Raw genomic sequence first — 54,320 nt, 5'->3', positions numbered from 1 at the left:
CGGAGAGGTGAAGATCGCCTCGTCGAGCAGATACTCCCAGTAGCCGGCGAATTCCTGCTTCGCCGCGATCTGGCTTGCGACCGAGCGCGTGCGGCCGCCGGCGCCGCCGAGCACTACATTGTCGCCGACCTGGGTCGCCGCCGACGAGCCGATCCGCAGCGGCTCGAGATCGAGCCGGCCGAGCGCCTGCACCAGGCCGAAGCCGGATTCGAAATCGAAGCCGAGCGCGTGGCCCTCGACCGCGCGGCCGTCGCCGAGATGCAGCCACACCGTGGCGGCTTCGGTGATCAGATAGCCGATCGTCAGCACCAGCCCGTCGTCGATCAGGACGCCATTGCCGGCGCGCTCGGTGCCGAGCGTCTCGGCGCTGAAAGCATCCGGCGGAATGATCGAATGCAACCCGACCACACTCATCAGCGCGCGATCGAGATCGTAACGGTAATCCTCGGGGCGAGGCTGAAAGGCCGCGGGCACTTTCCATTCGGTCGCGGAGGGCATCAAGGGATCTCCTGGCGTGCAGGGCGCTGGAACCTCAAGGTAGACCGAGGTTCTGCCGGCAGGGAAGATGGAATGATATACCTTGCAGGGCCGCCTGCACAGCTCATGTGGCGTGCAGACCTGCTCCTCGCAAGATGATTGAACCTATTCGGTTTTTGCCGCACGCGCCGGCATGATGCGGAAGGCGCGGTTGTCCTTGATCCACGCGGCGCGCTCGTCGCGCAGCATGGTGCGGCGAACCTTTCCGGAATCGTCGCGCGGCGCGGTGCCGACGCGCTCGAAACTTTCCGGATGCTTGTAGCGGCTGAGCCGGTCCTTCAGGAAATCGCCCATGCCGTCGGCGATCGCTTGTGCATCGGCGCTGTCGGCGAGCTCGAGGATCGCGTGCACGCGCTGGCCGAATTCCGGATCGGGCAGTCCGACCACGACGCAGGAGCGCACCTCGGGATGCTCGCTGACAGCGGCCTCGACCTCGGCCGGATAGATGTTGGCGCCGCCGCGCAGCACCATGTCGGCGAGCCGGTCGCCGAGATAGAGATAACCCTCTTCGTCGAGCCGGCCGATATCGCCGAGCGACTCCCAGCCATCCGGCCGCCGCTTCGGCGTTGCGCCGAGGTAGTGATAGGTCGAGCCGGCGCCGTCGTTGGGCAGGAAATAGATTTCGCCGGTCTCGCCGGGCGCGACGTCGTTGCCGTCCTCGCCGATGATGCGCAGCTTTGCCGTCTCGCCGATCTTGCCGACCGAGCCCTTGTGCGCCATCCATTCGACGCCCGAGATCACGCAGGCGCCCTGCCGCTCGGTGCCGCCATAGAGCTCCCAGATCCGCTCGGGGCCGAGCCATTCGATCCACTTCTCCTTCAGCCAGGGCGGCATCGGAGCCGCCATGTGAAACACGATCTTCAGACTGGAGACGTCGTAGCGGCTGCGCACCTCCTCGGGCAGCGCCCAGATCCGGTGCATCATGGTCGGCACGAAATTCACCCACTGCACGCGCTCGCGCTCGATCAGCCGCAGCGTCTCCTCGGCGTCGAACTTCACCATGCCGGTGACCCTTCCGCCCCCGAACAGCGCAAAGTGCGAGAGGATGAACGGCGCATTGTGATAGAGCGGCCCTGGATTGAGCAGCGAGGTGTCGCGCGCAATGCCAAGCGTCGCCTCGGCCGTGGTCTCGATCACCGCGGGGTTGTGATCGAGGATCACCTTCGGCCGTCCCGTCGAGCCGCCGCTCGTCATCGCCTTCCAATAGCGCGCGACCGGCGCATCGAGCGGCTCCTCGGAGAATCCATCCGGCACGAAATTCACCGGCAGCGAATTCGGCGCATTCCAGTCGGCCTCGCCGCCGACCACCAGCGACGGTTTTAGAATCTCGAGCACCGCGGCGGCCTCGCCGCGTGGCAGCCGCCATGACAGCGAGGTCGGCGTCGCGCCGCACTTCCACACCGCGAAGGTCGTCTCGAAGAACGCGTTGCTGTTGGGCAGCCCGATCGCGACGAAGTCGCCGGGCTTGACGCCCTTGGCGGCGAAGACGCGCGCCCGTGCGTTGGCGCGGCGCTCGAGCTCGAGCCAGGTCAGCGCATCCGCGCCATGACTGATGGCGATCGCATCCGCAGGCTTGCGTTCGGCATACCAGCGCGGCACGTCGGCGAGGGGGATCAGCATGGGTCGTTTCCGTCGGAAAAGGCGGCTTGAAGCGCTCTTGTTGCAGGGATGTGGTCAACGCCACGGCCGCCACTTCACCAAGAGTGCAGTCCCCGTGTCAAGCCGGCGCATGTGGCCGGTATCCCGCTGATGGAATTGCAGAATCCCTGTTCGCTAAAAGCCGGGTCAAGATTCCGGTAAAGTTCAAGCGATCGCGCTAAGCCGGACTTTACGGGGGGCCGGCATTGTGACCGCTGCGGTTCTGTGCCGGGCGCGTCGATCGACGTGCGCGGTGTGCAATGTCTTTCAATGACCAATGGCTTCAAGGACGGCGACGATGGCGAGCAATGGAGCACGGATCAAGGTCAGTCGCGAGCCGCGGCGCCAGCTCAACAATCGTGCGGCCTGGATCACGGTCGACGACGGCGCGACCGAGAGCCAATGCGCCGTGGTCGACATCTCGCCGGGCGGCGCCAAGATCACCACCGAGGTCGAGTTCGAGGTGAATGACCGCCTCGCGCTGACGCTGCTCGCCGATCACGCCAAGCGCTACCCTTGCAAGGTGGTCTGGCGTCGCGGCAAGACCTACGGGCTCAAATTCGTGACGGCCGAAGTCGAGCCGGTTGAGCCGGCCGCGGAGCCGGCCGGCGCGGTCTAGCGCGGCGTTTCATCAATCAATGTTCGAATGGACGTTCGGCGCAGACCATCGCCGATCGGATCGGGCGCGCGTTCAATGGCTCACGCGAGGACGTCCCGCGCAAGCGTGGCTCGCGTCATCGCCGCTGCGGGTTGTCGGCATTGCCGGTGGTGGTGCCCGTCGGGCCTCCCGGAAGCGCCGGTGCGGCGCTGCCGCCGCCGGTGCCGGAAGACGGTGCGACGCGCTGGCCGGACTGGGTCGGGAGCGCTGTGCCGCCGACGCCGTTCGACGGCGCGGCGCGGTCGCCCGGCCTGGGCGGCAGCGGCGTGCCGCCGGTGTTTTGCGCGAGAAGCTGGGCCGGTGCGAGGACGAGGCCGGCGGCGACGACGATGGCGAATTTGGTCTTGAGCATGCGCTGGTCCGAGATGGCGCGGTGAGGCTGGAGCGATGGGCACAGCCGCGACGGAGACGAGATATCCGCCAAGCCCGCGAGATTACGATACCAGCATAACGTCAGCCGCATTTGATGCGTTCCCGGACGCCTCGCCAGCGAGGAAGCACATATCCGTGTAATGGAAGGTCTCGACCGATCGCGGCGACGCCTCGCCGGTCGTTGCAGATCCTTCGACATGAAGTTTGGACATTCATGTCGCGAGAATGCGGATGTGTGACTCACGGACCGCGCCACACACTCAATGTCGTCCTGGCGAAAGCCAGGACCCATTACCCCAAATCCCAATTGTTGCGCGATGCTGGGGTCACGATCCCGTCCAGGATCAAGTGCGGTGGCTATGAGTCCTGGCTTTCGCCAGGACGACGAACGGATAGTGCCGTGTGCCCGTCCCACAGGTTCACGCAAACACAGTCGAGCCCGGCAATGACGATTGGTGGGCCGGACGCCGTCGTCCTAGCGTTCCGTCAGCTTCAGCTCGATGCGGCGGTTGCGCTTGTAGGCCTCTTCGGTCTGCGCGGCGTCGAGCGGCTGGAATTCGGCGAAGCCGGCGGCGACCAGGCGCTGCGCCGGCACGCCGAGCGAAACCAGGTACTGCACCACCGAGATCGCGCGCGCCGAGGACAGTTCCCAGTTCGACTTGAACAGCGGGCTGTTGATGGGCCGCACGTCGGTGTGGCCGTCGACGCGCAGCACCCAGGCGATCTCGGGTGGGATCTGCTTGTCGAGATCGATCAGCGCGCTCGCGACCGTGTCGAGCTCGGTCTTGCCCTCGGGCAGCAGCGTCGCCTGGCCGGTGTCGAAGAACACTTCGGACTGGAACACGAAGCGGTCGCCGACGACGCGGATATCGGGACGGTTGCCGAGGATCGCACGCAGCCGGCCGAAGAATTCCGAGCGGTACTTCGATAGTTCCTGCACTCGCTGCGCCAGCGCGACGTTGAGGCGCTGGCCGAGATCGGCGATGCGGTTCTGCGATTCCTTGTCGCGTTTCTCGGAGGCGTCGAGCGCCTCTTCGAGCGCGGCGAGCTGGCGGCGCAGCGCGCTGATCTGCTGGTTCAGCAGCTCGATCTGCGCCAGTGCGCGCGACGATACGGCCTTCTCGGACTCCAGCGCCTTGTTGAGCTCGTTGGCGCGGCCCTGCGCGTCGCTGCCGGAACTCGCGAGCCCCTCATAGAGTCCCTTCATGCGGTCGCGCTCGCCTTCCGCGGAAGCGAGGCCGGCGCGCAGCTGCGCCACCTGGTCGTCGAGCGTCAGCTTGGAGAGCTTCTCCAGCGACAACAGGTCGTTGAGCTGGGCGATCTTGGCGGTGAGCTGTTCCAGCGCCTTGTCCTTGCCGGTGACCTCCTGCGACAGGAAGAATTGCACGACGAGGAACACCGACAGCAGGAACACGATCGACAGCACCAGCGTCGACAATGCATCGACAAAGCCGGGCCAGTAGTTGAAGCCGGATTCGCTGCGGCGCGAGCGGGCGAGGGCCATGGGTCTCTCCTTGGGCTTGCTCTCCGGCTAGCTCTTCTCGGGTTGGCGGGCGAGGCGTTCGAGCAGCCGCTTGATCTCGCGGTTCTGCTCGCCCTGGCCGTCGGCCCATTCCCGGATCATCTGCTGCTCGGTGCGCATATGCGCAACCAGCCCCTGGATCGCCTCGGCAAGATTGGCCATCGCGGCCGTGGTGCTGCGGCCGCCGCCGCCTTCCTCGAGCGCGGTGCGGAGCCGGTCGATCGCGCCCTGCATATTACCGGAAACGCCGGCTTCATCGCCGGAAATGCCGCGCACGGTGCCGGCGAGCCAGTCCTCGAGGTCGGTGTAGAAGCGGTTCTGGGCCTGGCTCGACTGCAGGTCGAGGAAGCCGAGGATCAGCGAGCCGGCAAGGCCGAACAGCGAGGACGAGAACGAGATGCCCATGCCGCCGAGCGGCGCGGCGAGGCCCTCCTTCAGCGTATCGAACAGCGCGCCGGCGTCGCCGCCGACCTTGAGCCCGTCGATCACCTTGCCGACCGAGCCCACCGTCTCGATCAGACCCCAGAACGTGCCGAGCAGGCCGAGGAACACCAACAGGCCGGTCATGTAGCGCGAGATGTCGCGGGCTTCATCCAGGCGGGTTGCGATCGAATCGAGCAGATGCCGCATGGTCTGCTGCGAGATCGACATCCGCCCCGAGCGTTCGCCGCCGAGGATCGCGGCCATCGGGGCAAGCAGCGTCGGGCGGCGCTCGATCGCAAGGCCGGGGTCGGCGATGCGGAAATTGTTGACCCAGGCGACCTCGGGATAGAGCCGGATCACCTGGCGGAACGCCAGGATGATGCCGATCAGCAGCACTGCCCCGATCAGGGCGTTCAGCCCCGGATTGGCAAAGAAGGCGGTGACGATCTGCTTGTACAGCACGACCCCGACCAGGCCGCAGAGCACCAGGAACACCAGCATCCGCACCAGGAAGATCCGGGGCGAGGACAGCTTGCTCAATTCGATCTCCATGTCGGAGCGGGAAGGGGGCATTGCCGGGTCATCCGTTCGCGAAGGCCGCATCTGCAAGCAATATGGCACAGCGGCAGAGTGAGGAAAGCCGATTCCAAGGGCAGCAAACAGCACGTTGGGTTGGAATCTCGCGGGCCGTTGCCGCTTTGCACGGCTTTCCGACCGGTCGGCGCATCGCCATCCACCGGGCTGCGCGTCCCACCCGCAGATCGCGAGATGAGCTCGGTTTGCACGCACCCTCGGATGAGGCGCGCGGCCCGCGGTGATTCGGTCCGATCGTCTCGGTGTTGCGAGGTGCGGCATTCCGCGCAGGCAAAATGGCGGGGTTCCCGCTCACGCAGACCTTAATGCATTCCCACAGCCTGCGATGGAACCCGCTCACAATGCGGTGACAAGATAAAAGATGCCGCAAAATCAGGGTGATAGCGTTCTGTGACATTGAGCCGCCGAAAAACGCATTGCGTCGCAGCAAGCAGATTTTATTTTCATCGCAGCAACACGAGCGGTGTCGTCGTGACACCGCCGTTCGTTTGTTCAAACCTTTCAGGGGCGATTATCTCAATGTCTGGACTTCGCGCGCAATCGGCATGCATTGCTCTGATGCTGGCCGTGACGGCGCCACTGCTTGCTAGCTGCGACGAGCCGAACACCGCAACCGCCGCCGTGCAAGCACCCGAGCCGGACGTCAGTGTCGTCACCGTGAAACCGCAGGCGCGCGCGATGCTGCGCGAGCTGCCGGGCCGCATCGCGCCGACCCGTGTTTCCGAGGTTCGCCCGCGCGTCTCGGGCATCGTCGTCAACCGCATGTTCCATCAGGGCAGCGAGGTGAAGGTCGGCGATCCCCTGTACCAGATCGATCCGCGCCCGTTCGAAGTCGAATTGCAGTCGACCGAGGCGGCGCTGGCGCGCGCCAAGGCCGTGCTCGAGCAGGCCGCGCTGCAGGCCCGCCGTATCGCCACCTTGACCAGCCAGCGCGCGGCGCCGGAAGCCGAGAACGAAAAGGCGATCGCGACGCTGAAGCAGGCCGAAGCCGACGTGCAGGGCCGCGAGGCCGAAGTCGCGCGCGCCAAGCTCAATCTGGATTACGCCACGATCCGCGCGCCGATCGACGGCACCATCGGTGCGGCGCTGGTCAGCGAGGGCGCGCTCGTGGTGCAGAACGACGCCGCGAGCCTTGCGACCATCCAGCAGCTCGATCCGATCTACGCCGACTTCCAGCAGTCGGTGACAGAGATGAACCAGCTCCGCCGCGCCTTCGAGAGCGGCGACCTCGATCGCATCGCACCCGACGCGATGAAGGTGCGCCTCGTGCTCGACGACGGCTCGATCTACCCGCTGCCGGGCAAGCTGCTGTTCTCCGACGCCAAGGTCGACGCCTATACCGGGCAGGTGACCCTGCGCGGCGAGTTCCCGAACCCGCATCGCATCCTGCTGCCGGGCATGTATGTGCGCGTGCTGATCGAGCAGGGCATCGACAGCGATGCGATTGCCGTGCCGCAGCAGGCGATCCAGCGCAATGGCGGTGGTGGCAGCGAGGTGTTCGTCGTCAAGGCCGACAATCACGTCGCGGTGCAGCCGGTGCGCACCGGCTCGCTGCAGGGTGGTTCCTGGTTCGTGACCGACGGCCTGAAGGCCGGCGACAAGGTCGTCGTCGAGGGGTTCCAGAAATTCGCCGCCGGCGACAAGGTCCGGCCGCAAGCCTGGCGCGAGGTCGACGCAGCTGCAGCACCGACGGATCCGCACCAGACCGCGCACGCCGTGCGGTGATCCGACATGCCTAGCTTCTTCATCGACAGGCCGATCTTCGCCTGGGTCGTCGCGCTGTTCATCTGTCTGATCGGCGCGATCTCGATTCCGCTGCTCGCGGTCGCGCAGTATCCGATCATCGCGCCGCCCTCGATCTCGATCTCGACCAGCTATCCCGGCGCGTCGCCGGAGAACCTCTACAACAGCGTGACGCGGCTGATCGAGGAGGAGCTCAACGGCGCCGCCAACATCCTGAACTTCGAATCGACCTCCGACTCGCTCGGCCAGGTCGAGATCATCGCCAACTTCAAGCCGGGCACCGACACCAGCCAGGCCTCGGTCGAGGTGCAGAACCGCCTCAAGCGCGTCGAGGCGCGGCTGCCGCGCGCCGTGATCCAGCAGGGCATCCTGGTCGAGGAAGCCTCGTCCGCCGTGCTGCAGATCATCACGCTGAACTCGACCGACGGCAGCCTCGACGAGGTCGGCCTCGGCGACTTCATGATCCGCAACGTGCTGGGCGAGGTGCGACGCATCCCCGGCGTCGGCCGCGCCACGCTGTACTCGACCGAGCGGTCCTTGCGGATCTGGATCGATCCGGCCAAGCTGGTCGGCTACGGCCTGTCCGCCGACGACGTCAACAAGGCGATCACGGCGCAGAACGCCCAGGTCGCCTCCGGCAGCATCGGCGCCGAGCCGAGCACCGATACCCAGAAGATTTCCGCGCAGGTGCTGGTGAAGGGCCAGCTGTCCTCGCCCGACGAGTTCGGCGCCATCATCCTGCGCGCCAACAATGACGGTTCGACGGTCCGCCTGCGCGACGTCGCGCGGATCGAGGTCGGCGGCCTCAGCTACCAATTCAACACGCGCCTGGACGGCAAGCCGACCGCCGGCCTCTCGGTGCTGCTGTCGCCGAAGGGCAATGCGCTGGCGACCGCGAGCGCGGTCGAAGCCAAGATGAAGGAGCTGTCGCGCTTCTTCCCGGCCAACATCTCCTACGAAATCCCCTATAACATCACGCCGGTGGTCGAGGCTTCGATCAAGAAGGTCCTGACGACGCTGGTCGAGGCCGTGGTGCTGGTGTTCGTCGTGATGTTCCTGTTTCTGCAGAACATCCGCTACACCATCATCCCGACCATCGTGGTTCCGGTGGCGCTGTTGGGCGCCTGCGCCACGCTGATGATCGCGGGCTTCTCGATCAACATGCTGACCATGTTCGGCATGGTGCTGGCGGTCGGCATCCTCGTCGACGACGCCATCGTCGTGGTCGAGAACGTCGAACGCATCATGGCGGAGGAAGGCCTGCCGCCGAAGGAAGCCACCAAGAAGGCGATGTCGCAGATCACCGGCGCCATCATCGGCATCACGCTGGTGCTGATGGCGGTGTTCGTGCCGATGGCGTTCTTCCCCGGCTCGGTCGGCATCATCTACCGGCAGTTCTCGGTCACCATGGTGGCGGCGATCGCGTTCTCGGCGCTGCTCGCGCTGTCGCTGACGCCGGCGCTGTGCGCGACCTTGCTCAAGCCGGTCAAGAAGGGCCACGGCCATGCCAGTAAGGGCGTGTTCGGCTGGTTCAACCGCGTGCTCGACACCAGCCGCGCCGGCTATACCCGCACCGTGCAGGGTTCGCTGAAGCGAACCGGCCGCCTGATGCTGATCTACCTCGTGCTGTTCCTCGGCGTCGCCTACGGCTTCGTGCGCCTGCCCGGCGGCTTCCTGCCGGTCGACGACCAGGGCTTCATCACGACCGACGTGCAGACGCCGTCGGAGTCGTCCTATGCCCGGACCGAAGCTGCGGTCGAGCAGGTCGAGAAGTACCTCAAGGACCGCGCCGGCATCGAGAATGTCACGTTCCTCACCGGCTTCAGCTTCCTCGGCCAGGGCATGAACACCGCGCAGGCCTTCATCACGCTGAAGGACTGGTCGGAGCGCGGCCCGAAGGATTCCGCCGCCGCCATCGTCGCCGACATCAACCGCGATTTGTCGTCGATCCGCGACGCCAGGATCTCGGCGTTGCAGCCGCCGCCGATCGACAACCTCGGCAACTCCTCGGGCTTCTCGTTCCGCCTGCAGGACCGCGGCCAGAAGGGTTATTCGGCGCTGATCGCCGCGTCCGATCGCCTGATCGCGGAGGCCAATGCCAGCCCGATTCTGCAGAAGGTCTATGTCGAAGGCCTACCGCCGGCGCCGCAGGTCAACCTGATGATCGACCGCGAGAAGGCGGGCGCGTTCGGCGTCACCTTCGAGGACATCAACAACACGATCTCGACCAATCTCGGCTCGAACTACATCAACGACTTCCCGAACCGCGGGCGCATGCAGCGCGTCATCGTGCAGGCCGACAAGACCAGCCGCATGAACGCGGACGACATCCTCAACTACAACGTCAAGAACAGCCGCGGCCAGCTGGTGCCGTTCTCGGCCTTCGCCACCATCGAGTGGACGAAGGGGCCGACGCAGATCGCGGGCTTCAACTACTATCCGGCGGTGCGCATCTCCGGCGAGGCGCGACCCGGCTTCACCTCGGGCGATGCGATCGCCGAAATGGAGCGGCTCGCCGACAAGCTGCCGCGCGGCTTCGGCTATGAATGGACCGGCCAGTCGCTGCAGGAGAAGCTGTCGGGCTCGCAGGCGCCGTTCCTGCTTGCGCTGTCGGTGCTGGTGGTGTTCCTCTTGCTGGCCGCGCTCTATGAGAGCTGGACCATTCCGCTCGCGGTGCTGCTCACCATTCCGCTCGGCATTCTCGGCGCGGTGGTGGCGGCGACGGTGCGCGGGCTCTCCAACGACGTCTATTTTACGGTCGGCCTGATCACCATCATCGGCCTTGCCGCCAAGGACGCGATCCTGATCATCGAGTTCGCCAAGGATCTGCGCGCGCAGGGCAAGCCGCTGGTCGAGGCGACCATCGAGGCCTGCAGCCTCAGATTCCGCCCGATCCTGATGACCGGTCTGGCCTTCGTCTGCGGCGTGCTGCCGATGGCGATCGCGACCGGCGCCGGCGGCGCCAGCCAGCAGGCGCTCGGCACGTCGGTGATGGGCGGCATGATCGCCGTCGTGATCCTCGCGCTGCTCCTGGTGCCGGTGTTCTTCGTCAGCGTGCAGCGCGTGCTGGCCGGCGATCGCGAGACGGCGCCGGGGCAGGGTGAGGTATATGGCCCGCCCGCGCCGGCGAGGATCGGTCACTGACATCAGGCACCGACGCTGGTCAGATCAGCGGCTTGCTTTCGCAAGCCGACCAATCCAGATTGCAGCTCTGGATTGAGCGGGATGCGCTTGGGCAACCCGGGGATTGAGGGCCTGCGATGCGGCCGAGCGATATTGCGATCTCGAATTATCGCTCGATCCGGCGGCTCTTCATGCCCATCCAGCCGCTGTCCGTCTTCGTCGGCGAGAACGGTGTCGGCAAATCCAATCTCTACAAGTCCCTGTCGCTGTTGCGCGACGCAGCGACCGGCCGGATCACGCGCACGATCGCCGACGAGGGTGGATTGTATTCCGTCTTCTGGTCCGGCAATCGCAGACGCGGAGACGATGCGCGTCTGCGGTTGGCTGTGAGATTCGACCACGTCAGATATTCCATCGAGCTCGGATTCCCGAGCCCGGTCGTGGCGGCATTTCCCGGTGAGCCGATGATCAAATCCGAAACGATCGAGGCGACCCACGGCAAGAAAACAATATTGATGATGGAGCGCACCAACTCACTCGTCAGTGTCCGCGATGAGAACGGCACCTGGAGCCAGCACAAGGAAGCGGTGCTGCCGTCGGAAACCGCGCTGGCCGGATTTTCGGATGGTAAGGGAAGTCCCGAGATCGACCTGATCCGAAATGCAATGCTGAGTTGGCGATTCTATCACGACTTCCGGACCGATCCGGCGTCGCCGATACGAAAGCCGTGTCTCGCGATCACGACACCTTCGCTGAGCGCCGATGGCCACGATCTGGCTGCCGTGTTGGCAACCCTGTTCACGATCAGGCAGGATGCCGGCGATCTGCAGGATGCGATCGAGGACGCATTCCCGGGTGCCGAACTGCGGGCATGGGCGGAAAACGGACGGTGCGAATTCGAGCTGCAACAGGCTGACATGCCGCGTCCGTTCAAGGCGCACGAGCTATCCGATGGGACGCTGAAATATATCTGCCTGCTCGCGGTGTTCATGGGCTATCGGCTGCCGCCGTTCATCGCGCTGAACGAGCCCGAGTCCAGCCTGCATCCGTCGCTGCTGGCGCCATTGGCGAGGCTGATCGCCAAGGCGTCGCGCCGCGCCGACATCTGGATCGTCACCCATTCGGAACATCTGATGGAGGCGTTGCGCAGCGAGAGCTCGGTCCCGCTGCGCCGGGTGATCAAGGCAAAGGGCGCCACGACCATCGAGGGCCTGTCCCTCGGCGGTGAATTTCGTGACGGGGAAGACGACGAGGACGACGACGATTAGATCGCGCCGCCGCCCTATTGTCCGAGCGGCTTCAGGATCCTGATCAGTTCGCCGTGCACGAACTCGTTGCCACAGACGATATGGCCGGTCTGCAGCGGATCGTCATTGCCCTGGATGCCGGAGACGGTGCCGCCGGCCTCGCGCACCATCAGCAGGCCGGCCGCGACATCCCAGGCCTGCAGATTGCGCTCCCAATAGCCGTCGAGGCGGCCGGCGGCGACGAAGGCGAGGTCGAGCGAGGCGGCGCCGAAGCGGCGGAAGCCCGCGACCTTGCTCTGCAGCGCGGCCATCTCCTGCAGCGCCAGCTGGTGATTGCCGCGGCCGATATGCGGCAGGCCGCAGGCCACCACGCATTCGTTGAGCTGGCGGCGGCCGGCGACGCGCAGCCGCTGGTCGTTGAGGAACGCGCCCTTGCCGCGCTCGGCGATATAGAGCTCGTCATTGGCGGGATTGTAGATCACGCCGGCGATCACGGTGTCCTCGCGCTTGAGCCCGATCGAGATCGCGAATTGCGGGATGCCGTGCAGGAAGTTGGTGGTGCCGTCCAAGGGATCGACGATCCAGGTGTGGCTCTTGTCGCTGCCTTCGCGCTTGCCGCCTTCCTCGCCGAGGAACCCGTAGCCGGGCCGGGCCTTCTCGAGGTCGGTGTAGAGCATCTCCTCGGCGCGCTTGTCGGCAAGCGAGACGAAGTTCGCCGGCCCCTTCAGCGACACCTGGAGATGTTCGATCTCGCCGAGGTCGCGCTTGAGGCTGCGGCCGGCGCGGCGCGCGGCCTTGACCATGACATTGATGAGAGCGGAATAGAGCATGATGGAAGCTGGTGGCTTTCGAGCGTTGGAAATCGATCGGGCAGCGTGGGCAAGACCCTGCCCGTCATCCTGAGGAGCGCGGAACGCGCGTCTCGAAGGATCGACAGCCCGCTCCGGGGCCCGTGCATCCTTCGAGGCTCGCTCCGCTCGCACCTCAGGATGACGGGAAACGGCCTGTGGCGCTCTGGGTTTCGGACTGGGTGCCCTCTGGAAGTGGCGCCGTCAAGGCGTCATTTGACGTTGTTTCCGATCCATTTTCGCGCGGCTGCCTCGCCCTTGGCGCGGTCTTCCGGGCTCATATCGGCGAGGATGTCGTCGAGATCGGGGTCGCCCTTGCCGGCGGTCTTGGCGACCGTGTGCCATTTCAGCGCCTCGACCTTGTCCACCGGGGCGCCGGCGCCGGTCGCCAGCACATGGGCGAGGCGATTTTGCGCGATCGCGCTGTTCTGCCGGGCCGCCTTGCGCAGCAGCGCCACCGCCGCCGGCACGTTCCGCGGCGTGCCCGAGCCGTTGTAGAGCGCGATGGCATATTCGACCTCGGCATCGACATTGTCGGCCAGCGAGGCGGCCTGCAGCAGCCGCGCCGCCTTCTCGAGGTCCTTCGGCACGCCGGTGCCCTCCTTGTAGAAGGTCGCGAGCGCGTATTGTGCCTCGGGGCTGCCGGCGTCGGCGGCCATGCGCAACAGCTCGGCGGAGCGGCGGAGGTCCTGCGGCAGGGTCTGGCCGTCGAGATAGAGCAGCGCGAGATTATAGGCCGCCTTGGGCTCGCCGAGCTTGGCCGACGACGCCAGCAGCTTGACCGCGGCATCCTTGTCGACCGCGCCGCCGCGGCCCGCGATCTTCATCATGGCGAGCGCGAACATCGCCTCGCGGTCGCCGGCATCGGAGGCGCGCTTGTACCACTCGTCGGCCTTGACGTAGTCGCGCTTGACGCCGAGCCCGTTGGCATAGAGCTCGCCCAGCATCGTCATGGCCTTGGCATCGTTGCTGTTCTGCGCGCGCGCGGTCGCGAGGTCGAACGCGGTCTTGTACATGCCGCGCTGATAGGCGCCGTAGACGAGGTCGACATTGGGATCGTCGACGGTCTGGGTCGGGGTCGGCGAGGGCGTCGGGGATGCGGCAGGCTTCGGCGTCGCCGAGGCGGCGGGCTTGGGCGTCGGCTTCTTCGCGACCGGCGAATGCACCTTCGGCTTCGGAGCCTCCTTCTTCGCACGCGGCGGCGTCTGGGCCGGCGGCGTGATCGAGAGCTGCGCCATCGCGCCGCTCGCCAGCATCGTGCAGCCGAGCGCAATACCTATCGGACGCAGGCATTTCATTCCGGCGTCATCCCTCGGCCTTTCCGTCGGCCTTGGCCTTGCCGAATGTGCCGGCATGCGCCCGCGCAATCGCGTCGCCGATCTCGACAAGCGCCGCCTTGGCGCCGCGCGGATCGGACCAGATGAAGTCTCCGACCAGCACGAAATCCGCGCCTGCCGCCGCGAACGCCTCGGCCTCCTCGCGCGAGGTCGCAAAGCCGACGCAGGGCGGCTCGAACAATTCGTCCCACCATTCCAGCCGCTCGGCGATGGCCTCGCGCGAGGGCCGCTGTCCGTTGGCGTCGGGCTCGCCGAACAGCACATAGTCGGCGCCGGCTTCGCCCGCGGCCATGGAATCGTGGCGGGTCGCGAGCCCGCCGACGCCGACAATTCGGTCGGGTTTCAGCGACGGCACCGCCTCTTCCATCGCGGCGATGCCGGTCAGATGCGCGCCGTCGGCGCCGGCGCGCGCCACGATATCGGGATGGCCGTCGATCAGCAGCGCCGCGCCGGCGTTCTGGATCGCAGGCGTCAGCGCCTTGATGGTGGAGATCATGCTGCGCGGATCGCTCTCGCGCAGCCGCACCAGCACGGCGGCGACATCGGCCGCGCCAAGCAGCTCGGTGAGCTCGGCCACAAGCCGCGCGGGCTCATCGACCGGCGGCGTTGCCAGATAGAGGCGCGGCGCCGGCCGCGGCGGAACGGGCTTGGTCGCCAACTATGCCGCCTGTTTCTCGAGGCCGGCTTCCCAATTGCCGGTGCTCGCGAGTCCGTTCATCCGGGCGCGATGCGAGAAGGCGCGCTGGCCGGCGGGGACGTTGTCGGGCTTGCCGGACCACGCCTTCTGCGGCGCCGCCTGCAGCGCGCGGCCATAGGAGAAGGTCAGCCGCCAGGGCAAATTGCCGATCTTGTTCATGGCGTCGAGATGCGCGGTGGCTTCCTCGTCGCTCTGGCCGCCGGAGAGGAAGGCGATGCCGGGCACCGCGGCCGGCACGCAGCTCCTGAGCAGGCGGATGGTCTTCTCGGCGACTTCCTGCACCGGCGCCTGCTTCGGGCACTTCTTGCCCGAGATCGCCATGTTCGGCTTCAGGATCATGCCTTCCAGCGCGACGCGCTGCACTCGCAATTCCTGGAAGGTTCGGTTCAGCACGCGCTGCGTCACCTCATAGCAGCGGTCGATGTCGTGATCGCCGTCCATCAGCACTTCCGGTTCGACGATCGGCACGATCTGCGCGGCCTGGCACAACGCGGCGTAGCGCGCCAGCGCATGCGCGTTGACGCGGACCGCGGTCTGGGTCGGGATTCGCGGCCCGATATCGATCACCGCGCGCCACTTCGCAAAGCGCGCACCGCGCTCGTAATATTTCTTCAGCCGCTCGGCGAGCTTGTCGAGGCCGACGGTGACGAGTTCGCCCGGGCAGTTCGGCAAAGGTTGCGTGCCTTCGTCGACCTTGATGCCGGGGATCGCGCCGGCCTGCTCGATCAGCTTGACCAGCGGCGTGCCGTCCTTGGCATTCTGCCAGATCGTCTCGTCGTAAAGGATGACGCCGGAGATGTACTTGCTCATCGCCTCCTGCGAGCGGAACAGCATCTCGCGATAGTCGCGGCGATTGTCCTCGGTCGAATCGACCTTGATGGCGTCGAAGCGCTTCTTGATCGTGCCGGAGGATTCGTCGGCGGCGAGGATGCCCTTGCCCGGGGTGACCATGGCAAGCGCGATTTTGTTGAGGTCGGAGAGGTTCATCGGGGCGTCCTCCAGAGCCATTGCCTTTGCAAACCAAAATAGGCGGTTCTCGGGCAAATGCCTAGAAAACGTTCGTCGCGGCCGGTGTTTGGACGTTCCACCTCTCCCATTGGGAGAGGTCGCGCCGAAGGCGCGGGTGAGGGGGTACGCTCTATCGAGGGACCTGAACCCCTCACCCGGATCGCTGGCGCGATCCGACCTCTCCCCGATGGGGAGAGGTGATCGCAGTCCGCGGCGAGTGAAGAGCGCTCAGGCGACCTTGGGGTCGAGTTGGCCCGCGGCGTAGCGCTTGGCCATTTCCGCCGTGGTCAGCACCTTCTTGATCTTGCTGGCCTGGCCCGCGGTGTTGAACTCCTGCAGGCGCTGCTTGCACAGCTTGGTCATCGCCTCCATCGCGGGCTTCAGGTACTTGCGCGGATCGAACTCTTCCGGATTGTCCTTCAGCACCTTGCGGATCTGGCCGGTCATCGCCATCCGGTTGTCGGTGTCGATGTTGATCTTGCGCACGCCGTTCTTGATGCCGCGCTGGATCTCGGCGACCGGCACGCCCCAGGTCGGCTTCATCTTGCCGCCATTGGCGTTGATGATCTCCTGCAGCTCCTGCGGCACCGACGAGGAGCCGTGCATGACCAGATGCGTATTCGGCAGCTTGCGATGGATTTCCTCGATCACGTTCATGGCGAGGATGTCGCCGTCGGGCTTGCGGGTGAACTTGTAGGCGCCGTGCGAGGTGCCCATCGCGATCGCCAGCGCGTCGACCTTGGTTTCCTGGACGAACTTCACGGCCTCGTCCGGATTGGTCAGCAGCTGGTCGTGCGACAGCTTGCCCTCGGCGCCATGGCCGTCTTCCTTGTCGCCCATGCCGGTCTCGAGCGAGCCGAGCACGCCGAGCTCGCCTTCCACCGAGATGCCTCCGAGATGCGCCATGCCGGTCACGGTCCTGGTGACGCCGACATTGTAGTCCCAGTCGCCGGGTGTCTTGCCGTCGGCCTTCAGCGAGCCGTCCATCATGACCGAGGTGAAGCCGGCCTGGATCGCGGTCATGCAGGTGGCGGGCTCGTTGCCGTGGTCGAGATGCACGCAGACCGGGATCTGCGGGTAGATCTCGGTGACGGCGTCCATCATGTGCTTGAGCATGACGTCGTTGGCGTAGGACCGCGCGCCGCGCGAGGCCTGGATGATGACGGGCGCATCGACTTCGGAGGCGGCCGCCATGATCGACAGCGCCTGTTCCATGTTGTTGATGTTGAAGGCAGGTACGCCGTAATCATGCTCGGCCGCGTGGTCGAGCAGTTGCCGCAACGTAATGCGAGCCATTCCATTTCTCCCTGTAGTGCAAGTTCGCGGATGTGACCTAAATCAACCTTTTTTCAGAACTTCGACGCCCGGCAGCGGCTTGCCTTCCATCCATTCAAGAAACGCGCCGCCCGCGGTCGAGACGTAGGAAAAATCACCGCCGACGCCCGCCTGGTTCAGCGCCGCGACGGTGTCGCCGCCGCCGGCGACCGAGATCAGCTTCCTGGCCTTGGTGCGTTCGGCGGCATGCTTGGCCGACACCACGGTGCCGCGGTCGAACGGCGTCAGCTCGAAGGCGCCGAGCGGGCCGTTCCAGACCAGCGTCGCCGCGTCGTCGATTGCGGCATGGATGCGCGCGATCGATTGCGGACCGACGTCGAGGATCATGCCGTCGGCCGGGATCGCATCAAGGCCGTAGGCATGCGACGGCGCGTTGGCGGCAAACTGGTTGGCGACGACGGCGTCGACGGGGAGGATGATGGCGCAGTTGGCGGCGTTGGCCTTCTCCATGATCCGCAGCGCGGTCGGGGCGAGATCCTTTTCGGCGAGCGACTTGCCGACGGCGACGCCCTGCGCGTGCAGGAAGGTGTTGGCCATGCCGCCGCCGATCACCAGCGCGTCGACCTTGTTCACGAGGTTTTCCAAGAGGTCGATCTTGGTCGAGACCTTGGCGCCGCCGATGATCGCGATCACCGGCTTGGTCGGCGCTTCCAGCGCCTTGCCGAGCGCGTCGAGCTCGGCCTGCATGGTGCGGCCGGCATAGGCCGGAAGCTTGTGGCCGAGGCCTTCGGTCGAGGCGTGGGCGCGATGCGCGGCGGAGAAGGCGTCGTTGACCCAGATGTCGCCGAGCTTGGCGAGCTCCGTAACGAAGCCGGCGTCGTTCTTCTCTTCCTCCTTATGGAAACGTGTGTTTTCCAGGCAGAGGATGTCGCCGTCCTTGAGGGCGGCCACCGCCTTGGCTGCGGCATCGCCGATGCAATCCTCGGCGAAGGCCACCGGGCGATTGATCACCTTCGACAGCGCGTCAGCGACCGGCTTCAGCGATTCCTTGGGGTCGCGTCCCTTGGGGCGGCCGAAATGGGCGAGCAGGATCACCTTGCCGCCCTTGTCGGAAATTTCGGTGATGGTGGGGGCAACGCGCTCGAGCCGTGTGGCGTCGGTGACGCGGCCGCCTTCCATGGGGACGTTGAGGTCGACGCGCAGCAGCACGCGCTTGCCCTTCACGTTGACGTCGTCGAGGGTGCGGAACGATTTTGTCATGAGCGTTTCCTGTGCAGCCGGACACCACCGTCCGACGGACGGCGTCGCTTTCGCTTGCCGATGTCGCGGCCGTTGAGGTCGCGAACGCGGGGGGCAAACACGCAGATGCCCGGCGCTGGGCCGGGCATCACGAACAGTCGAACTTAAACCAGCTTGCCGATCGCGACGGCGGTGTCCGCCATACGGTTCGAGAAGCCCCACTCATTGTCGTACCAGGACATCACGCGCACGAAGTTGCCGTTCTGCACCTTGGTCTGGTCCATGTGGAAGGTCGACGAGTGCGGATCGTGGTTGAAGTCGATCGAGACGTTCGGCGCGTTGGTGTAGCCCAGGATGCCCTTGAGCTGCTGCTCGGACGCACGCTTCATCGCCTCGTTGATCTCCTTGACGTCGGTTGCGCGCTTGGCGACGATCTTGAGGTCGATCACGGAAACGTTCGGGGTCGGAACGCGGACCGAGACGCCGTCGAGCTTGCCCTTCAGCTCGGGCAGCACGAGGCCGATCGCCTTCGCGGCACCGGTCGAGGTCGGGATCATCGACATCGCCGCGGCGCGGCCGCGATAGAGATCCTTGTGCAGGGTGTCGAGCGTCGGCTGGTCGCCGGTATAGGCGTGGATCGTGGTCATGAAGCCGGTCTCGATGCCGACGGTGTCGTTCAGGACCTTGGCGACCGGCGCGAGGCAGTTGGTGGTGCAGGAGCCGTTCGAGATCACCAGGTGATCCTTGGTCAGCGTGTCGTGGTTGACGCCGTAGACGATGGTGGCATCAGCGCCATCGGCGGGCGCCGAGACCAGCACGCGCTTGGCGCCGGCTGTGAGGTGCGCGGAGGCCTTGTCCTTCGCGGTGAAGATGCCGGTGCATTCCAGCGCGACGTCGACGCCGAGCGCCTTCCACGGCAGCTTCGAGGGATCGCGCTCGGCCGAAACCTTGATCTTGTTGTCGCCGAGGCTGATCGTATCGCCGTCGACGGTGACGGTGCCGGGGAAGCGGCCATGCACGGAATCGAAGCGCAGCAGGTGCGCGTTGGTCTCGACCGGGCCGAGGTCGTTGATGCCGACCACCTCGATGTCCTTGCGGCCGGACTCGGCGATGGCGCGCAGAATGTTGCGGCCGATACGTCCAAACCCGTTGATCGCGACGCGGATTGCCATGCTCGTCTCCTCTAATGCTGTTGTCAGCCCCGCGGGAGGGGCTCCCACGAGGTTTTTACGGCGGAACGCCCGGTTCGGCCGGGCGCATACGGAAAAGATGGAGCTTAGGTAATCCTTTTTTGCGACAAGCTCAACCTTGGCCCGCGGGTGTCAGGCCAGCGTCAGACGCGCTTCGTGGCAGCGTTAACGACGGCTTCAGCAGTAATGCCGAAATGCCGGAAAAGGTCCTTCGCCGGGGCGCTGGCGCCAAATCCGTGCATGCCGATGAATTCGCCGTCATGGCCGATCACGGCATCCCAGCCCCAGCGCACCGCGGCCTCGATCGCGATCTTGACCGGAGCGTTGCCGATAATGGCATTTTGCCGCTCGGCGGGCTGTGCCAGCAGCAATTCCAGCGACGGGACCGAGACCACCCGCGTCGCGATGCCGCGTCCGGCGAGCTGCTTCTGCGCCTCGACCGCGATCTGGACCTCGGAACCCGACGCGAACAATGACACTTTTGCGTCACCCTGCGCCGCGACCAGCTCATAGGCGCCGTGGCTGCACGGATTGTCGTTCGGCGCCGTGGTGCGGAGCTGCGGCAGGTTCTGGCGGGTCAGCGCCAGCACCGTCGGTCCGTCGACGCGGTTGAGCGCCAGTTCCCAGCACTCGGCGGTCTCGACCGCGTCGCAGGGACGGAACACGCGCATGTTGGGCATCGCGCGCAGCGCGGACAGATGCTCGACCGGCTGGTGCGTCGGGCCGTCCTCGCCGAGGCCGATCGAGTCATGGGTCATGACATAGACGACGCCGGTGCCCATCAGCGCCGACAGCCGCATCGCGCCGCGCGCGTAGTCGGTGAACACCAGGAAGGTGGCGCCGTTCGGCGCGAAGCCGCCGTGCAGGAAGATGCCGTTGAGGCACGCCGCCATGCCGTGCTCGCGGACGCCATAATGGATGAAGCGGCCCTTCGGCGTCTTGGCGCCGAACGCCGTCGCCGACTTCGCCTTGTTGTTGTTGGAGCCGGTGAGGTCGGCCGAGCCGGCCACGAATTCCATCGGCATCGCAGCCGCAATCACCTCGATCGCGGCTTCCGACGATTTGCGGGTCGCGACGTTGAGCGGATTTTCCAGCAGCCCCTTCTTGAAGGCGCGCAGCCCCTTGGCCAGCGACTGCGGCCGCTCGTGGCGAATGCGGCGTTCGAACTCGGCGCGCTTGCGGCTGCCGAGCTGCGCGAACTGCTCGTCCCACGCCTTGTGCTCGGCGGCGCCGCGGGCGCCTGCCTCGCGCCAGGCGTTCAGCACATCGTCGGGCACCGAGAACGGTTCGAGCGAGATGCCGAGCTTCTCCTTGGCCGCCTTGAGCTCGTCGGCGCCGAGCGCCTCGCCATGCACCTTGGCGGTGCCGGCCTTGTGCGGCGCGCCGTACCCGATCGTGGTCTTGCAGGCGATCATCGAGGGCTTGTTGGATTTCTGCGCGCGGGTGATTGCAGCGGCAATCGCCTGCGGATCGTGGCCGTCGATCAATTCGGCGGCCCAGCCTGCGGACTTGAAGCGCTTCACCTGGTCGACGGAATCGGAGATCGAAGTCGGGCCGTCGATCGAGATGCCATTGTCGTCGTACAGCACGATCATCTTGTTGAGCCGCCAGACACCGGCGAGCGCGATCGCTTCCTGCGAGATGCCTTCCATCAGGTCGCCGTCGGAGGCGAGCACATAGGTGTGGTGGTTGACGATCTTCTTGCCGAACTCGGCGGCCAGCATCTTCTCGGCGACCGCCATGCCGACCGCGGTCGCAATGCCCTGGCCGAGCGGACCGGTGGTGGTCTCGATGCCCTTGGTGTGGAAGTTCTCGGGGTGGCCCGGGGTCAGCGATCCGAGCTGGCGGAAATGCTTGAGCTGGTCGAGCGTCATGTCCTTGTTGCCGGTGAGGTACAACAACGAATAGAGCAGCATCGAGCCATGGCCGGCCGAGAGCACGAAGCGGTCGCGATCGGGCCACGCCGTGTCGGCCGCATCGAATTTCAGGAATTTTGTGAACAGGACGGTCGCGATGTCGGCGGCGCCCATCGGCAGGCCGGGATGGCCGGAATTCGCCTTCTCGACGGCGTCCATGGCAAGGCCACGGATCGCATTGGCCATACGGGTGTGATCGACCTGCGTCATGATGAAGAGTCCGCCTAAAATGAGGAGCTGATTGCTGGACGGATCGGGGCGGGCAGCCGCGATACGCGCGTGGATGGCCTTACGGGTTGGGGGTGGATTAGCACCTCAATTCCGCAAGTCCAAGGCGATGAAACCCCTCAAAACGGGGAAAAGTTGCCCGAAATCGCCCTATTTCATTCAACGGTGCATAGTTCTGCGCCGCCGTTGCGCTGGGCTCGCTTGCCACGTAAATTTCGTCCCGTAAACGCTTGCCGAACCGCCAGTTTTGCCGTGCGGGAGGCTTATCTGCAGCAGGCTACCAAGCCAACCGAAAGGTCCACGCCGCGTGTCATGAGTGATCGTCTCGCCAACGGGTCTGGCAATACCGAGGCACCGCTTGCCGATATCGATGCTGCGACAAAGCGGCTGATGGCAGCGCTTGATGCGCTGGAGAGTTCGGTGGAGCGGCGCCGCGAGGCCGACCGCGACGAGAACGAATTGGCGAGCCGGATCCAGGCGCTCGGCGCCGATCGCTCGCGGCTTGCCGACGAGCTCGACGGATCGCTGGTGAAGACGCGCAAGCTCGAGCGCGCCAATCGCGAGATTGCGGAAAAACTCGACGCGGCAATCGGCAGCATTCGCGCCGTGCTCGACGGCGGAGACAGCAGATGAGCCACATCAACGTCACCATCAATGGCCGGCAATACCGGATGGCCTGCGAGGAGGGCCAGGAGGTGCGGCTGCTGAAGCTCGCGGAAAATCTCCAGCAGCGCGTCGAATCGCTGCGCGGCAAGTTCGGCGAGATCGGCGATGCGCGGCTGACGGTGATGGCGGCGCTCACCGCCTGCGACGAACTGGTCGACGCCAGCGCACGCATCCGCAGCCTCGAGGAAGAGCTCGAGCAGCTGCGCAATGCGCGCGTTGCCGCGATCGACCGCGCCCGCGCGACCCAGACCGCGGTCTCCAACGCGCTCAATGCCGCCGCCGAGCGGATCGAGCGCACCACGCAGGTGCTCAACCGCACCATCGGCGGCGGCATCGCGATCGGGTGATCTTCGTTCGTCCCTGTTGGTCTCGGTGTTTCCACACATTCGTCATGCCCGGGCTTGGCCCGGGCATCCACGTATTTGTCTCCTTGAAAAGAAAGCCGTGGATGGCCGGGACAAGCCCGGGCATGACAGTTTCTTCCAGGAGCCAAGGCTGCGTCTTCCTTACCGCTGGCGGATTGCGGCAACGATGGCTAGATTAGCCCCCGCGAAGCTGCGTCGTGCGTCAGGAGCCATATATCCCCGGGGCCTTATCGATCCTTTAGGGAACTGTCCCTGGCCGGGTCCGTGGACCCGGACATATGGTGCCCACCTACTTTCGTAGGGAACTCCGGGATCGAGCGCTCCAACGGCCTCTGCGGCTTCGCACTGATTTTTGCTGTTGCCTTGTCGTCGCGCTGCGGCGGTTGAATTGTCTAGCAGTGTTGTGCCCTGCGATTCGGGGCGTCCAGCGCGCCGCGGCGGTCTTACGAAAGCTCTGGCCTTAACGAAAGCTAGCGTCTCTGGAATGATGGATCGTCCGTTGTCGCGGACGACGACAGCGGAAGATGGATCATGCACGCATCTCCATCGAAGGCCGAGCTCCGGGCACTTGCTCTCGCCAAGCGCGATGCGCTGAGCGACGAGCAGCGCGCGACGGCTGCCGAAGCGCTCGCCAAGCGCGGTGCGCCGTTCGAGATCGCGCAGGGCATGATCGTCTCGGGCTATGCGCCGATCCGCAGCGAGCTCGATCCGGCGCCGTTGATGAAGAAGCTTGCCGACAAGGGCGCGCGGCTCGCGCTGCCCTGCATCAACGCGCGCGGCCAGTCGCTGATCTTCCGCAACTGGTCGCCGAAGGACCGGCTGATGCTCGGTCCGCTCGGCATTCCCGAGCCGTCGCCGGCCGCCGCCGAGGTGCATCCGGACGTGATGCTGGTGCCGCTCGCGGCATTCGACAAGCTCGGTCACCGCATCGGCTATGGCGCCGGCTATTACGACTATACCTTCGCGCATCTGCGCAAGGCCAAGCATGTGATCGGGGTCGGACTTGCCTTTGCTGCACAGGAAACCAAGGCGATTCCGGCGCTGTCGCACGACGTCCCGCTCGATTTTGTGCTAACGGAGCGCAAGACGTTCGATTTCCGGAGTAGCTAGCCTTGCGAATTCTCTTTGTTGGTGACGTCGTCGGCAGGACCGGCCGCACCGCCATCGCAGACCACCTTCCCGGCATGATCAGGGACTGGTCGCTCGATCTCGTGGTCGTCAATGGCGAGAATTCCGCCGGCGGCTTCGGCATCACCGAGGCGATCTATCAGGAGCTGCTCGACGCCGGCGCCGATGCGATCACGCTCGGCAACCACGCCTGGAATCAGAAGGAGGCGCTGGTCTTCATCGAGCGCGCGCCGCGCCTGATCCGCCCGCTGAATTTCCCGCGCCATTCGCCCGGCCGCGGCGCCACGCTGGTCGATACCAAGAGCGGCAAGCGCGCGCTGGTCATCAACGCGATCGGCCGCGTCTTCATGGAGCCGTCCTCGAACGATCCGTTCAGCGCCATCGAGCGCGAGCTCGAGGCCTGCCCGCTGCGCGAAGGCTGTGACGCCATCGTGCTCGATTTCCATGCCGAGGCGACCAGCGAGAAGCAGGGCGTCGGCTTCTTCTGCGACGGCCGCGTCAGCCTCGTGGTCGGTACGCATACCCATGTGCCGACATCAGATCATCAGGTGCTGCCCGGCGGCACCGCCTACATGAGCGATGCCGGCATGACCGGCGACTATGACTCGGTGATCGGCATGCAGAAGGAGGAGCCGCTGCAGCGCTTCCTCACCGGCATTCCCTCCGGCCGTTTCGAGCCGGCGGGCGGTGTGGCCACGCTGAGCGGCGTCGCGGTCGAGACCGACGATGCCACCGGGCTCGCGGTGAAGGTCGCGCCGGTGCGCGCCGGCGGGCGGCTCGAGCCTGCGGTGCCGGGATTCTGGACTTAGTGAAGTTACCGTAGCCCGGATGCAGCGAAGCGTAATCCGGGTCTGTCTTTGAGCTTTGCGAGATTCCCGGATTGCGCTTCGCTTCATCCGGGCGACAAGTCATTTCGGAATAATAGAAGAGTACTTCTGAGTTGCCCGACGTGTCAAGTGCAGTGTCGAGGGCCGACAGTCGCCGGCTTACTTTGCATGGGGTTGTTTTCCATATTTTGGTATTGCATCCCCCGTCCCGGCCAAGGGGCTGGCCTAGCTCTGCCGAAAACCCATCCGGAATGCGCCCCAGTGGCGGCCGTTCACCACGATCGGCGACGACAGGTCCTTCATCAGCACGAAATTGCCGCCGCCCATGTCGCGGCGATAGGTCTGCAGCAGGAACGGCTTCGTGTTGGCCGCGACCTTGCTCACCGCGCGGTCGTTGAACAGGCGGCGGTTGCGGCAATTGGCGTTGTTCCAGACCGGGTCCGGCCCCTGCGGCTGCCGGTAGTTCGGATTGTGGGTCGGCAGATAGCCGCTGCGCGCCCAGGCGACGCAGAACACGATGCGCGGGTCGCTCTTCTGGATCGGATCCTGGATCGCGGGCAGCACCCGGTCGGTGAAGGCGACGTAGTCGGTCAGATACTGCTTCGGATTGGTGCCGGCGATCTCGCGATAATTCTCGTCCATCAATTGCGCGAGCGTGATCTCGCCGCGCGCGACGGCAGTCCCGAACAGCTCCGAGATCTGCCTTGCGGTGTCGATCACGATGCGGATCAGCGGCGTGTCACTGGTCTCGACGCCGCTGTCGGCGATGGTCACGATCAGGCTCTCGGAGAGCTCGAGCAGTTTCGCGACCCGGCTGTCGGCGTGCTTGAGGTCGCGCGAGGAGAGATCGACGCCCTTGGCCAGCTCGTTCAGCTCGGCGATCACGCTGTCGCAATGGCCGAGATTGGAGGTCGCGGCGCGCGCCACGCTGCCGATCTCGGCGCCGACCGATGAGAAGCCTTCCTGCACGCGCATGATGATGCCCGAAATCTGCTGCGCGCCTTCGCCGGCGCTCTTGGCGCGCAACGAGGCATCGCTGCTCTCGCCGATCAGGCTGCCGATCTGGCCGTCGAGATCGCGCACGGTGTCGGAAATCTGATGCGTCGCCTGGCGGGTCGCTTCCGCAAGGTTCTTGACCTCGCTCGCGACCACGGCAAAGCCGCGGCCGGCGTTGCCGGCGCGCGCCGCCTCGATGGTGGCGTTGAGCGCCAGCAGATTGGTCTGCTTGGCGATCGCCTCGATCGAACCGGAGACCTTGGCGACCTGGCTCAGCGCGGAGCCGACCGCGGCGAGCCGCGCCTCGATCCGTCCGACCGCTGCGACGAGCTCGGCAATATGGCTGACCGCCGTCTCGACCACATGGCGGGACTCCGCGATCTGGCCGACCGCGGCGGATGCGGTCGTTTGCACCGCCTGCGATGCGTTGGCGATGTCGTGATTGGCGGCGACCATGGTCTCGGCCGTCGTCTGCAAATGATGGAAGCGCTCGGACTGGCTGCTGACGCGGTTCGCGACCTCCTGGACGTTGCCGGCGATGTCGGCGAGTTCCACCCCGAGGCCGCCGATGCGGTCGGCGAGCTGGTCCACCAGCCGCTCGGCCAGCGTTCGGTCCGATGACGTATCCAGAACTGCAAGCTGCGCGGCCGACATATCAGCACTTCCTCTGTCACAGCGGCCCGCTGGCCTGCCAATGCATTCCCATTTCAAAACCAAAGCGTGATTCGCGCTGGCAGTCTTGCCTGAGCGTGCACTGCGCAGCCCGGATGCAGCGCAGCGAAATCCGGGGCTCCTGCCCGTGGAAACACGTGTCCCGGATTACGCTTCGCTTCATCCGGCTACGAAGCGATCAAAGCTTGTAGGCGGTGCGGAACCCGCCCCAATGCCGGCCGCGCACGCGGACCGGTACGTCGATCTCGCGCATCATCACCGTGTTGCCGCCTCCCATGTCGCGCGCATAGGTCTGGATCAGATAGGCGCGCTGGTTGCGGCCGGCGGCAAGACCCGCGGCGTCGTTGAAGATGCGACGGTTGCGGCTGTTGGCGGTGTTGTATGCCTCATCGCCCGGCCGCTGCGGCTGCGAGTAGAGCTTGTTATGGACCGGCAGATAGCCGTTCTGGTCGATCATCACGCAGAACGCCATTCGCTTGTCCCTGGCGAGGAACGCCTCCTGGAACGCGGGCAACGTACGCTCCGCCCAGTCCAGCATTTTGGTGCGGTACTGCACCGGGTTGGTGCCTGCGATCTCGACATAGTCGGTGTCGAACATGTCGGCGATCGCGATCGCGCCGCTCGCCAGTCCGTTCTCGAACATCTTGCTCAGCGCGCTGCCGGCTTCGATCGCGCGGGTGACGAGCTCGGCGTTCTCCTCGTGGATCGCCCACATCCGGTCTTCGATTTTTTCGCGCAGCTCGGCGGTTGCCGCCTCGAAGCGGGCCTGGCTGCCCGCCTTGGAGCGCTCGCCGATCCGGATCCGGCACGCGCCGATCTCCTGCAATGTCGCGTTCAGGGTCTCCTGCGCCGGCAGCTTCTCGGCATCGGGTCCGCCGATCAGGATGCCGTCCATCGCGATCTCGTAGACCGGCGCCGTGACGATGCCGCGCGCGGTCGTGATCTCGATCTTTAGGCTGCAGGGCAGGCGCTCGTTCTTGCGCGGATCGCCGCGCTCGTCCTGGCGCAGCAGCACCGCGCAACGCGCTTTCAGCTTCTGGGCGAAGGCGGTCACCGCCTTGCCAGCCTTGGCGACATTGTCGCCATGCGCGGCGGCTTCGCGCGTTGCCGAATCGATCTCGCCGGCGCTGGTGCCGACCGAGACGATGAAGTGCGATGCGGAGGCGGCGTTCCGGCCCATCTCGCCGGTGATTTCGTTCTGCTCGGCGACCGCGCCGTTGACGTTCTCGAACACCGGGCGGATCTTTTCGATCGCCTGCGAGATGCGGTGCACCGCGTCCGCGGATCCGGTGGCGTCCTTCTGCAACGCCTCGATCTTGCGGGTGATCTCCTCGGTCGCGCTCTGAGTCTGCACCGCCAGCGCCTTGACCTCGGTTGCGACCACCGCAAAGCCCTTGCCGGCGGCTCCGGCGCGCGCCGCCTCGATCGTCGAGTTCAGTGCGAGCAGCGTGGTCTGCCGCGCGATCTGCGCGATCAGATTGACGACGTTGCCGATCGCGGCTGAAGACTCGCGCAGGCGATCGACATTGGCGGTGGCCTCGCGCGCCGCGGCCGCGGCGTCGTCGGCGAGCTGGCTCGCGCTGCGCACCTGCGCCCCGATGCCCTCGGCGGAGTGGGTGAAGCGGTCGGCGGCTTGCGAGAACGTCGTCGCAGTGCCCTGCGCATCGCTGCTGCGGCCGGTCAGCGCGTTGGTGCGGGCGCGGATGGTCGCGAGCTTGGCTGCCGTCGCCTCGGCGCCGTCGGCGACCGAGCTGGCGGCGCGTTCGAGCTGGCGGATCATCGCGCCGAGCTCGAGTTCCAGCAATTCCAGGATCTCCTTGGACGAATCCTCGGCCGAATCAGTCTCGGTCGAGACGTCAGGGGCGGCGGCCGCGGTTGGAACCTGCGGGGCGACGGCCGGCGCAGCCGGCTCCGGCACTTGCTTTCGAAACAGACCGAACGCCATGTGGGCTCTTTGGGGCTCTGGAAAGTTGCGGCGGGACGGGCGATCCTCGCACCCGGGCATGAAGTCATGGTTAACAAGTGCCTCATATTCCGGCTTGCGGTAGTATTCCTCCGCCGGAGGGCCTCGCCGATCCTTTGATTTTGACCGTGAGGGGCCTATAAGGCCGCGTTTTCCATCCCTGTTCAGACCCTAAGCTCCGAAGAGACGTCGCATGGCCGGCCATTCCCAATTCAAGAACATCATGCACCGCAAGGGCCGGCAGGATGCCCAGAAGTCGAAGCTTTTCGGCAAGCTAGCCCGCGAAATCACCGTGGCGGCCAAGCTCGGCACCCCGGACCCGGCGATGAATCCGCGGCTGCGCGCCGCCGTGGTCGCGGCCCGCGCCGAGAACATGCCCAAGGACAATATCGACCGCGCCATCAAGAAGGCGGCGGGCAATGAGGGCGAGAACTACGACGAGATCCGCTACGAGGGTTATGGCCCCGGCGGCGTCGCCGTGATCGTCGAGGCGCTGACCGACAACCGCAACCGCGCCGCCTCCGACATCCGCTCCTTCTTCACCAAGTCCGGCGGCAATCTCGGCGAAACCGGCTCGGTCGCCTTCATGTTCGACCGCACCGGCATCATCGAATACGACGCCAAGGTCGCCTCCGACGACGCGATGCTGGACGCCGCGATCGAGGCCGGCGCCGACGACGTGGTCTCCAGCGAAGGCGGCCACGAGGTCTACGCCTCGCAGGACACTTTCCGCGAAGTGGCAAAAGCGCTGGAAGCGAAGTTCGGCGAGCCGCGCAAGGCGGCGCTGACCTGGAAGCCGCAGAACACCGTCGCGGTCGACGACGAGACCGGCGAAAAGCTGCTGAAGCTGATGGACCTGCTCAACGAGCACGACGACGTGCAGAACGTGTTCGCCAATTTCGAGGTGTCCGACGCTCTGATCGCGAAGATGGGCGGCTAGTCGCTTGCACTGCTGTCGTGTCCGGCTGGACCGGGCGAGCCAGTATTCCGGAGACCTGCATTCGATCCGAGAAGCCGCGGCGTGCTGGATCCCCGCTCCCGTGCGCAATTGCGCACTAGGCAGGGATGACGAGTGGGCCCAGTACAACGACCGCGGCAGGGGATGAGGCTCTGTTTGTGTTTCGTTCTCCCGGCGCAGGCGGTATCACTAGCCCATGACATCCCAGCCGATTCGCTCTCCCGTCCGTATCATCGGTATCGATCCGGGTCTCCGCCGCACCGGCTGGGGCGTGATCGAGACTGAAGGCAACCGTCTGGTCTACGTCGCCTGCGGTTCGGTCGAGCCGCCGGACAACCTGCCGCTGGCGAGCCGGCTGCTCGCGATCCATGAGGGGCTGGCTGCTGTGCTCGGCGACTACAAGCCTGCGGAGGCGGCGGTCGAGCAGACCTTCGTCAACAAGGACGGCGTGGCCACCCTGAAGCTCGGCCAGGCGCGCGGCGTCGCCATGCTGGCGCCCGCAATGTTCGGTATCTCGGTCGCCGAATACGCGCCGAACCAGGTCAAGAAGACCGTGGTCGGCGCCGGCCATGCCGAGAAGAACCAGATCCAGGTGATGCTGAAGATCCTGCTGCCGAAAGCCGAGCCGCCGTCCGCCGACGCCGCGGACGCGCTCGCGGTCGCGATCACCCACGCGCATCACCGCCAGAGCACCGCGCTGCGCCTCAGGGTGGCGAGCCTATGATCGGCAAGCTGAAGGGCCTGATCGATTCCTATGGCGAGGATTACGTGATCCTCGACGTCGGCGGCGTCGGTTACCAGGTGCATTGCGCTGGTCGCACGTTGCAGGCGCTGCCGTCGCCGGGCGGGGCCGCCGTGCTCTCGATCGAGACCTATGTCCGCGAGGATCAGATCAAACTGTTCGGCTTCCGCTCGGATCATGAGCGAGAATGGTTTCGCCTGCTGCAGACCGTGCAGGGGGTTGGCGCCAAGGTCGCGCTCGCGGTGCTCGGCACGCTGCCGCCGACCGATCTCGCCAACGCCATCGCGCTGCGCGACAAGGCGGCGGTGGCGCGCACGCCGGGGGTCGGGCCGAAGGTCGCCGAGCGCATCGTCAGCGAATTGAAGGACAAGGCGCCGGGCTTTGCCGATGTCGATCCCGCGGTGGTGCACCTCTCGGGCGCGATCGACAACAATCGCGCGCCGCGCCCGGTCACCGACGCGATCTCGGCGCTGGTCAATCTCGGCTACGGCCAGCCGCAGGCCGCCGCTGCCATCGCCGCCGCCTCGCGCAGCGCGGGTGAGAAGGCCGAGACTGCGCAGCTGATCCGGCTGGGCCTGAAGGAATTGTCGAAGTGAACACGCCCTCGCGCATGGTCTCGCCCGAACGCCGCTCCGATGATGTCGGCGACACCGCGCTGCGGCCGCAGTCGCTGACGGAGTTCGTCGGCCAAGCCCAGGCGCGCAAGAATCTCTCGATCTTCATCGAGGCTGCGAAGAAGCGCGGCGAGGCGCTCGATCACGTGCTGTTCGTCGGTCCGCCCGGCCTCGGCAAGACCACACTGGCGCAGATCGTCGCGCGCGAGCTCGGCGTCGGCTTTCGTGCCACCTCCGGCCCTGTCATCGCCAAGGCCGGCGATCTCGCGGCGCTGCTGACCAATCTCGAAGAGCGCGATGTGCTGTTCATCGACGAGATCCATCGCCTCAGCCCGGCGGTCGAGGAAGTGCTCTATCCCGCGATGGAGGATTTCCAGCTCGACCTGATCATCGGCGAAGGTCCGGCGGCGCGCTCGGTCAAGATCGAGCTGTCGAAGTTCACGCTGGTCGGCGCGACGACGCGCGCAGGCCTGCTCACCAATCCGTTGCGCGACCGCTTCGGCATTCCGATCCGGCTCAACTTCTACACCGAGGAAGAGCTCGAGAAGATCGTCACCCGCGGCGCCCGCGTGCTGAACATCGGCATGAGCCCGGATGGCGCCAACGAGATCGCGCGCCGCGCTCGCGGCACGCCGCGCATCGCCGGCCGCCTGCTGCGCCGGGTGCGCGACTTTGCCTCCGCGGCGGACGCCGATTCCGTCGACCGCGGCATCGCCGACCGGGCGCTGAGCGCGCTCGAGGTCGACAGCGCCGGGCTCGATGCGATGGACCGGCGCTATCTCACCACCATCGCCTTGAACTATGGCGGTGGACCCGTCGGCGTCGAGACCATGGCGGCGGCGCTGTCGGAGCCGCGCGATGCGATCGAGGACATCATCGAGCCCTATCTGATCCAGTGCGGCTATCTGCAGCGCACCCCGCGTGGCCGGCTCCTGACCTCGCATGCCTTCCGCCATCTCGGCCTCGCCGAGCCAAACCGCGACCCCTCGCAGTTCGGCCTGTTCGGCGGCAACGGCGACGAGGACTGACGCATGATCCGGAAGAGCGCGAAGCGGTTTTCATGCTCGAGCGAAAGCCCTCCGCTCCCAAAGACGTGAATGACGTGTTGATGCAGCGCGTCGCGCTTGCCGGTAACCTTGCCTACTAACCATTGCGGCATCTCTGCAGGCCGTCTGCACAAACGTGGCCCAATTTCGCTCCAATCAAGGGGCCTATGATAGCCCCGAGTGTTTTCGACAAGCGCCAGGCATCACCGATCACACACCCATGATTTCACGTCGTCATTTTCTGCGCGGGTTCGGCGGGTTGACCGCCGCCACCGCTTCGACCGCGGCGTATGGCTTGAGCGAGCCGGTCGTCCGCCTCGCGCTCACGCGCTACGACCTGTCGCCGCGGCAATGGCCGACGGACTTTCCGCTGAAGATCGCCGCACTCGCCGACATCCACGCCTGCGATCCCTGGATGTCGCTCGATCGCATCGCTGAGCTCGTCGAGCGGACGAACGCCCTGAACCCCGACATCATCGTGCTGCTCGGCGACTATGTCGCCGGGCTGCGCCACGTCACCCGCTTCATTCCGGCCTCCGACTGGGCCGCGGTGCTGAAGGGCCTGAAGGCTCCGCTCGGCGTGCACGCCGTGCTCGGCAACCACGACTACTGGGAAGACAAGGCGGTACAGCGCTTGGGGCGCGGCATCCCGCTCGCGCGCCGCGCGCTGGAGGGGGCGGGGATTCCGGTCTACGAGAACGACGCGGTGCGGCTCGCCAAGGACGGCCGTCCGTTCTGGCTCGCCGGTCTCGGCGACCAGCTCGCCTTCATGGCGGCGCGGCCCTATCGCCAGGTCACGCGGATCGGCGTCGACGATCTCAACGCGACGCTTGCCAAGGTCACCGACGACGCGCCGGTGATCCTGCTCGCGCATGAGCCCGACGTCGCGCTCCGGGTGCCCTCGCGCGTCGCGTTGCAGCTGTCCGGCCACACCCATGGCGGACAGGTGCGGCTGCTCGGCTGGTCGCCGGCGGTGCCGGTGAAGCACGGCATGCGGCTCGCCTATGGCCATATCAAGCTGAAATGCGACGTCGTCGTCTCCGGCGGCCTCGGCTGCAGCATCATGCCGATCCGCCTTGGCGTGCCGCCCGAGATCGTGCAGGTCACGCTTGGCGCAAAGGGGCCAATGGTGTCCTGATCGCGCTTGCGTGATCGCGCGATTTGCGCAACACGATTGGTGTTCCAGAGCATGATCCGGAAAAGTGCGAAGCGGTTTTCCGGATCATGCACAAACGACAGCCTGGAGCGCGATGACGCTTCAACCTGAATGCATCGCGCTCCAGCGCAATCGAGGGGCCGCAATTGACTCTACCCCATATCGACGGCGCGATCCGCGATGGCCGACACCATATGCAGGTCCGTGTTTATTACGAAGACACCGATTTTTCCGGCATCGTTTACCACGCCAATTACCTGCGCTTTATGGAGCGCGGGCGCACCAATCATCTCCGATTGATGGGCGCCGAACAGAACGCGCTGTTCGAGGAGGCGCAGGAGGAGACCGGCGGCTTCACCTTTGTGGTGCGCTCGATGACGCTCGACTTCCTCAAGCCGGCGCGGATGGACGACATGCTCGATGTCGTGACCTGGCCGATCGCGGTGAAGGGCGCCTCCATCATGCTCGCGCAGGAGGTCAGGCGCGGCGATGACGTGCTTGTGAAGGCGCAGGTGCGCGTTGCCTTCGTCAGTCAGGGCAGGGCACAGCCGATTCCGAAGTCCATCCGTGCCCTGATGAAGGCCGATCTGGCTTAGTTATGGGGCGATAGGAAACGCCCCATCGACTCTGCGCGGCGCGGCGATAGATTTGCGCGTGACAAAGCGCGATCAGGTTGATCGCGTTTGTCTTCCATTTCGAGCATGATCTTTTCGGAAAACCGCTTCACACTTTTCCGGATCATGCTTCAACCGCGAGGGATCGCCGATGTCACGCCCGCCGCTGCCACCCTTCACCCGCGAGACCGCCGCGCAGAAAGCGCGCATGGCGGAGGACGCCTGGAATTCGCGCGACCCCGTTCGGGTTGCCGGCGCCTATACCGAGGACAGCCGCTGGCGCAACCGCTCGGAGGTTTTTCAGGGCCGCGAGGCGATCGTGGCCTTCCTGACCCGTAAATGGGAAAAGGAGCAGGAGTATCGCCTGATCAAGGATCTCTGGGCATTCGACGAGAACCGCATCGCGGTCCGCTTCCAGTACGAATGGCACGACGCCGCCGGCAACTGGTTTCGCTCCTACGGCAACGAACAGTGGGAGTTCGACGAGCACGGCCTGATGCGCCGCCGCGAGGCCTCGATCAACGACATCGCGATCGCAGAGAAGGACCGCCGCTTCCATTGGCCTGCCCCGGGCCCGCGCCCGGCCGACGTGCCGGGCCTGGGGGATAGTCCGTTCTAGTTGTCGTCCCGGCCTTCGCCGGGACGACGCATGGTGAGAGACCGCCTTACGCCGCCGCCTTGTGCCGCGCGATCTCGGCCTTGTAGAGCTCGAACTCCTCCGCGAGCGCCTTTGCAACCGAGGGCCGGGTGCGCAGGCGCTCGTAATAGGCCTTCAGCGCCGGCCATTTCGCGAGCTCGATCGGCGGCGTCGCCATGGTCCAGTTGATCACCGTGACGAGATAGGCGTCGGCGACGCTGAAATGGTCGAGCAGGTAGTCGCGGCCCTTCAGGTGGTCCTCGAGATAGTCGAGCCGCGAGACGTATTTCTCCAGCGCATAGGTCTTGGCTTCCGGCGGTGCCTTCTTGTCGAGCAGCGGCAGGAACAGGCCCTTGTGCAGTTCGGTGCCGATGAAGCACAGCCACTGATGCAGCTTTGAACGCTCGGCGTTCGATACGGTGCCGATGCCGGCCCGCGGAAACTGGTCGGCGACATATTGCAGGATCGCGGCGTTCTCGGTCAGCACGATGCCGTCGTCGGTGCGCAGCGTCGGCACCAGGCCGAGCGGGTTGACCTTGTTGAAGTCGGAGCCGTCGTTGCGCACCGCCTTGGTCTTCGGGTCGACCTCGAGATAATTGGCCGGCTGGCCGGCTTCATAGAGCGCGACGCGGGTCGCCATCGAGCAGGCGAGGGGCGAGAAATAAAGGTCCATGGGTTGCCTCCGGTGTCTGGCGCGGGTGTCCGGCCGTTGTTGATTTTTGTACTGTCTTGGATAATATTGGCGGCGTCAAGGAATTAAATTCGAAATGGTACAAAAAACTAGGAAGCCGCCGTCTGCTGCCAAAATCGCGGCGCCGGTCGCGCCGAAACGCCGCGGGCGGCCGCGCGCCTATGAGCCCGATGTCGCGCTCGGCAAGGCGCTCGATCTGTTCCGGCGCGACGGCTTCGCCGCGACCTCGCTCGACGATCTGAGCGCCGCGACCGGCATGAACCGGCCGAGCCTCTATGGCGCGTTCGGCGACAAGCGCGAGCTCTACATCAAGAGCTACCAGCGCTATCGCGACGACGCGCGCGCCGCGATGGTCGACATCTTCCGCGCCGACGCGCCGCTGCGCGAGCGGCTCGAGCGCATCTATCGCATCGCGCTCGACATCTATCTCTCCGGCGAGTCCGGCCCGCGCGGTTGCTTCACCGTGATGACGGCTGCATCCGAGGCGGTGTCGGATCCGGACATCCGCACCATGGTGGTCGAGGGCCTGACCGAGCTCGACAAGGCGTTCGGCATCTGCTTCCGCCATGCCAAGGAGCGCGGGGAACTGCCTGAGGGGACCGATCCGGCGTCGCTGGCGCATCTGGCCTCCGCCACCATCCACACCATCGCGATCCGCGCCCGCGCCCGCGTGCCGCGCAAGGAGCTCGAGGCGATCGTGAAGGGCGCCATCGACGTGCTGTGCGGGGCGAAATAGCCGCGCAAATTTTCCTGCCGGGCAAATGTCGGCCGCTGGCTTTCCCGCCCGTCTTCCGTAAGGTCTCCCCACTCACGCAAGCGGAATATCATGGGAAAAGTCAGGACTTCAGTATTCACGGTCTCGATCGACGGATTCGGCGCGGCGCTGAATCAGAGCCTCGAACATCCGTTCGGCGTCGGCGGCCTGGCGCTGCCCGCGGCCTGGTTCTTCGAGACGCGAACCTTTCGCGCGATGATTGGCCAGGACGGCGGCACCACCGGCCTCGACGACGAGATCGCCCGCAAGTCGATGGAGGGGATCGGGGCCTGGATCATGGGGCGCAACATGTTCGGCCCGATCCGCGGGCCGTGGCCGGATCATGCCTGGAAAGGCTGGTGGGGCAACAACCCGCCGTACCACACGCCGGTGTTCGTGCTGACCCGTCACGCGCGGCCCGACATCGAGATGGAGGGCGGCACCACGTTCCACTTCGTGACCGACGGCATGCTCGCGGCGCTCGCGCGGGCGCGCGCCGTTGCCGGCGACAAGGATATCCGCGTCGGCGGCGGGGTCTCGGTGGTGCGGCAATTTTTGCAGGCGCGGCTGCTCGACGAGCTGCAACTGGTGTTGCCGCCGGTCGTGCTCGGCGCCGGCGAGAGTTTGTTCGCAGGTCTTGATCTGCCTGCCCTCGGCTATGCCGTCGTCGCGCATGTCGCGAGCCCGCACGCGACCCACGTCACCTTCGCGCGCAAATCCTAGACAGCTCACGCCTGCGTCAGCAGCGTCACCTTAATTCCGGCATCGAGAAGGACGTCGAGCGCGCCTACGACCGGCTCGCCGAATTCGTTGCCGGGATGGGCTGAGAAGCGGCCTCTCCACTTGTCGTCCCGGCGAAAGCCGGGACCCATAATCACAGGACCTCGTTGTTGTGCAGGATGGTTTCCCCGCACGCCCCAATGAGGGGCCGCGGAGTATGGGTCCGGCTTTCGCCGGGACGACTCTGTGTGGGGTGACGGCGGTGCTAATACCCCCGCTTGCGATCGACGAGGTTCTCCAGCGCGCCGCCGGCCTCGAAACGCGCGATCTGCTGCGCGACATATTTCGAGATCTCGTCGGCGTCGGTGTCGGCGGCGTTGTGCGGCGTCAGCACCACCTTCGGGTGGCTCCAGAACGGACTCGCCTCGGGCAGCGGCTCGGTCTCGAAGACGTCGAGCGAGGCGGCGCCCAGCGTGCCGTCATCGAGCGCGCGCAGGATGTCGGCCTCGTTCTGCAAGCCGCCGCGGCCGGCATTGATGATGACGGGCGCGCCGAGCGGGCTCTCGCGGTTCAGCTTCGCGAACGCGTCGCGGTTCAGCACATGCCTTGTGTCCGGCGTCAGTGGCAGCAGGCAGACCAGGATGTTGGTCTCGCGCAGGAATGCGTCGAGCCCGTCCGCGCCGTGGTAGCAGGCGATGCCGTCGATCCGCTTCTCGCTGCGGCTCCAGCCGACGACGCGAAAGCCGAGCGCGCGCAGTGCCTGCGCCGAGGCGGCGCCGAGTGTGCCGAGCCCCATGACGCCGACGGTGATCGCGCTCGCGGCCCACTGATAGTCCGGCGCCCAGCGCTTCACCCGCTGCGACTCGCGCAAATAGAGCTCCTGGCGGTGATGCATCAGCACATGCAGCACGACATATTCGGTCATGCGGTCGGTGAGATCGGAGACCGCGACCCGCACCAGCGGCACGTCGGGCAGCGAGCGATCGGCCGTCAGCGCGTCGACCCCGGCGCCGAGATTGAAGATGACGCGCAGGTTCTTGAACGCCGCGAGCTCGCCCGGCTTCGGCTTCCACACCGCGGCGTAATGCACCTCGGCGGGATCGAGCGCGCCGTCCGGCAGCAGCACCACGCGGCGGTCCGGGCAGACCGCGTCGAACCGCGCCTTCCAGCGCGCCGACGACCAGTTTTCCGAGCCGCCATTGATCAGCAGCGCCAGTGCGCCCTTACCCATCCCGATACCTCCAACGTAAATGTGATGTATGTCACAGAGCGGGTCCGACCCGCTCTCATCTCCTGCCATCAACAGGGGCGAACTTCCATGCGCAAACTGGTGTCGGCCTTCATCCTCGCCGCCGTCGCCACGGCCCACGCCGATCAAAGCCGTGGCCTCGTGCTCGCAAACGCTGATGCGTCGGCGCAGGCGCAACCGGCCGTTGCTCCAGCGCAGGGCGAGGCCCGGCCGGCCCAATCGCAGGCCCAGGCGCAACGCGTGGAGTCTCCGCGGCAGCAGGCGTCCCGCCCAGCGACGAGGAGCCGCGTCCGCCGCCACGAGAGCGATGAAGCCAAGGCGCGCCCGATCGACGCCCGCTACGGCGTCTATGGTAACCGCACGTTCATCGTCGCGGCGACGGCCTGATGCGCCGTCGCCGCGGCAAACATCCCGTCCGTCGAAGCTCGCCATGGAGCCTCGATCAAAATCCATCGCCCGCATCCGGAACCTAAATTTCTTTCGCGCCCCCTGTCGGCAGCGGGCATAATCGTTCGTTCTTGCAATGAACGGAGATGCCTTTTCGATGCTGTACGCCATCCTCTGCTATCATGACGAAGACATGGTCGGCTCCTGGAGCAAGGAACACGACGCCTCCGTCATGCAGAAACTGTCCGTCGTGCAGGACAAGCTCGCCAAGCAGGGCAAGCTCGGCCCGGTGGCGCGGCTGTTGCCGACCACCGCGGCGACCACGCTGCGCAAGGAAAATCCGCCGCTGGTGCTGGACGGCCCGTTCGCCGAAACCAAGGAACAGCTGCTCGGCTTCTATCTGGTCGAGGGCAAGAACCTCGACGAGGTGCTCGACATCGCGCGCGACCTCGGCGAGGCCAATCCCGGCGGCACCTATGAGATCCGCCCGGTCGGCTACTTCAATCAGGGGGGTACCGAGGCGTGAGCGTGACCGACACCGCCTGGATCGATGCTGCGTTGACGTCCGCGCGTCCCCAGGCGGTCGGCGCCTTGCTGCGCTACTTTCGCAATCTCGACACCGCCGAGGAGGCGTTCCAGAACGCCTGCCTGCGCGCGCTGAAGAGCTGGCCGCAGAACGGCCCGCCGCGCGATCCCGCGGCGTGGCTGATCATGGTCGGCCGCAACGTTGCGATCGACGAGGTCCGCCGCAACAAGAAGCAGCAGCCGCTGCCCGACGACGACCAGGCGATCTCCGACCTCGACGACGCCGAGGACGAGATCGCCGAGCGGCTCGACGGCTCGCACTACCGCGACGACATCCTGCGGCTGCTCTTCATCTGCTGTCACAAGGATCTGCCGGCGACGCAGCAGATCGCGCTCGCGCTGCGCATCGTCTCAGGTCTCACGGTGAAGCAGATCGCGCGCGCCTTCCTGGTCTCGGAAGCGGCGATGGAGCAGCGCATCACGCGGGCCAAGGCGCGCGTCGCCGATGCCAACGTGCCGTTCGAGACGCCGGGCGCGGTCGAGCGCAGCGAGCGGCTCGCCTCGGTCGCGGCGATGATCTACTTGATCTTCAACGAGGGCTATTCGGCGAGCGGCGACACCGCCGAAATCCGCGCGCCGCTGTGCGAGGAGGCGATTCGCCTCGCCCGCCTGCTGCTGCGGCTGTTCCAGAGCGAGCCCGAGATCATGGGGCTGACGGCGCTGCTGTTGCTGCAGCACGCCCGCGCCGAGGCGCGCTTCGACGCCGATGGCCAGGTGATCCTGCTCGACGACCAGGACCGCAGCCTGTGGAATCAGAAGCAGATCGCCGAGGGCCTCGCGCTGATCGACAAGGCGATGCGCCACCGCCGCAGCGGGCCGTATCAGGTGCAGGCGGCGATCGCAGCGCTGCACGCCCGTGCGGAAAAGCCCGAGGATACCGACTGGACCCAGATCGATCTGCTGTACGGCGCGCTCGAGGTCATGCAGCCGTCGCCGGTGATCACGCTCAACCGCGCCGTTGCGGTCTCCAAGGTGAAGGGGGCGCAAGCCGCGCTCGAGATGATCGAGCCCTTGGCGCCGCGGCTTGCCAATTACTTCCATTATTTCGGCGTGCGCGGCGCCTTCCTGATGCAGCTCGGCCGCAACGAGGAGGCCCGCATCGCCTTCGACCGCGCCATCGCGCTCGCCAACACCACCGCCGAAGCCGCCCACATCCGCATGCATATCGACCGCCTGATGCGCGACAGCCAGCCGCGTAATGTGAAGGCGAAGTAGCGGTCAGGACTTGCGTCGCCCAAGTTCAGGTTGAGAGACTTCCCGGGTGAACCCCTCTCCCTAACCCTCCCCCGCAAGGGGGGAGGGAACCCTTCCGCCGGTGGCTTCCTCACGTCGGATTATCTGCGCTGAATTTTGTGAACGAGCGCGAGTGAGGTGAGCACAGCAATCAGGCTCCCTCCCCCCTTGCGGGGGAGGGTGGGGAGAGGGGGGGCCCCGGGCGAGGCGATCGATGTTGCGCAACCCTCGCGCAACTCTTGCCGCGCTCCCTAAAAAATCTTCGCCCGCATTGTCGACCTCGCATCCCTCCGTTCGTCATGAAGGCAGAGCATCACGACACCTTGGGGAGCAAGCCATGCCGACGGTCGTCGACACCGAAGTCTCAAAGCCCGCCCGCATCACCGGCCGCGTCATGAGCGGGGTGGTCGTCCTGTTCCTGCTGTTCGACGGCGCGATCAAGCTGGTGCCGCTGTCTGTCGTCACCGAGACCATGGACAGGATGGGCTTCGGCGCGAGCGATGCGCTGGCGCGCAGCCTCGGCATCATCACCATCGTCTGCACGCTGCTCTACTCGGTGCCGCCGACCTCGATCCTCGGCGCGATCCTGCTCACCGGCTATCTCGGCGGCGCGATCGCATCGCATGTGCGGATCGGCAGCCCGCTGTTCACCCACACGCTGTTCGGGCTCTATCTCGGCCTGATGCTGTGGGGCGGGCTCTATCTGCGCGACGGCAATCTGCGCGCAATGCTTCCATTTCGCCGGTGAGATATTGTTCAATCCATTCTTGTGGAGACCGTCATGTTGGAGACCATTGCCGTCATCGCGATTGTCCTCGTCGTCGCGATCGCCGTCATCCTCGTCCTCGCGGCGACCAAGCCGGGCACGCTCCGCGTCACGCGTGCGATCAGCATCAACGCGCCGGCCGAGCGGATCTTTCCATTGATCGACGATTTCCATCAGTGGACGGTCTGGTCGCCCTACGAGAACCGGGATCCGGCCATGAAGCGGATCTATGGCGGCGCCGGGCGCGGGCAGGGTGCGGTCTACGCCTGGGACGGCAACAAGAATGTCGGCGCCGGCCGCATGGAGATCCTGCAATCCTCCGCGCCGTCGAAGGTCGTCATCAAGCTCGACTTCATCAAGCCATTCGAAGGCCACAACACCGCCGAGTTCACAATGCTGCCGCAGGGAGATGCGACCAGCGTCACATGGACCATGTATGGTCCGGCCGTCTTCATGTCGAAGGTGATGCAGGTGTTCATGAACCTGGATCGCATGATCGGCAGGGATTTCGAGGTCGGTCTCGCCAATCTGAAGAAGCTGACTGAAAAGTAGCGCGTTTTCGCGCAAAGTGGTTATCGGTTCGCGTCGAGAAAACGTGTCAAGATAACAATCCAGAGCCCTCGGTCCGATACCACCGGGACGAGGCTCGAATGACCCAAGGGAGCATGCGATGCAGGTCAACCCCTATCTCTCCTACGACGGCAATTGCGGCGCCGCGCTGAACTTCTACCAGAAGGTCTTGGGCGCCCGGATCGAGGAAACCTTCCCCTACGGCGAGGGCAGTGCGGAGATGCAGACGCCGCCCGGCTGGAAAGACAAGATCATGCACGCCCGCCTCACGATCGACGGCGAGATCATCATGGCCTCCGACGCGCCGCCCGGCCACTTCCAGAAGCCGCAGGGTTTTCACGTCGCGTTGCAGGTCGAGGATCCCGCGGAGGCCGAACGCCGCTTCAAGGCGCTGTCCGAAGGCGGCACGGTGACGATGCCGTTCGGCAAGACCTTCTTCTCCAACGGCTTCGGCATGTGCGTCGATCAGTTCGGCATCCCCTGGATGGTGAACTGTCCGCAGGGGATGTAACCCCGAGCAGCCTGATTGGACCGTCATCCCCGCGCAACGGCTCCGCCGTTGTCGCTGGAGGTGGCCGCTTCTTCAGCGGCCCTCAAAGGATCTACGGCCACCGGCGGGGCCGTTCATCCTTCGAGGCTCGCAAGGGCTCGCACCTCAGGATGACGGTCCGGTAGCGTCGGCGGGTCAAGAAAGACGCAATCCGCGCCGCTACCTGCACCGCGGATAGATCGCCGCGAGCTCGCGGCCGCGCAGCAATAGCAGGCGCGAGGTCAGGCCGCCGCGGCGGACGATCCAGCCGCGCACCGGTGCCGGATAGGCTTGCAGCACCGCCACGGACGCTTCCGGCTCTGCATAGGTGCGGCCGCGCCGGTCGACTGAGCGCGCGGCGTGGAAGCCGAGCACGGCGCGCCGCGTCACGCAGATGCGGTCGCCCGGCACCATCGACAGCACCAACGTGCAGGCCGACAGGCAGGGCCCGTCGATCACGACGCGCTCGCCCGATTCGCGCACCTTGTCGAACAGTTCGATGAACGGGCCGACCTGCCCGCCGGGGCTGGCGAGGATACGAACATCGGCTTGCGCGCAGCTGACCGTTGCGCAGAGAGCTGCCGCCGCGACAAGTATTTTCATGCGCGCAATCCCTGCCGTCGATGCGATCGAGGTGCCGCCGCATCGGAAGCCGCAAGGCTCGCGCCGGAATGGGGCATCGTCAAGACCGATGTCCCGGTCGCGACGGCAGGTGGCTCAGGCCGCGCGGTTCTTGAGCGCCCCCACGATCGCAGTGAGCACGGCGCCGGCAACGCCGCCGCCGGCGACCTGGCCGATGATGCTGCCGATGTCAGGCGTCGCGCCGGAATTGGCGAGCAGCGGAATCAGCATGCCCAGAAGCTGTCCGCCCGCGCCGCCGCCGATGGCGCCTGCGATGGTGTTGCCGAGCGTGCCGAGATCGATGTTCTTGGCCGCTCCCGCCGCGACATTGCCGCCGACGGCTCCGCTGATGACTTGAATGATCAGATTGATGAGAACGCCTGACATGAGGTGATTTCTCCCCGGTATCTGGTTCAGCACGGCTGAGACGCCGGCCGGCGTCCCACCGCCGCGAAGGTTAGGCCCCCAGCGCGCAGAGGTCATGCTGCGCACGCGAAGATTGTCGACCCGCGCCGACGCTATGCACTGGCTTTTTGAGGGAACCCTCCGGCTCTCCCGAGAACCTCAGTCCGCGCCGGAGACGCCGGCCTCGGCAAAGGTCGCCATGCCGCCATGACAGGCGAGCGCCGCGCGCAACAAAAGGATCGCGACCCCCGCGCCGGAGCCTTCGCCGAGCCGCATGTTAAGATCGAGCAAGGGGGCGAGTTCGAGCTCGCGCAGCAATTCGCGGTGGCCGAGCTCGGCCGACACATGCCCGGCGCGGCAATGCGCGAGGCTGTCGGGTTGAAGCCGCGCCAGCGGCAGCACCGCGGCGGTCGCCACGAAGCCGTCGAGCAGCACCGGAATGCAGCGTGCGCGCGCCGCCAGCACAGCGCCCGCGATCGCCGCGAGCTCGCGTCCGCCGAGTGACATCGCGGTGACGAGCGGGTCGTCGATCACGCCGCGATGCAGCTTGAGCGCCGCATCGATCGTGGTGCGCTTGCGTATCAGCCCGGCATCGTCGACACCGGTGCCGCGGCCGGCCCAGCGTACGCCGCGCCCGCCCATCAAGGCCGCGCACAGCGTCGCGGCGACCGTGGTGTTGGCGATGCCCATCTCGCCGACCACGAGCAAATCGCATTGCTCGGGCACCGTGCGCCAGCCGGTATCGAGCGCGACGAGGAAATCGGCGGCGTCCATCGCCGGCCCGGCCGTGAAATCGCGGGTCGGGCGCGCCAGCTCGAGCGGCTCGACACGCAGCTCCGCACCGGCAAGCTTGGCGATCTGGTTGATCGCAGCGCCGCCGGCGGCGAAGTTCGCCACCATCTGCGCGGTGACCTCGGAGGGATAGGCTGAAACGCCGCGCTCGGCGATGCCGTGATTGCCGGCGAATACGGCGATCGTGACGTGATCGAGCCGGGGCATCTCACGCCGCTGCCAGCGCGCCAGCCAGATCGCAACCTCCTCCAGGCGGCCGAGGCTTCCCGGCGGCTTGGTCAGGTTCTGCTGGCGCTGCGTGGCGGCCGCGGCACTGGCCTCGTCGCCCTGCGGCAGTTCGCGACAAAAGCCGCGGATGTCGTCTAGAGTACTGAACTGCATGCGATTCCCTCGTCGAGCGGGCCGCAAACTAGTGCATGATCCGGAAAAGTGTGAAGCGGTTTTCCCTCGCGACAAATGCGTAGCATTTGCGCGGAGATCATGCCCTAACAGGAAGCCAAAGCGCGATGAGATCGAGCCCGATCCCGTCGCGCTTTAGCCCAATTTCCAGGCCTTCACCATGAATCAATGGCTCGACGATCTCCGGACCGCGACCGCCTTCCTGACCCGCCTGCCGATGCCGCATCCGGACGGCGCGCGGACGGAGAGGTTTGCCCGGGCGCAGCGGCTGTTTCCCCTGGTCGGGGCCGCCATCGGGGCGGCGATCGGCCTGTTTTGCCTGCTGCTGCGGGCGATCGGTGTGCCGGATCTCGCCGCCGCCGCGCTCGCGCTCGGCGGCAGCGCGCTGCTCACCGGCGCGCTGCATGAGGACGGGCTCGCCGATGTCGCCGACGGGTTCGGTGGCGGCCGCGATGTCGCGGCCAAGCTCGAGATCATGCGCGACAGCCGGCTCGGCACCTATGGCGCGCTGGCGCTGGTGGTGAGCTTTGCCGCCAAGCTTGCGGCTCTCGCGACAATTCCAAATGGCCTTGTGGTGCAGAGCCTGATATCTGCGCACGCGCTGGGCCGCGGCGTGCTGCCATGGATCGCGATCAGCCTGCCCTACGCGCGCAAGGATGGGCTCGCCGCCAATGCCGGAAAGCCCGATGGTGCGATCGCGGCGGTCGCGGCCGGCCTGGCGCTGCTGATCGCAGTCCTCGCCTTGCCGTTCGGCAGCGCGCTGCTGGCGGCGCTCGCGGCCGGTGCGAGCGCACTGATCATGGCGCTCGTGGCAAAGCGGCAGATCGGCGGCCAGACCGGCGACGTGCTGGGCGGCGCCGAACAGGTCGCGGAGACCGCGATCCTGGTGCTGCTTGCGGCGCGGTTAGGTTAGGGCGTTTTCGAGCGAAGTGGATACCGGCTCAGTAAAGAAAACGCGTCAAAATGAAAGCGTGAGCGGAACATGGATCGCGAAACCCGTCTCTGGCTAATCCGTCATGCGCCGGTGGACGGTCCGCGCGGCGTGATCCACGCGCCGGATGCGCCCGCCGACCTCAGCGATGCCGCGGCATTCGCGTCGTTGCAGGTGAGGCTGCCGGCTCACGCTCGCGCGGTCTGCAGTCCGGCGCGGCGCACCCGCGAGACCGCAGTAAAGCTCGGTCTCACGGCAACGGAGGACGACGCCTTTCGCGAGCAGGATTTTGGCGATTGGACCGGCCGGCGTCACAGCGAGATCGAGGCCGAGCTCGGCGCGGCGGCCTATCGCGCCTTCTGGCAATCGCCGGGCAGCAACCGGCCGCCGCGCGGCGAAAGCTTTGCCGATCAGATCGCGCGGGCGCGGGCAGGGCTCGCGCGCCTGCCGGCCGGCGACGTCGTACTGGTCGTGCATTCCGGTACCATCCGCGCGATCCTTGCGATCGCGCTCGAGCTTGCGCCGGAGCTCGCGCTGCGCTTCGTCATCGATCCGCTGTCGCTGACGCGGATCGACCGGCTGCCGAATGCTTGGCGCGTGGTCGCGGTGAACGGGCGCTGATAGCGCGGTGACTCTACTTTACCTCGCCCCGCCTGCGGGGAGAGGTCGGAACGCATCGACAGATGCGTTGAGGGGGAGTCTCCGCGAGACTAACTGGTACTGAGCGCGGGGAGAGGGCCCCTCACCCCAACCCTCTCCCCGTAAGAACGGGGCGAGGGAGCGCAGTCCCGTCGCGGTGGTGACATTAGTTCATCCGATCAACCGTTACCCATTCCGCCGCGCGCCGCGCAGGGTCGGCAGGCCGATGCCGGCGGCGTCGAAGCCGCCGTCGACGGCGAGGATCTGTCCGGTGATGTAGCTGGCGCGATCCGAGCACAGGAAGAAGATCGCTTCCGCCAGCTCTTCCTCCAATCCATAGCGGTTGAGCGGGATGGCGTCGTGATAGTCGGCGCGGATCTCCGGCGTGTGAACCGCCTTGGCCATCGCGGTGTCGACCGGGCCGGGCGCGACGCCGTTGACGCGGATGCCGAGCGAGGCGAGCTCGACCGCGAGCTGCTTGGTCAGATGCGCAAGCCCGGCCTTGCTGGTGCCGTAGGCCGAGCGCAGCGTCGAGGCACGCACCGCCGAGATCGAGGTGATGTTGACGATCGCACCGCCGCCATGCTCGCGCATCACAGGCGCGGCCGCCTTGGTGCACAGGAACGGGCCGGTGAGGTTGACCGCCATGATCCGGCTCCAGTCGGCGTCCGAAGTCTCCAGCACCGGCGTGAACACGGCAACGCCGGCATTGTTGACCAGCGCGTCGAGCCGGCCGAACCGGTCCGTGATCGCAGAGATCGCGGCCGCCACACCAGCGGCGTCCGATACGTCGCAGGTGAGCGCCAGCGTGTCGTCGGGCTGCTTCAGCGCCGCGACCACCGCGCGCAGCAATTCGCCCTCGATATCGAGCAGCGCGACGCGCCAGCCGTCGCCGAGAAAGCGTTTCGCCGCGGCAAGCCCGATGCCGCGCGCGGCGCCGGTTACGAGGGCGACTTTCGGGGGAGACGATGTCATTGTGCGGTCCATGGTTCGGGCATTCGGCCTGGCTGGCAGACGAGCCAGTTCGTCTGCGATCTTTGCCCAGGCGTGTCAACCGACTCGCGTTGCAGCAAGATAATCATCATGCGAGATGTCGGGAGGGCCGTCTCCGGTTCGTCCTCGGGGCACTGGTTCCATGATGGAGTTCTGATGTCGCTTACCCTGCTTTACCATCCGCTGTCCTCGTTCTGCTGGAAGGCGCTGATTGCGCTCTACGAGAACGGCACGCCGTTCACGACGAATATGGTCAATCTCGGCGATCCCGCCGAGCGCGCGGCGTTGCTCGCGCTGTCGCCGATCGGCCGCTTTCCCGTGCTCCGCGACGAGACGCGGGGCGAGACGGTGCCGGAATCGAGCATCGTCATCGAATATCTCGACCGGCATTATCCCGGTGCCGTCAGGCTGATCCCCGAGAATCCGGACCTCGCGCTGCAGACCCGGCTGCGCGATCGCTTCCTCGATCTCTATGTCCACCTGCCGATGCAGAAGGTCGTCGGCGACCGGCTGCGGCCCGCGGACAGCAAGGATCCGCATGGCGTCGCCGAGGCGCGGGCGCAGCTCCGCACCTCCTATGCGATCCTGGATCAGCAACTGATCCTGAATCAGCAACGCGCGCAAGGCGGCTGGATGATGGGCGAGCATTTCTCGTTGGCCGATTGCGCGGCCGCCCCGACGATGTTCTACGGCAACAAGGTCGAGCCGTTCGGAGATGGCCATCGGCATCTGGCCGCCTATCTCGAGCGGCTGATGGCGCGACCGTCCTTCGCGCGCGTCCTGAGGGAGGCCGAGCCCTATTTCGGCATGTTCCCGCAGGAAACCTGAAGCAAGCCGGCTTCCGATCCGGTTCCAAAAATAAATTGTGGCGTGATGTCGCTTTTGCGCCGTCCCGTTCGTCATCTCCTTAAGGCCCGGGTTCCCGGAGCGTGGTCGCTCCGGAGGCCCTGGCGATACGTGTGGGAGACGACATGACTGCAACTGGCCACAGGGCGGAGATCATCCGCTCCCTCTTCGCCGCCTATCTCGCCAATGACCGCGCGAGCGTCGAGGCGGCGTTCGCGGAGGATTTCCGCTTCTCGACGCCCTATGGCGAGAACATCGACAAGCCGACCTATTTCGCGGAGTGCTGGCGCGACTCCGGCTGGATCGGCCGCCACGAGATCGAGCGCATCATGGTCGACGGCCTCGAGGCCTTCGTCACCTATCGCTGCGTCGCGCGCGACGGCAAGAGCTTTCGCAACACCGAGTTCTTCGTGTTCGACGGCGACAAGGTGTCGCGCATCGACGTTTATTTCGGCCCGTCGCACCAGGACGGCGAGCTCGTCAGGCAGGAGCGCTGAGGGCTGTGGCGCGCGATCCAATGACCTCCGAAATAATTTCGCCTGGCCTGTCGGCGTGGCAAGCCCCGCGTCGTCCTTGAGACGAGCACCGGAGATACCGGCAAGGCAGCTGAGCAAGACAACGGAGCAGGACGATGAAGTTCATGGTGATCGTGAAGGCGAGCAGGGATACCGAGGCCGGCGTGACGCCGAGCACCGAACTGCTCGCCGCGATGGGCAAGTTCAACGAGGAGATGGTCAAGGCCGGCGTGATGCAGGCCGGCGAGGGCCTGCACCCGACCAGCAAGGGCGCCCGGGTCAAATATGCCGGCGGGCAGAGCACCGTGTCGCGCGGCCCGTTCAGCCTGACCGGCGATCTCGTCTGCGGCTTCTGGCTGATCGAGACCAAGTCGCTCGATGAAGCGATCGACTGGATGAAGCGCGCGCCGTTCGACGGCGGCTCCGAGATCGAGATCCGCCAGGTGTTTGCCGCGGAGGATTTCGGCGAGGCGCTGACGCCCGAGCTGCGCGAGCGGGGAGAGCGCCTGCGCGCGCAGGTGGGCAGGAAATGACACCCGACGTCATTCCGCGATATCGCGCCGGCGATGCGCCCGGAATACATGATCACCGTCGCAAGTCATGGATTCCGGGCCGGCGCCGTGTGGGGCTTCCCGGCATGACGAGGGTGAGGATTGCGAGTGATTCAACAAGCAAGGAAATCCGACCAATGCGTTTCATGATGCTGATGATCCCGCTCGGCTACGAGTCCGCGCCGGCCAAGCTCGAGCTCGACCCCGAACGGGTCGCCGCGATGATGCGGTACAATCAAGCGCTGAAGGACGCCGGCGTGCTGATCACGCTGGAAGGCCTGCATCCGCCGGCAACCGGCGCGCGCGTCAAGTTCGACACCGGCGTGCCGGTCGTGATCGACGGCCCGTTCACCGAGGCCAAGGAAGTGATCGGCGGCTTCTGGATGATCGAGGTCGCCTCGCGCGCCGAGGCAATCGAATGGGCCAGGAAGTGCCCGGCCACCGCGAACGAGATGATCGAGATCCGCCAGGTGCAGGAGATGGCCGATTTTTCCGAAGAGGTGCAGCAGGCGGCCGCCACCTTCGAGCATCCGCAGGGCGGCTGGGGCAAGGCGCTGCGCTGACACCGCATGATCCGGCCTTGCAACACGTAGCGATGCCGCCGCACGGCGTCATCGTGCCAGCAAACGATCGTCAAACCAGCAACGACCACAATGGAGATGCAAGATGAGCACCAATGCCTTCCTCGCCGTCTATCTCGGTGGCGGCAGCACTGGCTCGCGCATGGCCGCCTGGAACGCGCTGCCCGAGGCCGAACGGCGCGCCAAGGAGCAGCAGGGCATGGCGGCCTGGGGCGCCTGGGTCGAGAAGCACCATGACGTGATCGTCGAGATGGGCGGACCGCTCGGCAAGACCAAGAAGGTCGGGCAGGGCGGCGTCACCGACATCGCCAATCTGATGACCGGTTTCACCGTGGTGCGCGCGCCCTCGCATGAAGCGGCGGCCAAGCTGTTCGAGAACCATCCGCATTTTTCGATCTTCCCGGGCGAAGCCGTGGAGATCATGCCGGTGCTGCCGATCCCGGGGCGATAGGCAATCGTGGGCTCCCTGAACCTCTCCCGCTTGCGGGGGAGGTCGCTGCGCTCGAAGAGCGCGGCGGGTGGGGCTCTTTCCATGGTGCGACTCGCGGAGAGAGCCCCCAGCCCAACCTCGACAGCGAGCTTCGCTCGTCTCGGACCCCCGCAAGCGGCAGAGGGAGCGCACCGACCTTGCGGCCGCTTTCGGTCCGTTAATCTTGATTGACGCGCCGCCGCCCCGCTAGTGACCTTTACCGTCGGCTCATGTAAAAGCCGTTCACATGAGCTGGCGCAAGGACCAAGGCCGCGCCGAGCGCGGCTATCATCACGGCAATCTCAAAGAGGCGTTGCTGCAGGCCGCCCTCGACCTGATCTCGAAGAAGGGGCCGGCCGGCTTCACCTTCGCCGATGCCGCGCGGATGGCCGGCGTCAGCCCCGCCGCGCCGTACCGCCACTTCCGCGACCGTGACGAGCTGATCGCCAGCATTGCGCAGCGCGGCTTCGAGCAGTTCGAATCGCTGCTGACGCAAGCCTGGGACGACGGCCGTCCCGATACCGTCACGGCGTTCGAGCGGGTCGGCAAGGCCTATCTCGCCTTCGCCCGCGAGGAGCCCGCGTTCTATTCGGCGATGTTCGAATCCGGCCTGCCGGTCGATTCCAATCCGACCCTGATGGCCGCGAGCGAGCGCGCCTTTGCGATCATCCGCGCCGCTGCCGAGCGGCTCGCGGCACTGGCGCCGCCCGGCATGCCGCGTCCGCCGGCGATGATGATGGCGCTGCACATCTGGGCGATGTCGCACGGCGTCGCCTCGCTGTTCGGCCGCGGCGATGCCGCGCGGCGCAAGCTGCCGATGTCGCCGGAGGATCTGCTCGAGGCCGAAGTGTTGATCTATCTGCGCGGCCTTGGCTTCCCGACCGATCGCAGGTCTGGAACCGCGGCAGCCGACGAAAAGCCAGCCGGTGACAGAGCTGGTCCTTGGGGCAAGCCGAAATAAGGTTCAACGGCAGAGCCAAAAATAATCCGAAGGGTGCGTCATCCGCGCTGCTTGACTTTCCCAAGGGATCGGCTACCTATGTAAATGTTATTTACATTCACAACGGCGTGATGCCGTGATGGAGAAGGAAATGGCCTACACCGCTGATGTCAATCGCTGGCGCGGCCCCGTCGAAGAGCCCTACCGTCCCTACTTCTACGCGACGCCGTGGCATCCCCTGAAGATCGCCGGGATCATCCTCGGCTTCATGATCTGGTGGCCGATCGGCCTCGCCCTTCTCTTTTTCACACTCGGGAGCAGAAAGATGGCCTGTTGGAGTCACAACGACATGGATCGCTGGCAGAACAAGATGGAGCGGATGCAGGACAAGATGGAGCGGATGAAGAGCCGCATGGAGCGCCGCGGCTTCCCGTTCGGCGGCTTCGGTCCGCCCTCCAGCGGCAACCGGGCCTTCGACGAATACCGCCAGGATACGCTGCGCCGTCTCGAGGAGGAGCAGGTCGAGTTCAAGAACTTCCTCGATCGCCTGCGTCACGCCAAGGACAAGGAAGAGTTCGACGCCTTCATGGCGCAGCACAAGACCCGTCCGACCCCGCCGACCGACCAGCCGCCGCAGGGCTGACGAGGCGAGGCAACAGCTAGCCTTCAGGCGATGTGCCCCCATAGAACCTGATGGCCCTGAGCCGCCCGTTTGCGATGAGCAAGCGGGCGGTTTGCATTTTGGGATGGCCACGCCCACTCTATCGTTTGAGATCCGGACGATGAGGTGAAGACCATGGCGGGATCAACGACTGTGACAGCTGGCGATCTCTGGCTTGCGATCCGGCGCGAAGCGGCAGCCGCGATCGCGGCTGATCCCTTCCTCGAGGCGTCGGCCGCCTTCATCCTCGATCAGGGCGACCTCGGCGGCGCGCTCGCCTTCCTGATCGGCCGGCATATCAGCCGCGCGGAAGAGGATCGTGCGCAGTTCATGCGCGCGGCCCGCGAAGCCTATGCGGCCGAGCCGGTGCTGGTCGATGCCGCGGCCACTGATCTCATAGCCATCGTGCGCCGCGATCCGGCGATCACGGGCTTCCTGCCGCCGCTGCTCAACTTCAAGGGCTTCGTCGCGCTGGAAGCCTGGCGGGTGTCGAACTGGCTGTGGCGCGAGGACCGCCCCGACCTTGCGCTCATGATGCAAAGCGCGACGGCGGACCAGTTGCAGATCAGCATTCACCCGTCGGCCCGGATCGGAACCGCTGTTTTCCTCGATCACGGCACCGGCATCATCATCGGCGCGCTCGCCTCGGTCGGCGACGAGGTCACGATTCTGCAGAACGTCACCATCGCGCGGCATCAGGATGATCCGCGCCGCGCGCCGACAATCGGCCACGGCGTGCTGCTCAGCGCCGGAGCAACGGTGATCGGACATCTCTCGATCGGCGATTTCGCCAGGATCGGCGCCGGCGCGCTTGTCACGACGGATGTGCCCGCCGGCTGCACCGCCGTCGGCGTGCCGGCTCGGCTGACGAATTGCGGGGAGGCGGGGGCGCTTTTGTGAAGTGAGCACTCTCTCAGGCTCCATCTCCCCCTTGCGGGAGAGGAGCCCTACTGGCGTGCTCACTTCACTGCATGATGCGAAGCGACCGCACCCTCACACATTCGATCCATGGATCGCGTCGATCACCGCGTCGGTGACTTCCTTGGTCGTCGCTTTGCCGCCGACGTCGGGCGTCAGCACGCCGGCCGCACACACCTTCTCGACCGCGGCCATCAGGCGCGCCGCGGCGTCCTTCTCGCCGAGATGCTCCAGCATCTGCGCACCGGTCCAGAAGGTTGCGACCGGGTTGGCGATGCCCTTGCCGGTGATGTCGAAGGCCGAGCCGTGGATCGGCTCGAACATCGAGGGGTAGCGGCGCTGCGGGTCGATGTTGCCGGTCGGCGCGACGCCGAGGCTGCCGGCCAGCGCGCCGGCGAGGTCGGATAGAATATCGGCGTGCAGATTGGTCGCGACGATGGTGTCGAGGCTCTTCGGATTGAGCGTCATCCGCACCGTCATGGCGTCGACCAGCATCTTGTCCCAGGTGACGTCGGGGAAGTCCTTCGCCACCTCGGCGGCGATCTCGTCCCACATCACCATGCCGTGGCGCTGTGCGTTCGACTTGGTCACCACGGTGAGCAATTTGCGCGGCCGCGACTGCGCGAGCTGGAACGCATAGCGCATGATCCGTGTCACCCCGACGCGGGTGAAGACGGCGACTTCAGTGCCGACCTCTTCCGGCAGGCCCCTGTGTGCGCGGCCGCCCATGCCGGCATATTCGCCTTCGGAATTCTCGCGCACGATGACCCAGTCGAGATCGCCGACGCCGACATTGCGCAGCGGCGAGGCGACGCCGGGCAGGATCTTTGTCGGCCGCACATTGGCGTACTGGTCAAAGCCCTGGCAGATCGGCAGCCGAAGGCCCCACAGCGTGATGTGGTCGGGCACATCGGGCGCGCCGACCGCGCCGAAATAGATCGCGTCGAAGTTCTTCAGCTCCGCGAGCCCGTCGGCCGGCATCATCACGCCGTGCTTCTTGTAATAGTTCGAGCCCCAGTCGAAGGTTTTGACATTGAAGCTGATGTCGCCGCTGCGTTTTGCGAGTGCCTCCAGCACACGGACGCCCGCGGAGATCACTTCGGGGCCGATGCCGTCGGCGGGAATGGCAGCGATGGAATGGGTACGCATGGGTTGTCTCCGGATCAGTTAGTGAGTTCGCACGGGATTGGGTTGCGGTTCGGTTTGCGCGGGCGCGCTCTGCGCGCGCGACAGCAGCAGCGTGAGCACGGCCGAGAGCACCAGGAGGCCGGCGACGAAATAAAGACCGCCGTCGAAACTGCCGGTGCGTTCCCTGATCCAGCCGATCATGGCAGGCCCGACAAAGCCGCCGAGATTGCCGATCGAGTTGATGGTGGCGATCCCGGCCGCCGCGGCCGAGCCGGACAGGAACATGGTCGGCATGCTCCATAGCGGCGGCTTCGACGAGGAGATGCCGATATTGACCAGCGTCAGTGCCGCGATCACGGCGGCAAGGCCGGTCCACAGCCCGGCAAGCGCAAGTCCCGCCGCGGCCATCAGGCAGGCCAGCACCACGTGCCAGGTGCGCTCGCCGGTGCGGTCGGAATGCCGCGCCCACAGCACCATCGCGATCACGGCGATGGTCGCCGGTACCGCGTTGAGGAAGCCAACCTGGATCGACGACAGGCCGAACTGCTTGATGATCTGCGGCGCCCACACCCCAAGTGTGTAGAGCCCGGCCGAGGTGCCGAAATAGACCAGCGCCAGCGCCAGCACCCGCGGGTCGGCGAGGCCGCGCCAGATGCTGTGGCTGGCGGTCGTGGCCTTGCCGTCGGTCTCGGCCTTCATGGTCTTGACCAGCCAGGCGCGCTCATCGTCGGCCAGCCATCGGGCCTGCTCCGGACGGTCGGTCAGGAAGCCCAGCACGACGAAGCCGAGCAGCACGGCGGGCACCGCCTCCAGCACGAACAGCCATTGCCAGCCCTTGAAGCCGAGCATTCCGTCCATCTCCAGCAGCGCGCCCGACACCGGCGAGCCGAGCACGGTCGACAGCGGCGCCGCCGCCATGAACAGCGCGGTGACGGCGGCGCGCTGCCGCGCCGGGAACCAGTAGGAGAGATAGAGGATGATGCCGGGGAAGAAGCCGGCCTCCGCAGCGCCGAGCAGGAAGCGCAGCACGTAAAAGCTGGTCGCGCCCTGCACCAGCGCCATCGCCGCCGAGACCAGGCCCCAGGTGATCATCACCCGCGCGATCCAGATCCGCGCGCCGATCTTGTGCAGGATGATGTTGGAGGGCACTTCGAACAGGAAGTAGCCCCAGAAGAAGATACCGGCGCCGAAGCCATAGACGGTCGGCGACAGGCCGATGTCCTTGTTCATGGTCAGCGACGCGAAGCCGATATTGACGCGGTCGATGAAGGCCACGAAGTAAAGCAGCATGATGAACGGCACGATGCGCAGTGAGATCTTGCGCAATACGCGCGTGCCAAGCTCGCTTTCCATGGGCTTCTTCCCCGGGTTCGTCTTGTTTGTTGGGACGGCGCCTGTCGCGCGCCGTCGGAAAGCCTAGAAGCTCGCGCCCTTTCGCTTCAACCCGCGCCGGTTTATACAAAAAAAT

The 54,320-nt window shown here is 66.0% G+C and carries 57 protein-coding genes and 1 other RNA gene (1 of these 58 only partly in view); 34 read left to right on the top strand and 24 right to left on the bottom strand.

Annotation, left to right across the window (positions count from 1 at the left end):
- Both JEY66_RS38295 and JEY66_RS38290 read right to left on the bottom strand, forming a co-directional pair.
- Nucleotides 1–498, bottom strand: partial view of a S1C family serine protease gene (locus JEY66_RS38295; protein ID WP_016841541.1) — the 5' portion only. It extends 474 nt beyond the left edge of the window; only the first 498 of its 972 coding nucleotides appear in the window; it begins with the start codon at nt 496–498; the stop codon falls past the left edge of the window.
- 144 nt (nt 499–642) lie between these two features.
- On the bottom strand, nt 643–2,157 hold the full coding sequence (locus JEY66_RS38290; protein ID WP_016841542.1) for an AMP-binding protein: 1,515 nt from the start codon (nt 2,155–2,157) through the stop codon (nt 643–645).
- 316 nt (nt 2,158–2,473) lie between these two features.
- On the opposite strand from JEY66_RS38290, the gene JEY66_RS38285 reads away from it, so the two are divergent.
- Nucleotides 2,474–2,794 (top strand): PilZ domain-containing protein, encoded by a 321-nt coding sequence (locus JEY66_RS38285; RefSeq protein ID WP_050999503.1) that lies wholly within the window; start codon nt 2,474–2,476, stop codon nt 2,792–2,794.
- Nucleotides 2,795–2,909: 115 nt separating this feature from the next.
- Here JEY66_RS38285 and JEY66_RS38280 read toward each other — a convergent pair whose 3' ends face one another.
- The 3 genes from JEY66_RS38280 to JEY66_RS38270 form a co-directional block, all read right to left on the bottom strand.
- Nucleotides 2,910–3,185, bottom strand: coding sequence for a hypothetical protein (locus tag JEY66_RS38280; protein WP_018269674.1), 276 nt, complete (start codon nt 3,183–3,185; stop codon nt 2,910–2,912).
- Nucleotides 3,186–3,680: 495 nt separating this feature from the next.
- Nucleotides 3,681–4,709, bottom strand: a complete 1,029-nt coding sequence (locus JEY66_RS38275; RefSeq protein ID WP_016843089.1) for a peptidoglycan -binding protein — start codon at nt 4,707–4,709, stop codon at nt 3,681–3,683.
- A 27-nt stretch (nt 4,710–4,736) separates the two neighbouring features.
- Entirely contained in the window at nt 4,737–5,723 is a 987-nt protein-coding gene (locus JEY66_RS38270) for a hypothetical protein (RefSeq protein WP_026192206.1), read from the bottom strand.
- A gap of 540 nt (nt 5,724–6,263) precedes the next feature.
- On the opposite strand from JEY66_RS38270, the gene JEY66_RS38265 reads away from it, so the two are divergent.
- From JEY66_RS38265 to JEY66_RS38255, 3 genes are all read left to right on the top strand, one after another.
- The gene (locus tag JEY66_RS38265) at nt 6,264–7,469 is read left to right on the top strand and encodes an efflux RND transporter periplasmic adaptor subunit (protein ID WP_026192207.1); all 1,206 of its coding nucleotides are present in this window, start codon (nt 6,264–6,266) and stop codon (nt 7,467–7,469) included.
- 6 nt (nt 7,470–7,475) lie between these two features.
- Nucleotides 7,476–10,631 carry a multidrug efflux RND transporter permease subunit gene (locus tag JEY66_RS38260; protein WP_018269676.1) on the top strand — a complete coding sequence of 1,052 codons (3,156 nt, stop codon included), beginning with the start codon at nt 7,476–7,478 and terminating at the stop codon, nt 10,629–10,631.
- Nucleotides 10,632–10,747: 116 nt separating this feature from the next.
- Complete coding sequence (locus tag JEY66_RS38255) at nt 10,748–11,878, top strand: AAA family ATPase (RefSeq protein ID WP_016843096.1); 1,131 nt, start codon at nt 10,748–10,750, stop codon at nt 11,876–11,878.
- A gap of 14 nt (nt 11,879–11,892) precedes the next feature.
- Here the strand turns inward: JEY66_RS38255 and JEY66_RS38250 are convergent, their stop codons facing one another.
- From JEY66_RS38250 to tkt, 8 genes are all read right to left on the bottom strand, one after another.
- Nucleotides 11,893–12,687 (bottom strand): inositol monophosphatase family protein, encoded by a 795-nt coding sequence (locus JEY66_RS38250; protein WP_016843097.1) that lies wholly within the window; start codon nt 12,685–12,687, stop codon nt 11,893–11,895.
- 230 nt (nt 12,688–12,917) lie between these two features.
- The gene (locus tag JEY66_RS38245) at nt 12,918–14,003 is read right to left on the bottom strand and encodes a tetratricopeptide repeat protein (protein WP_018269677.1); all 1,086 of its coding nucleotides are present in this window, start codon (nt 14,001–14,003) and stop codon (nt 12,918–12,920) included.
- Nucleotides 14,004–14,010: 7 nt separating this feature from the next.
- Complete coding sequence (locus tag JEY66_RS38240) at nt 14,011–14,700, bottom strand: thiamine phosphate synthase (RefSeq protein ID WP_018269678.1); 690 nt, start codon at nt 14,698–14,700, stop codon at nt 14,011–14,013.
- Entirely contained in the window at nt 14,701–15,726 is a 1,026-nt protein-coding gene (locus JEY66_RS38235; protein WP_016842566.1) for a class I fructose-bisphosphate aldolase, read from the bottom strand.
- Nucleotides 15,727–15,975: 249 nt separating this feature from the next.
- Nucleotides 15,976–17,043, bottom strand: a complete 1,068-nt coding sequence (fba, locus tag JEY66_RS38230; protein ID WP_026192208.1) for a class II fructose-bisphosphate aldolase — start codon at nt 17,041–17,043, stop codon at nt 15,976–15,978.
- Between the two features lie 42 nt (nt 17,044–17,085).
- Nucleotides 17,086–18,282 carry a phosphoglycerate kinase gene (locus tag JEY66_RS38225; protein ID WP_016842564.1) on the bottom strand — a complete coding sequence of 399 codons (1,197 nt, stop codon included), beginning with the start codon at nt 18,280–18,282 and terminating at the stop codon, nt 17,086–17,088.
- Nucleotides 18,283–18,425: 143 nt separating this feature from the next.
- Nucleotides 18,426–19,433: a type I glyceraldehyde-3-phosphate dehydrogenase gene (gap, locus tag JEY66_RS38220; RefSeq protein ID WP_016842563.1), complete on the bottom strand. Its 1,008-nt coding sequence runs from the start codon at nt 19,431–19,433 to the stop codon at nt 18,426–18,428.
- A 161-nt stretch (nt 19,434–19,594) separates the two neighbouring features.
- Nucleotides 19,595–21,577, bottom strand: coding sequence for a transketolase (tkt, locus tag JEY66_RS38215; protein ID WP_018269680.1), 1,983 nt, complete (start codon nt 21,575–21,577; stop codon nt 19,595–19,597).
- Between the two features lie 330 nt (nt 21,578–21,907).
- Between tkt and JEY66_RS38210 the strand changes: the two genes are divergently transcribed.
- The 5 genes from JEY66_RS38210 to JEY66_RS38190 all read left to right on the top strand — a co-directional run bounded on the left by JEY66_RS38210 (nt 21,908) and on the right by JEY66_RS38190 (nt 24,563).
- The gene (locus JEY66_RS38210; RefSeq protein ID WP_018269681.1) at nt 21,908–22,228 is read left to right on the top strand and encodes a DUF4164 domain-containing protein; all 321 of its coding nucleotides are present in this window, start codon (nt 21,908–21,910) and stop codon (nt 22,226–22,228) included.
- Nucleotides 22,225–22,608, top strand: a complete 384-nt coding sequence (locus JEY66_RS38205; RefSeq protein ID WP_018269682.1) for a cell division protein ZapA — start codon at nt 22,225–22,227, stop codon at nt 22,606–22,608. The genes JEY66_RS38210 and JEY66_RS38205 overlap by 4 nt, the downstream gene beginning before the upstream one ends.
- Nucleotides 22,609–22,810: 202 nt before the next feature.
- A non-coding RNA gene (ssrS, locus tag JEY66_RS38200) (6S RNA) lies at nt 22,811–22,971 on the top strand.
- A 186-nt stretch (nt 22,972–23,157) separates the two neighbouring features.
- The gene (locus JEY66_RS38195; protein WP_016842557.1) at nt 23,158–23,736 is read left to right on the top strand and encodes a 5-formyltetrahydrofolate cyclo-ligase; all 579 of its coding nucleotides are present in this window, start codon (nt 23,158–23,160) and stop codon (nt 23,734–23,736) included.
- A 2-nt stretch (nt 23,737–23,738) separates the two neighbouring features.
- The gene (locus JEY66_RS38190; RefSeq protein WP_018269683.1) at nt 23,739–24,563 is read left to right on the top strand and encodes a TIGR00282 family metallophosphoesterase; all 825 of its coding nucleotides are present in this window, start codon (nt 23,739–23,741) and stop codon (nt 24,561–24,563) included.
- Between the two features lie 243 nt (nt 24,564–24,806).
- Here the strand turns inward: JEY66_RS38190 and JEY66_RS38185 are convergent, their stop codons facing one another.
- Together JEY66_RS38185 and JEY66_RS38180 are read right to left on the bottom strand one after the other, a co-directional pair.
- Nucleotides 24,807–26,231 (bottom strand): methyl-accepting chemotaxis protein, encoded by a 1,425-nt coding sequence (locus JEY66_RS38185; RefSeq protein ID WP_016842555.1) that lies wholly within the window; start codon nt 26,229–26,231, stop codon nt 24,807–24,809.
- 196 nt (nt 26,232–26,427) lie between these two features.
- Nucleotides 26,428–28,194 carry a methyl-accepting chemotaxis protein gene (locus JEY66_RS38180; RefSeq protein ID WP_016842554.1) on the bottom strand — a complete coding sequence of 589 codons (1,767 nt, stop codon included), beginning with the start codon at nt 28,192–28,194 and terminating at the stop codon, nt 26,428–26,430.
- A 211-nt stretch (nt 28,195–28,405) separates the two neighbouring features.
- Here JEY66_RS38180 and JEY66_RS38175 point away from each other — a divergent pair, with 211 nt between their 5' ends.
- The 7 genes from JEY66_RS38175 (at nt 28,406) to JEY66_RS38145 (ending at nt 33,961) form a co-directional block, all read left to right on the top strand.
- Entirely contained in the window at nt 28,406–29,152 is a 747-nt protein-coding gene (locus JEY66_RS38175) for a YebC/PmpR family DNA-binding transcriptional regulator (RefSeq protein WP_016842553.1), read from the top strand.
- 214 nt (nt 29,153–29,366) lie between these two features.
- Nucleotides 29,367–29,894 (top strand): crossover junction endodeoxyribonuclease RuvC, encoded by a 528-nt coding sequence (gene ruvC / locus JEY66_RS38170; protein WP_016842552.1) that lies wholly within the window; start codon nt 29,367–29,369, stop codon nt 29,892–29,894.
- Nucleotides 29,891–30,508, top strand: a complete 618-nt coding sequence (gene ruvA / locus JEY66_RS38165) for a Holliday junction branch migration protein RuvA (RefSeq protein ID WP_018269684.1) — start codon at nt 29,891–29,893, stop codon at nt 30,506–30,508. The genes ruvC and ruvA overlap by 4 nt, the downstream gene beginning before the upstream one ends.
- A complete protein-coding gene (gene ruvB, locus JEY66_RS38160) occupies nt 30,505–31,554 on the top strand; it encodes a Holliday junction branch migration DNA helicase RuvB (protein ID WP_016842550.1) in 1,050 nt (349 codons plus the stop codon). The genes ruvA and ruvB overlap by 4 nt, the downstream gene beginning before the upstream one ends.
- A gap of 238 nt (nt 31,555–31,792) precedes the next feature.
- Nucleotides 31,793–32,710, top strand: a complete 918-nt coding sequence (locus JEY66_RS38155; protein WP_026192209.1) for a metallophosphoesterase — start codon at nt 31,793–31,795, stop codon at nt 32,708–32,710.
- Nucleotides 32,711–32,922: 212 nt separating this feature from the next.
- Entirely contained in the window at nt 32,923–33,324 is a 402-nt protein-coding gene (gene ybgC / locus JEY66_RS38150) for a tol-pal system-associated acyl-CoA thioesterase (RefSeq protein WP_016842548.1), read from the top strand.
- Between the two features lie 169 nt (nt 33,325–33,493).
- Nucleotides 33,494–33,961, top strand: coding sequence for a nuclear transport factor 2 family protein (locus JEY66_RS38145; protein WP_018269687.1), 468 nt, complete (start codon nt 33,494–33,496; stop codon nt 33,959–33,961).
- A 46-nt stretch (nt 33,962–34,007) separates the two neighbouring features.
- On the opposite strand, the gene JEY66_RS38140 is transcribed toward JEY66_RS38145, so the two are convergent.
- Entirely contained in the window at nt 34,008–34,652 is a 645-nt protein-coding gene (locus JEY66_RS38140) for a glutathione binding-like protein (RefSeq protein ID WP_018269688.1), read from the bottom strand.
- Between the two features lie 94 nt (nt 34,653–34,746).
- On the opposite strand from JEY66_RS38140, the gene JEY66_RS38135 reads away from it, so the two are divergent.
- Both JEY66_RS38135 and JEY66_RS38130 read left to right on the top strand, forming a co-directional pair.
- A complete protein-coding gene (locus tag JEY66_RS38135; protein WP_016842545.1) occupies nt 34,747–35,406 on the top strand; it encodes a TetR/AcrR family transcriptional regulator in 660 nt (219 codons plus the stop codon).
- A gap of 90 nt (nt 35,407–35,496) precedes the next feature.
- Nucleotides 35,497–36,147 carry a dihydrofolate reductase family protein gene (locus tag JEY66_RS38130; RefSeq protein WP_018269689.1) on the top strand — a complete coding sequence of 217 codons (651 nt, stop codon included), beginning with the start codon at nt 35,497–35,499 and terminating at the stop codon, nt 36,145–36,147.
- A gap of 5 nt (nt 36,148–36,152) precedes the next feature.
- Here the strand turns inward: JEY66_RS38130 and JEY66_RS38125 are convergent, their stop codons facing one another.
- The gene (locus JEY66_RS38125; RefSeq protein ID WP_157183412.1) at nt 36,153–36,302 is read right to left on the bottom strand and encodes a hypothetical protein; all 150 of its coding nucleotides are present in this window, start codon (nt 36,300–36,302) and stop codon (nt 36,153–36,155) included.
- 107 nt (nt 36,303–36,409) lie between these two features.
- A complete protein-coding gene (locus JEY66_RS38120) occupies nt 36,410–37,375 on the bottom strand; it encodes a 2-hydroxyacid dehydrogenase (protein ID WP_016842542.1) in 966 nt (321 codons plus the stop codon).
- An 87-nt stretch (nt 37,376–37,462) separates the two neighbouring features.
- Between JEY66_RS38120 and JEY66_RS38115 the strand changes: the two genes are divergently transcribed.
- From JEY66_RS38115 to JEY66_RS38090, 6 genes are all read left to right on the top strand, one after another.
- Complete coding sequence (locus JEY66_RS38115; RefSeq protein WP_018269691.1) at nt 37,463–37,780, top strand: hypothetical protein; 318 nt, start codon at nt 37,463–37,465, stop codon at nt 37,778–37,780.
- A 157-nt stretch (nt 37,781–37,937) separates the two neighbouring features.
- Nucleotides 37,938–38,306: a YciI family protein gene (locus JEY66_RS38110; protein ID WP_026192211.1), complete on the top strand. Its 369-nt coding sequence runs from the start codon at nt 37,938–37,940 to the stop codon at nt 38,304–38,306.
- Nucleotides 38,303–39,580: an RNA polymerase sigma factor gene (locus JEY66_RS38105; RefSeq protein WP_016842540.1), complete on the top strand. Its 1,278-nt coding sequence runs from the start codon at nt 38,303–38,305 to the stop codon at nt 39,578–39,580. Before JEY66_RS38110 ends, JEY66_RS38105 begins: the two co-directional genes overlap by 4 nt.
- 355 nt (nt 39,581–39,935) lie before the next feature.
- Nucleotides 39,936–40,346, top strand: coding sequence for a DoxX family protein (locus JEY66_RS38100; RefSeq protein ID WP_016842539.1), 411 nt, complete (start codon nt 39,936–39,938; stop codon nt 40,344–40,346).
- A 33-nt stretch (nt 40,347–40,379) separates the two neighbouring features.
- Nucleotides 40,380–40,916 carry an SRPBCC family protein gene (locus JEY66_RS38095; RefSeq protein WP_026192212.1) on the top strand — a complete coding sequence of 179 codons (537 nt, stop codon included), beginning with the start codon at nt 40,380–40,382 and terminating at the stop codon, nt 40,914–40,916.
- A gap of 118 nt (nt 40,917–41,034) precedes the next feature.
- Nucleotides 41,035–41,445 (top strand): VOC family protein, encoded by a 411-nt coding sequence (locus tag JEY66_RS38090; protein WP_016842537.1) that lies wholly within the window; start codon nt 41,035–41,037, stop codon nt 41,443–41,445.
- Nucleotides 41,446–41,643: 198 nt separating this feature from the next.
- Here the strand turns inward: JEY66_RS38090 and JEY66_RS38085 are convergent, their stop codons facing one another.
- From JEY66_RS38085 to cobT, 3 genes are all read right to left on the bottom strand, one after another.
- Entirely contained in the window at nt 41,644–42,066 is a 423-nt protein-coding gene (locus JEY66_RS38085; RefSeq protein WP_016842536.1) for a hypothetical protein, read from the bottom strand.
- Nucleotides 42,067–42,180: 114 nt separating this feature from the next.
- Entirely contained in the window at nt 42,181–42,471 is a 291-nt protein-coding gene (locus JEY66_RS38080; RefSeq protein ID WP_016842535.1) for a hypothetical protein, read from the bottom strand.
- Nucleotides 42,472–42,648: 177 nt separating this feature from the next.
- Entirely contained in the window at nt 42,649–43,662 is a 1,014-nt protein-coding gene (gene cobT, locus JEY66_RS38075) for a nicotinate-nucleotide--dimethylbenzimidazole phosphoribosyltransferase (protein WP_016842534.1), read from the bottom strand.
- A 178-nt stretch (nt 43,663–43,840) separates the two neighbouring features.
- On the opposite strand from cobT, the gene cobS reads away from it, so the two are divergent.
- Nucleotides 43,841–44,593, top strand: a complete 753-nt coding sequence (cobS, locus tag JEY66_RS38070) for an adenosylcobinamide-GDP ribazoletransferase (RefSeq protein WP_016842533.1) — start codon at nt 43,841–43,843, stop codon at nt 44,591–44,593.
- 69 nt (nt 44,594–44,662) lie between these two features.
- A complete protein-coding gene (locus JEY66_RS38065; protein WP_016842532.1) occupies nt 44,663–45,232 on the top strand; it encodes a histidine phosphatase family protein in 570 nt (189 codons plus the stop codon).
- 204 nt (nt 45,233–45,436) lie between these two features.
- Here the strand turns inward: JEY66_RS38065 and JEY66_RS38060 are convergent, their stop codons facing one another.
- Nucleotides 45,437–46,225, bottom strand: a complete 789-nt coding sequence (locus tag JEY66_RS38060) for an SDR family NAD(P)-dependent oxidoreductase (protein WP_018269693.1) — start codon at nt 46,223–46,225, stop codon at nt 45,437–45,439.
- Between the two features lie 174 nt (nt 46,226–46,399).
- Here JEY66_RS38060 and JEY66_RS38055 point away from each other — a divergent pair, with 174 nt between their 5' ends.
- From JEY66_RS38055 to JEY66_RS38020, 8 genes are all read left to right on the top strand, one after another.
- Nucleotides 46,400–47,071 carry a glutathione S-transferase family protein gene (locus tag JEY66_RS38055; protein ID WP_016842530.1) on the top strand — a complete coding sequence of 224 codons (672 nt, stop codon included), beginning with the start codon at nt 46,400–46,402 and terminating at the stop codon, nt 47,069–47,071.
- A gap of 143 nt (nt 47,072–47,214) precedes the next feature.
- Complete coding sequence (locus JEY66_RS38050; RefSeq protein ID WP_016842529.1) at nt 47,215–47,586, top strand: nuclear transport factor 2 family protein; 372 nt, start codon at nt 47,215–47,217, stop codon at nt 47,584–47,586.
- A 134-nt stretch (nt 47,587–47,720) separates the two neighbouring features.
- Nucleotides 47,721–48,137 carry a YciI family protein gene (locus JEY66_RS38045; RefSeq protein ID WP_016842528.1) on the top strand — a complete coding sequence of 139 codons (417 nt, stop codon included), beginning with the start codon at nt 47,721–47,723 and terminating at the stop codon, nt 48,135–48,137.
- A gap of 155 nt (nt 48,138–48,292) precedes the next feature.
- On the top strand, nt 48,293–48,718 hold the full coding sequence (locus JEY66_RS38040) for a YciI family protein (protein ID WP_016842527.1): 426 nt from the start codon (nt 48,293–48,295) through the stop codon (nt 48,716–48,718).
- Between the two features lie 103 nt (nt 48,719–48,821).
- The gene (locus JEY66_RS38035; RefSeq protein ID WP_016842526.1) at nt 48,822–49,187 is read left to right on the top strand and encodes a YciI family protein; all 366 of its coding nucleotides are present in this window, start codon (nt 48,822–48,824) and stop codon (nt 49,185–49,187) included.
- 265 nt (nt 49,188–49,452) lie between these two features.
- Complete coding sequence (locus tag JEY66_RS38030; protein WP_018269694.1) at nt 49,453–50,166, top strand: TetR/AcrR family transcriptional regulator; 714 nt, start codon at nt 49,453–49,455, stop codon at nt 50,164–50,166.
- Between the two features lie 130 nt (nt 50,167–50,296).
- On the top strand, nt 50,297–50,788 hold the full coding sequence (locus tag JEY66_RS38025; RefSeq protein WP_026192213.1) for a DUF2852 domain-containing protein: 492 nt from the start codon (nt 50,297–50,299) through the stop codon (nt 50,786–50,788).
- Nucleotides 50,789–50,941: 153 nt separating this feature from the next.
- Nucleotides 50,942–51,706: a serine acetyltransferase domain-containing protein gene (locus JEY66_RS38020; RefSeq protein WP_026192214.1), complete on the top strand. Its 765-nt coding sequence runs from the start codon at nt 50,942–50,944 to the stop codon at nt 51,704–51,706.
- Between the two features lie 93 nt (nt 51,707–51,799).
- Here JEY66_RS38020 and JEY66_RS38015 read toward each other — a convergent pair whose 3' ends face one another.
- Both JEY66_RS38015 and JEY66_RS38010 read right to left on the bottom strand, forming a co-directional pair.
- A complete protein-coding gene (locus tag JEY66_RS38015) occupies nt 51,800–52,873 on the bottom strand; it encodes a tartrate dehydrogenase (protein ID WP_016842583.1) in 1,074 nt (357 codons plus the stop codon).
- An 18-nt stretch (nt 52,874–52,891) separates the two neighbouring features.
- On the bottom strand, nt 52,892–54,205 hold the full coding sequence (locus JEY66_RS38010) for an MFS transporter (protein ID WP_018269696.1): 1,314 nt from the start codon (nt 54,203–54,205) through the stop codon (nt 52,892–52,894).
- Between the last annotated feature and the right edge of the window lie 115 nt (nt 54,206–54,320).

This window comes from Bradyrhizobium elkanii USDA 76 (genome assembly GCF_023278185.1).
In the GTDB taxonomy this organism is placed as follows: Bacteria; Pseudomonadota; Alphaproteobacteria; order Rhizobiales; family Xanthobacteraceae; genus Bradyrhizobium; species Bradyrhizobium elkanii.
Note: the sequence above shows the minus strand (reverse complement) of the source record. Positions and strands in the feature narration are given on the sequence as shown.

What these genes read in the sequence shown, in the direction of transcription:
- JEY66_RS38135 (WP_016842545.1), top strand. Translation starts at nt 34,747, where the DNA reads ATGGTACAAAAAACTAGGAAGCCGCCGTCTGCTGCCAAAATCGCGGCG.
- JEY66_RS38095 (WP_026192212.1), top strand. Translation starts at nt 40,380, where the DNA reads ATGTTGGAGACCATTGCCGTCATCGCGATTGTCCTCGTCGTCGCGATC.
- JEY66_RS38225 (WP_016842564.1), bottom strand. Translation starts at nt 18,282, where the DNA reads ATGACAAAATCGTTCCGCACCCTCGACGACGTCAACGTGAAGGGCAAG.
- tkt (WP_018269680.1), bottom strand. Translation starts at nt 21,577, where the DNA reads ATGACGCAGGTCGATCACACCCGTATGGCCAATGCGATCCGTGGCCTT.
- JEY66_RS38205 (WP_018269682.1), top strand. Translation starts at nt 22,225, where the DNA reads ATGAGCCACATCAACGTCACCATCAATGGCCGGCAATACCGGATGGCC.
- ruvA (WP_018269684.1), top strand. Translation starts at nt 29,891, where the DNA reads ATGATCGGCAAGCTGAAGGGCCTGATCGATTCCTATGGCGAGGATTAC.
- JEY66_RS38290 (WP_016841542.1), bottom strand. Translation starts at nt 2,157, where the DNA reads ATGCTGATCCCCCTCGCCGACGTGCCGCGCTGGTATGCCGAACGCAAG.
- JEY66_RS38130 (WP_018269689.1), top strand. Translation starts at nt 35,497, where the DNA reads ATGGGAAAAGTCAGGACTTCAGTATTCACGGTCTCGATCGACGGATTC.
- JEY66_RS38255 (WP_016843096.1), top strand. Translation starts at nt 10,748, where the DNA reads ATGCGGCCGAGCGATATTGCGATCTCGAATTATCGCTCGATCCGGCGG.
- gap (WP_016842563.1), bottom strand. Translation starts at nt 19,433, where the DNA reads ATGGCAATCCGCGTCGCGATCAACGGGTTTGGACGTATCGGCCGCAAC.
- JEY66_RS38045 (WP_016842528.1), top strand. Translation starts at nt 47,721, where the DNA reads ATGAAGTTCATGGTGATCGTGAAGGCGAGCAGGGATACCGAGGCCGGC.
- JEY66_RS38140 (WP_018269688.1), bottom strand. Translation starts at nt 34,652, where the DNA reads ATGGACCTTTATTTCTCGCCCCTCGCCTGCTCGATGGCGACCCGCGTC.
- JEY66_RS38010 (WP_018269696.1), bottom strand. Translation starts at nt 54,205, where the DNA reads ATGGAAAGCGAGCTTGGCACGCGCGTATTGCGCAAGATCTCACTGCGC.
- JEY66_RS38115 (WP_018269691.1), top strand. Translation starts at nt 37,463, where the DNA reads ATGCGCAAACTGGTGTCGGCCTTCATCCTCGCCGCCGTCGCCACGGCC.
- JEY66_RS38250 (WP_016843097.1), bottom strand. Translation starts at nt 12,687, where the DNA reads ATGCTCTATTCCGCTCTCATCAATGTCATGGTCAAGGCCGCGCGCCGC.
- JEY66_RS38285 (WP_050999503.1), top strand. Translation starts at nt 2,474, where the DNA reads ATGGCGAGCAATGGAGCACGGATCAAGGTCAGTCGCGAGCCGCGGCGC.
- JEY66_RS38100 (WP_016842539.1), top strand. Translation starts at nt 39,936, where the DNA reads ATGCCGACGGTCGTCGACACCGAAGTCTCAAAGCCCGCCCGCATCACC.
- cobT (WP_016842534.1), bottom strand. Translation starts at nt 43,662, where the DNA reads ATGCAGTTCAGTACTCTAGACGACATCCGCGGCTTTTGTCGCGAACTG.
- JEY66_RS38055 (WP_016842530.1), top strand. Translation starts at nt 46,400, where the DNA reads ATGTCGCTTACCCTGCTTTACCATCCGCTGTCCTCGTTCTGCTGGAAG.
- JEY66_RS38210 (WP_018269681.1), top strand. Translation starts at nt 21,908, where the DNA reads ATGAGTGATCGTCTCGCCAACGGGTCTGGCAATACCGAGGCACCGCTT.
- fba (WP_026192208.1), bottom strand. Translation starts at nt 17,043, where the DNA reads ATGGCTCGCATTACGTTGCGGCAACTGCTCGACCACGCGGCCGAGCAT.
- cobS (WP_016842533.1), top strand. Translation starts at nt 43,841, where the DNA reads ATGAATCAATGGCTCGACGATCTCCGGACCGCGACCGCCTTCCTGACC.
- JEY66_RS38280 (WP_018269674.1), bottom strand. Translation starts at nt 3,185, where the DNA reads ATGCTCAAGACCAAATTCGCCATCGTCGTCGCCGCCGGCCTCGTCCTC.
- JEY66_RS38180 (WP_016842554.1), bottom strand. Translation starts at nt 28,194, where the DNA reads ATGGCGTTCGGTCTGTTTCGAAAGCAAGTGCCGGAGCCGGCTGCGCCG.
- JEY66_RS38080 (WP_016842535.1), bottom strand. Translation starts at nt 42,471, where the DNA reads ATGTCAGGCGTTCTCATCAATCTGATCATTCAAGTCATCAGCGGAGCC.
- JEY66_RS38235 (WP_016842566.1), bottom strand. Translation starts at nt 15,726, where the DNA reads ATGAACCTCTCCGACCTCAACAAAATCGCGCTTGCCATGGTCACCCCG.
- JEY66_RS38265 (WP_026192207.1), top strand. Translation starts at nt 6,264, where the DNA reads ATGTCTGGACTTCGCGCGCAATCGGCATGCATTGCTCTGATGCTGGCC.
- JEY66_RS38120 (WP_016842542.1), bottom strand. Translation starts at nt 37,375, where the DNA reads ATGGGTAAGGGCGCACTGGCGCTGCTGATCAATGGCGGCTCGGAAAAC.
- JEY66_RS38035 (WP_016842526.1), top strand. Translation starts at nt 48,822, where the DNA reads ATGAGCACCAATGCCTTCCTCGCCGTCTATCTCGGTGGCGGCAGCACT.
- JEY66_RS38025 (WP_026192213.1), top strand. Translation starts at nt 50,297, where the DNA reads ATGGCCTACACCGCTGATGTCAATCGCTGGCGCGGCCCCGTCGAAGAG.
- ruvC (WP_016842552.1), top strand. Translation starts at nt 29,367, where the DNA reads ATGACATCCCAGCCGATTCGCTCTCCCGTCCGTATCATCGGTATCGAT.
- JEY66_RS38030 (WP_018269694.1), top strand. Translation starts at nt 49,453, where the DNA reads ATGAGCTGGCGCAAGGACCAAGGCCGCGCCGAGCGCGGCTATCATCAC.
- JEY66_RS38275 (WP_016843089.1), bottom strand. Translation starts at nt 4,709, where the DNA reads ATGGCCCTCGCCCGCTCGCGCCGCAGCGAATCCGGCTTCAACTACTGG.
- JEY66_RS38110 (WP_026192211.1), top strand. Translation starts at nt 37,938, where the DNA reads ATGCTGTACGCCATCCTCTGCTATCATGACGAAGACATGGTCGGCTCC.
- JEY66_RS38090 (WP_016842537.1), top strand. Translation starts at nt 41,035, where the DNA reads ATGCAGGTCAACCCCTATCTCTCCTACGACGGCAATTGCGGCGCCGCG.
- JEY66_RS38175 (WP_016842553.1), top strand. Translation starts at nt 28,406, where the DNA reads ATGGCCGGCCATTCCCAATTCAAGAACATCATGCACCGCAAGGGCCGG.
- JEY66_RS38020 (WP_026192214.1), top strand. Translation starts at nt 50,942, where the DNA reads ATGGCGGGATCAACGACTGTGACAGCTGGCGATCTCTGGCTTGCGATC.
- JEY66_RS38270 (WP_026192206.1), bottom strand. Translation starts at nt 5,723, where the DNA reads ATGCCCCCTTCCCGCTCCGACATGGAGATCGAATTGAGCAAGCTGTCC.
- JEY66_RS38195 (WP_016842557.1), top strand. Translation starts at nt 23,158, where the DNA reads ATGCACGCATCTCCATCGAAGGCCGAGCTCCGGGCACTTGCTCTCGCC.
- JEY66_RS38245 (WP_018269677.1), bottom strand. Translation starts at nt 14,003, where the DNA reads ATGAAATGCCTGCGTCCGATAGGTATTGCGCTCGGCTGCACGATGCTG.
- JEY66_RS38065 (WP_016842532.1), top strand. Translation starts at nt 44,663, where the DNA reads ATGGATCGCGAAACCCGTCTCTGGCTAATCCGTCATGCGCCGGTGGAC.
- JEY66_RS38050 (WP_016842529.1), top strand. Translation starts at nt 47,215, where the DNA reads ATGACTGCAACTGGCCACAGGGCGGAGATCATCCGCTCCCTCTTCGCC.
- JEY66_RS38155 (WP_026192209.1), top strand. Translation starts at nt 31,793, where the DNA reads ATGATTTCACGTCGTCATTTTCTGCGCGGGTTCGGCGGGTTGACCGCC.
- JEY66_RS38085 (WP_016842536.1), bottom strand. Translation starts at nt 42,066, where the DNA reads ATGAAAATACTTGTCGCGGCGGCAGCTCTCTGCGCAACGGTCAGCTGC.
- JEY66_RS38185 (WP_016842555.1), bottom strand. Translation starts at nt 26,231, where the DNA reads ATGTCGGCCGCGCAGCTTGCAGTTCTGGATACGTCATCGGACCGAACG.
- ybgC (WP_016842548.1), top strand. Translation starts at nt 32,923, where the DNA reads ATGCAGGTCCGTGTTTATTACGAAGACACCGATTTTTCCGGCATCGTT.
- JEY66_RS38060 (WP_018269693.1), bottom strand. Translation starts at nt 46,225, where the DNA reads ATGACATCGTCTCCCCCGAAAGTCGCCCTCGTAACCGGCGCCGCGCGC.
- JEY66_RS38015 (WP_016842583.1), bottom strand. Translation starts at nt 52,873, where the DNA reads ATGCGTACCCATTCCATCGCTGCCATTCCCGCCGACGGCATCGGCCCC.
- JEY66_RS38040 (WP_016842527.1), top strand. Translation starts at nt 48,293, where the DNA reads ATGCGTTTCATGATGCTGATGATCCCGCTCGGCTACGAGTCCGCGCCG.
- JEY66_RS38260 (WP_018269676.1), top strand. Translation starts at nt 7,476, where the DNA reads ATGCCTAGCTTCTTCATCGACAGGCCGATCTTCGCCTGGGTCGTCGCG.
- JEY66_RS38145 (WP_018269687.1), top strand. Translation starts at nt 33,494, where the DNA reads ATGTCACGCCCGCCGCTGCCACCCTTCACCCGCGAGACCGCCGCGCAG.